The following is a 55405-nucleotide window of genomic DNA, read 5'->3' on the forward strand; positions in this document are numbered from 1 at the left end:
CACTCCCACTGCCGCGCCTCGTCGTCGATGCCCGAACCGAAGACCTCGCTGTTGAGGCCCAGGAGCGTGACGTCGCCGAGGTCCACTCGCCACTGAGCCGGGCCGAAGACCTCCGTGAACGCGCCGACACGCTCGGACGTGACGACCTGGCCCTGCCACGCGTGCTCCGCGGGCTCGCCGATGTCGTGGTTCCCGGGGAGCACGCGGTACGGCGTGCGGAGCTCCGAGAGCAGGCCGTGGGCGTGCTCGCGGTCCTCGGCGTTGTCGGGATCGATCACCACGACGTCGCCCGTGTGCACCACAAAGTCGGGGCGCAGCACGTTGTCGATGTAGTCGATGACCTTCCGCGCGGCCTCAGACGTGGACTCGACGGATGCGCCGAGGTGGGTGTCGGAAATCTGGACGATCTTCATGCCGGTTCTCGCTTTCGCTGGGGGATGGGCGGGGCGGGTTGGGGTTGGGGGACGGGCGGGTCGGGTTGGGGAATGGGCTGGACGGGTTGGGGGATGGGCTGCAGCTACTTGAGCCCTGAGCGCACGAACGCGTCCACGACGTAGCGCTGCAGGAAGATGTAGATGAGGAAGATCGGGAGGCACGCGATCGTGCTGGCCGCCATGATCGCGCCCCAGTTGTTGCCTTCGGCCCCGAGGAAGGCCCGGATGCCCACCTGGATGAGCGCCGTGGACTTCTGCATGATGAGCGAGGGCCACAGGTATTCGTTCCACGCGCTGATGAAGAGCATGATCGCGAGCGCCGCGAGGGCCGGGCGGAGGTTCGGCACGACGACCTGCCACAGCGCCTGCCACGACGAGCGGCCGTCCATCTGCGCCGCATCGAGGAGCTCCTTGGGGAACGACTCGAGGTGCTGGCGCAGCATCATGACCGCGAACGCCGAGCACAGCTGCGGCAGGACCACGCCGGCCACCGTGTTGAGCAGGCCCATCTGGGAGACGAGCAGGTAGTTCGGGATCATCGTGACCTGGAACGGCACGAGCCACGAGCCCACGAACAGCAGGTACAGGACCTTCTTGCCGCGGAAGCTCCACCGCGCGAATCCGTAGGAGGCGAGGATCGCGACCAGAAGCTGCGCCGCCGCGAGGGCGAGGGCCATGCCGAACGTGCTCGCGAGCATGCTCCCGATCGGGATCTGCTGCCACACCGTCACGAAGTTCTCGAGGCTCACGGGGCCCGGAAGCGGGTTCGTGGAGAGCGCGTCGCTGTTGGGGCGGAACGCCGTGACGAACATCCAGTAGACCGGGTAGATCGACACGAGCGCGAGGACAGCCAGCAGCGCGTGGGCAGGCAGGCTCGCGATGGCCTTGCTGCGCGCGCGGGAGGCGAGCCCGCGCTGGGCGGAGGCGGCGCCGTCGTCCGTCGTCGGTGCGGCGGGCGGGAAGGCCTGGGCGGGCGAGGTGGCGAGGACAAAAGCCATGATGTTCCTTCTGACCTAGTTGTCGTGGAAGCTGAGCTTCTCGGACAGTTCCACGAACACGAGTGCCACGATGCCGAAGCCCACGAAGAAGAGCATGCCCGCGGCCGAGGAGAGGCCTGCGTCGAAGTTGCGGAAGCCGAACTGGTAGAGCAGGTAGTAGATGTTCGTGGACGAGTTGCCCGGACCGCCGCCGGTCACGAGGTCGATGATCGGGTACGTCCACTGCGCCGAGAGCAGGATGGTCATGAGCGCGAGGAAGACGAGCGACGGCGAGAGCAGCGGGAGGATGATCCGCCACGTGATCTGGCGCTGGTTCGCGCCATCGATCGACGCCGCCGCCGCATAGTCCGGGCTGATGCCCGCGAGGCCCGCCGAGACGACCAGGACGCCGAAGCCGAGCATCTGCCAGCCCACGATGACGATCACGGACGTCATCGCGGCGTTGGGGTCGCGGAAGACGTTGTCCATGGGCACGCCGAGGGTCGCGGCGATCGCGGGGATCGTGCCGCCGTCGGGGGCGAACAGCCAGCGCCAGACCGCGCTCGTCGCGACCGGCGTGACGAGGAACGGGACGAAGATGAGCGCCTGGTAGAACGTGCGGGCCTTGCCCTTGACCTTGCGGGAGAGCAGGGCGAACAGGACCGGGAGCGCCACGGAGATGCCGAGGAACGCGAGGATGTACGCCACCGTGTTCGTGAGCGCCTGGTGGAGCTCGGGCAGGCTCAGGACCTTCTGGTACTTCTGCACCCCGACGAAGACCTTGGGCCGGGTCGGGATGAGGTTCCAGTCCTGGAACGAGAGCCCGGCCGTCTGAACGAGCGGCCAGTACGTCCACAGGAGCAGGAGGATCACGGCCGGAAGGACGTAGAGATAGGGCACCCAGGTGCCGCTCGGCCGACGACGGCGAAGGGCGGCAGTGCGGGCGGGGCGCCCTCCGGCCGGACCGACGACGGCGGGGCTCGCCTGGAGTGCCGCCGCCGGCCCGGAGACTTCAGTGAACATGATTCGATTCCTGTCGGTGCGGGTCTTTCCCAGTTGGCACTTGACTAGTGCGAGGCCGTCATCTCAGCGGTGGCCTCTTCGAGGCTCATCTGCTGGAACGCCCGCATCTGCTCGGCCGTGACCTCGTAGACGGTCGCGAACTCGCCGATCGGCACGACCGTGTTGAGCACTCGGTCGTTGAAGACGTGCACGAGGTTGAACGCCTGGGCGCCGTTCTGGCCCCGCATCGCGCCCGGCTCGACGTTGACGTCCTGCGTGTAGCACGTGGCGGAGGCCACCGAGACCGGGACGCCGGCGAACGTGCTGAACGTCGAGAAGTGGAAGTGGCCGCCGAGAATCCCCCGCACGTCCGTGCCGCGGATGGCCTCCTCGAAGCGGGCCTGGTCGCGCAGCTCGAACATCTCGATCATGCTGTGCGTCGAGGGCACGGGCGGGTGGTGGAGGGCGATGAGCGAGCCGTGCGGGGCCGGCGTCGCGAGGACGTCCTTGAGCCACGCGAGCTGCTCGTCGCTGATCTCGCCGTAGTGGTGGCCGGGGACCGTCGAGTCGAGCGCGATGATGCGGAGGCCGTTGACGTCGTGGACCATGTCCACCGACTCCTCGCCCGCCTCGGAGTCGAGGAGGATGCGGCGGAACGGGGTGCGCGTGTCGTGGTTGCCCATGACCCAGATGACCTTCGCGCCGATCTCGGCGGCGGCCGGCTCGACGAGGTTCTTCAGGCGGGTGTACGCGTCCTCGCGGCCCGTGTCGGCGAGGTCGCCCGTGAAGACGATCGCCTCGGGGCGGGCCTTGGCCTTCGCGAAGTCCTTGAACAGCTGGCGGAGGTTCTCATCGCTGTCCACCTTGCCGTGGAGGAGCTCGTTGTCGGCCACGAAGTGGGTGTCGCTGATGTGGAGGATGAAGTGCTCGGGGGCCGGGTACTGATGCGTGCTCATGGATGTTCTCCTTCGAGAAGTCAGTTCTGCGATGCGGGGGAGGCCGGGACGGTGAGGACGTCGCGGAGCCGCGCGAGTTCCTCGTCGCCGAAGCCGTGGGCCTTGAGGAGGCCGGCGGCGTTTCCGTAGGTCGCGTCGATGAGGTCCAGGGCCTCGGCGAGCACGGGGGCGGGGCTCGCGACGATGAGGTCGCGCGTCTCGTCCGTCATCGGGCCCTGGACGTGTTGCGCGACGGCGGCCAGCATGGCGTCCGTCCACGGTCCGCTGAGGTTCTTGCCGCTCGTGGCGTAGTCCGCGAGGACCTGCTCGCGGTCCACGCCGACGGCCAGGAGCGCCGTCGCGATGACAAGACCCGTGCGGTCCTTCCCGGCCGTGCAGTGGACCAGGACGGGACCCTCTCCCGAGGCAGCGATGAGGCGCACGGCTCCGGCGATCCGGTCCGCGTGCTCCTGCACGATGAGCCGGTACACGGCCGCGAGGCTCACGAGGGCCTCGGATGTCGGGACCCGACGCGCGGGGAAGATCGGGTAGTGCGCGACCTTGAGGGCGAGCCCGTCGACGGCGCTCGGGGAGGTGGCGAGCTCGGTCTCGTCGCGGAGGTCGATGACCGTCGCGATGCCGAGCTCAGCCATGCTCGTGCGGCCGGCGTCCGTGAGCCGGTGGAGGGCGTCCGAGCGGAACAGCTTGCCGTCCCGGACCGTGCGGCCGCCCTCGGCGGCGTATCCGCCCGTGGTGCGGAAGTTGTACGTGCCGTCCACCGGGAGCGCGGGGTTCGCAGCCGGGGCTGGCGTCTCGGTGGTGGGGACAGTAGTGGGCGCAGTAGTGGGTGCTGCAGTAGTGGGCGCGGTGGCCATGGGTGTCTTCCTTGCCTTACTTGATGAGGTCCTGGGCGCGCTGCTGCGCGTCCTGCATCGTGCTCTTGGGGTCCTTGCCGTAGTACACGACGCCCTCGATGGCCTTGCCGAGGATGTCGTCGACCTGGACGTAGCTGTTGCCCGGGTAGGAGACCCACGGCTGCAGGCGGTCGAGCTGGGCGAGGTTCGGCGCGATGAGCGGGTTCTTCTGTGCCCAGTCGTAGAGCGAGCCGCCGGGCTGGGTCAGGCTGGTCCGCAGCGGGAGGTAGCCGATCTTGGTCGAGATCTGCTCATACGCGTGGTCGCTCGTCATGAACTTGATGAACTCCCAGCCGGCGCGCTGCTTGGCGGGATCGTTGGAGAGGATGAAGAGGGCCGACCCCGAGTTCGTCGGGACCGCGGGCTTGGAGCCGAAGCCCGGCATGCCGGACGCCTTGAGCTGCCAGCCGCCCTTCGCGGCGGCCTGCATGAGCATGCCCTGCACCGCAGAGGACTGCAGGAGGAACGCGGTGTCGCCCTTCGCGAGGCCCTCGAGCTGCGAGTTCGAGTCGGCGTTGCGGAGCACGCCGTCTTTCGTGAGCTGGGCCATCTTCGTGACCGTGTCGATCGCGGCGTCGGAGCCGAACTGGATCGTCTTGCGGTCGGCGGAGAGCACCGACGCGCCGTTCGACTTGAAGATGCCCTGCATGCACCAGTTGCCGCCGATGCTCGTGCACGCGACGTCGACGGACGGCTTGCCGGTCTTCGCCGAGACGGCCTTCGCCGCGGCCTCGACCTTGTCCCACGTCGAGAGGTCAACGTCTGCCGGAAGGCCGGCCTTCTGGAGGGCCGTCGCGTTGTAGAAGAGGACCGGGGTCGAGAAGACGTAGGGGATGCCGTAAGTCTTGCCGTTCCAGTCGGCGAGGTGCTTCGCGTTCGGGTTGAACGGGTGGGCGCCGCCGAGCGCGTCGTCGATGGCCTTCTGGCCCACGAGGTCGCTGATCGGCTGCGCGCCGAGCTGCGTCGCCGCGAAGTCGAAGCCGTCGAAGGTCAGCTGGGCGACGTCGGGAGCGTGGCCGGCGAGGAGCTGCGTCTGGACGCTGCTGATCGTGTTGGCACCCACGGCGCCGCCGCCCTGCGGGGGCTGGGCGTGGACGGTGATGTTGGGATGGGCCTTCTCGAAGTCGGCCACGAGGCCGTTGATGGTGTCGGACCAGACGCCGGCCTGGGCGAGGTTGTAGCTCTCGAAAGTGATGTCGACCTTCTGGTCGGCCGAAAGCTCGGGGATCACGGCCGAGGTGGTCGAGCCAGTGGACGAGGCGCCGCAGGCTGAGAGGCTGAGCGCTGCAACCGCGGCGGCGGCGGTGAGCGCAAGGGCGCGGGCACGGTGTGCGAACATGCTGGGTCCTTAAGGGTGGGTGTGAACGGTGTTGGGGGGCGGGGGATACCGGTGTTGGGGGGTGGGGGTGGTCTGGCGGGGGAACCTGCTCAGGCGGGGAGCGCTTGGGTGGGCTGGCGGGCGGAGGCCGCGGCGCCGTCGTCGTGCGTTGGGACGGCGGAAGGATTCGAAGGCTCGCTCTGCCACTCGAGGCGACGCCCGCTTGCGCGGTCGAAGAGGTGGAGGTGTTCGGCGCGGGCGCTGAGGACGACGGCGACGCCCTCCTCCCAGCGGTGCTCCCGTGGGCAGGTCACGGCGATGCGTCGGCCGCCGACCCGGCAGTGGACGAGCTGCTCGCGGCCGAGGTTCTCCGCGAGCTCGACGGTTCCGCGCAGGGCTGCGCCCGTGCTCGGTGCAGCTGCCGCGGAGCCTGCCGCGTTGAGCGTGAGGTGCTCGGGGCGGATGCCGAGGACGATTTCGCGCTCGGGCGTTTCGCCCTCCCAGAGCACGGCCTCGACGTCCGGGGCCATGACCGTGATCTTGCCGTTGGCGGTCGAGAGCTGGGCGTCGAGGAGGTTGGTCGCGGGCGAGCCCATGAAGCCCGCCGCGAAGACGGAGGCCGGCTTGTCGTAGAGCTCGTCGGGTGTCCCGACCTGCTCGAGGCGACCGCCGTTGAGGAGTGCGATCTTGGTGGCCATGGTCATGGCCTCGACCTGATCGTGCGTGACGTAGACGAACGTCGCGCCGAGCCGGCGATGCAGGGCGGCGAGCTCCTGGCGCGTCGCCGTGCGGAGCTTCGCGTCGAGGTTGGAGAGCGGCTCGTCCATGAGGAAGGCCTTGGGTTCGCGTACGAGGGCGCGGGCGACGGCGACGCGCTGGCGCTGGCCGCCCGAGAGCTCCTTGGGCTTGCGCTCGAGCAGGTGGCCGATGTCCACCATGTCCGCCACCTCGGCCACGCGGCGGCTGATCTCCGCCTTGCTGGCCTTGCCGCCTGAATTCCGGACCGATAGCGGGAAGGCGAGGTTCTTCGCGACGCTCAGGTGCGGGTAGAGCGCGTAGCTCTGGAACACCATCGCGAGGTCGCGCCGCCGCGACGGCTGGTCCGTGATGTCGCGGCCGTCGAGCTCGAGAGTTCCCGACGTGGGGTCGAGGAGTCCCGCGATCATGCGCAGGAGCGTGGTCTTGCCGCAGCCGCTCGGGCCGAGGAGGACCAGGAAGTCGCCGTCGTCGACGACGAGAGAAATGTTGTCCACGGCTTTCACGTCTTTGAACGACCGTGAGAGCTGGTTGAGCACGAGACGGCCCATCGGCACCTCCGGGAAATTATGTTTCCTAACTTCTTGTCGTTAGGAAACTCTCTACCTCGAAGGCTGGGGCCGCTTGGTTAACCAAGAGCGACACTCGCACAAACCGCAGGGGTTCGCGCGAGGAACTATTGGGGCGTGTCCCGAGCGTCGCCGTCCTCGACCATGGTGAGCACCTGACGGAAGACCTCGGCGTGGGCGGCGGCCGCCTCGGGGGAGTTGCTCGTCGCCACGACATGTAGTGCGGAGAGGAGGAGCATCTGCACGATGTTCCCGATCACCGTCTCGTCGTTCCACGCATGGAACTCCGCGCCAGCCACGAGAGTGTGCCTCGAGACCTCGGCCAGCGCCGACTTCGCGTAGCTCGTGATCCCGATGACCGTCGCGCCCCCCTCCGCGGCAAGCCGGGCCGACTGGAGCGTGAACGTGTTCATGCCGCTGTCGCTCACCGCGAGGCACACGTCGGCTGGGGTGAGGAGCTTCGCGGCGACCTGCTGGGAGATGATGTCCGCCGGAGCCTCGCAGACCTGGCCGCTTGTGAGGAACCGCAGCGCGATGGACTGGGCCGGAGGCAGGGAGGCGCCGTTGCCCACGATGAAGAGGCGGCGGCACGAGCGGATGGCGTTCGCCGCGGCCTGGAATTCGGCGTAGTCGAGGGCGCCGAGGGCGCTGCGGATCTCGGTTGCGGCGCGGTTGAAGATGCCGCTCACCACGTATTCGGCGGAACCGGGCTCGCCGCTGTGGTCCTCGCGGCCGTTCGTGGTACCCCATTCGGCAGCGCCGAGGTCGCGGAGGAGGTATTGCCGGAGATGCTGGAAGCCGTCGAAGCCAAGCCGCTTGCACGCGCGGACCACGGTCGCGGGGGAGGTCTCGGTGCGCTGCGCGAGCTCGGAGACGGACATCTGTGCGACGTCCTCGGGGTCAGAGACGCAGAGCTGTATGACGCGCCGCTCGCTCGGCACGAGGGACGGGAGCAGCGACTGGAGGTGGGCCCGGGTTCCGCCGACGGGCGGCTCGGCGCGTTGCTGGGTCATTGTCCCGTCTTAGCAGACGAAGGGAAACGGATGTTCACCTCCTGCTCACAGCGCAGGGGTGGCGCGTCCAGCCTGTAGCTGGTCGCGCCACCCCTGCGGATCTGAGAAGGCGGCTAGGGTCCTAGTGTTCCGCGGGACTGCGACGCCCCACGAGAAACACAATGAACGTGATGACCGCGATGAACAGCAAAAGATGAACTCCTCCGCCGATATTCACGATCACGCCCAAAACCCAGAGAACGAATAGGATCACCGAGGCCCAGAGCAACAGCATGGCAACTCCTTTGAGAGAACCGGCCGAGAACCATTGTGGCCGGCTGCCCCCTCAAGGCGCCATAGTCTGTTGCGGCCGGAGCCTCGGTCTTCCTATACCGCCCGCCGCCCTCTGACCAAATGGACGATGAGGGCGATCACTGCGAGCACGATGAGGATGTGCACGATGCCCCCGAGGCTCGGAAGGGCAATGAACCCCAAGAGCCACAAAACAAAAAGAATTATCGCAATCCACAGCAGCACGGTGGCCTCCTTAACGTCGTTGCGAACCGATGACGTATGGTTACCCCCCTGCCCGAACGTTCAAACCCTCGGATTTTGCGAACCTTTGTTTTGCTCCGCAGTTTGCCCCGCAGGCGGCCCGGGTTCCCGCGCGTTACGCCTCGGGCGATACCGGGAATCCTGCCCCCTCGCCGGCACGTTTTCCTGCTGTGAGTGAGAACGAGGCGGGTGAGAGCGAGGCGCTCGACGCCTATTCGCAGATCGTCACGGGAGTGGCGCGGCATCTGACTCCGCGCGTCGCCTCGGTGAGGACCGAGCGCGGCTCTGGCTCCGCCGTCGTCTTCAGCCAAGAGGGCCACCTCGTCACGAACGCACACGTCGTGGGGCGCGTGTCCCGGGGAGAGGTGACCTTCGCGGACGGCCTGAGCGGCCCGTTCGCGGTGGTCGGCCGGGACCCGCTCTCGGACCTTGCCGTGCTCCGGACCGGGCTGCCGGTGCCGGAGCCGCCCGAGTTCGGCAACGCGGATCGCCTGCTCGTCGGCTCGCTCGTGGTCGCCGTCGGCAGCCCCTTGGGGCTCGAGGGCAGCGTGACCGCGGGCGTCGTGAGCGCGCTCGGGCGGTCCATGCCGGCGCGCGGTCGCACCGCATCGCGGCTCATCGAAGACGTCATCCAGACCGACGCCGCGCTCAATCCAGGCAATTCCGGCGGTGCGCTCGCCGACTCGCGGGGCCGCGTCGTGGGGATCAACACCGCAGTGGCTGGGATCGGCCTCGGGCTTGCCGTGCCCATCAACGCGACGACGCGCAGGATCCTGCACTCGCTGCGGGAGGACGGGCGCGTGCGGCGAGCCTACTTGGGCCTCGTGAGCGTCCCGACCCCGCTCGACGAGCGCTGGGCCGTGCGCACCGGGCGGCGCCGCGCGCTCCGGGTCGCCGAGGTCGTCGCGGGGAGCCCTGCCTCGGAGAGCGGCATCCGGCCCGGAGACCTCCTCCTCGCGATCAACGGCGCCCCGCTGGCCGACGCCCAGTCGCTGCAGAAGCACATGTTCGAGGACGCGATCGGCCGGCGGACCGAGATCACGGTGCTGCGCGGCAATGCCATGGTGGACGTCATCGCGAGGCCGTCCGAGCTCGCCGACTGAGCGCGAGTCCTCTTGGTGGGCCGGTGAGACGGCCGACCTCCGTTGGCACCGCCGCGATCGATCGCTTCCTGCGCCCCGTCGCCTACCAGGGCTTCCCGCAGCACCTCCTCCCCGAGGCGCTCCGCGATGCCAACCCGCTCGGCGTGCCGCGGCTCGTGGACGGCTCCCGGGAGGGGTAGGGGCCGGCGGGAAGTCGCTTTCTCGTCCAAAACTCAGCCGGGGATGACTTCTCCGCGAGAAGGTGGCTGTCGTCCTTCGACTACCCGTCCTCGAGCTCCAGCGTGCCGCGGATCCCCACGACGGTGTCTCCGCCGACCCACACCTCCGCGCCGTCAGCGGTGACTCGGACGAGCCCGCGACGCCCCAGTGCCGTTCCCTGCTGGGCGGCATACGACGACGGCGCGCGCCCGCTCCCGATGAGCCACTGCGCCAAGCCGGCGTTGAGGCTGCCCGTAACCGGGTCCTCGGGGACATCGAGGCTCGGGGCAAACCCGCGGACCTCGAACTGGACCTCCGAGCCCTCGCCGTACGGTCCGATGACGCCCACGAGGTAGTCGCCCATCGCCCCGAAGTCAGGCTCGAGGCGGAGCACCGTCTCTGCGTCCCGCAGGAGGAGCCCCACCCAGCCGGGGCCGTTGTCCACCCATGCTGCGTCGACGACGACGTCGTCCGTCTCGAGCCCGAGCGAGCCCGCCACGGTGGCGAGGTCCGAGGGATCGACGGGCCCCGAGCGGCGCAGCGGGGGCGCCGCGAAGGCGAGCCGTCCGCCGTCGTTCGCGATCGTCACGAGGCCCACGCCGCATTCCTGGACGATCTGGCCTCCATCGGAGGCGGGCTCGCCGCCTGCCTCGAGCCACGCCCGGGCGGAGCCGAGCGTCGGATGGCCGGCGAACGGGATCTCGCCGCCCGGAGTGAAGATTCGGACGCGGTAGTCGGCGTCGGGGTGCGTGGGCTGGAGGAGGAACGTGGTCTCGGAGAGGTTGGTCCACCGCGCGAACGCGGCCATGTCCGCGTCCGCGACGGTCTCGGCATCATGGACCACGGCCACGGGGTTACCGCGCAGGAACTCCGACGTGAAGACGTCGACCTGGCTGAAGGGCAGGCTCATACGAGCTCCACCCCATCCTCGAGCTCAAGCGTGCGGCCCTCCGCAAGGCCGGTGAGCGCGGACCGCACGTTCTGGGCGCCATGCGCGCCGAAGTGCGCTTCGAAGTCCTCGGGCGCGAGGAACTTCCACTCGGTCAGCTCCTCCTCCTGGAGCACGACCTCCGCGCCCTCGGCGAGGCGCCCGCCGTCGTACAGGAAGGAGAGCCCGTCGCCGATCGGGTCGGGGAACGCCGAGTGGGCCACCAGCAGGAGCGCGCCAGGCTCGATGTCGAGCCCGAGCTCCTCGCGGCCCTCGCGGCGCGCGGCAGTGCGAGGCGCTTCGCCGGGGTCAACGGTTCCGCCCGGGAGCAGCCAGCCGTCCTTGTAGTTCGGCTTGACCACGAGCACGCGTCCCTCGCCATCGCGGATCACGAGTCCGGCCGCGACGCGGCGCCTCGGGAGCGTGCGGAAGTACTCCCGGCTCACCGGGCTGAGATCCTCCATAGCTTCGAGCCTACCCGCGGTACGGTGACGGCGTGAGCTACCTGCATGCCGCTCCCATGGCCTTCGCCCACCGCGGGTTCTCGCTCGCGGGACTCGAGAACACGCTCACGGCGTTCCGCTCGGCGTGGGACCTCGGCTTCACGCATCTCGAGACGGACGTGCACGCCACCGCGGACGGCATCCTCGTGGCCTTCCACGACGACACGCTCGACCGCGTCACCGACCGGAGCGGCCGCATCGCAGAGCTGCCGTGGCGTGAGGTCCAGAAGGCCCGGATCGGCGGGGTCGAGCGCGTGCTGCGCTTCGACGAGCTCGCGGAGGCGCTCCCGGACGCCCGCCTCAACGTCGACGTCAAGACCGCCGACGCCGTGGGCCCGTTCGCTGACGCGATCGAGCGCCTGGGCCTGCATGGCCGCGTCCTCGTCGCCTCGTTCTCCGACGCGCGGCGCAGGGCCGTGCTCGCGCGGCTTTCGCGCCCCGTCGCGTCCTCGGCAGGCGGACGGACGACGGCGCTGCTCGCCTTCGGTGGGCCCGTGCTCCCTTCCGCGGTGCTCGCGAAGGCGGCGCGCGACGTCGACTGTCTCCAGGTCCCGGAGCGCCGCGGGGCGCTGCGCATCGTGACGCCCGCGTTCCTCGACCGGGCGCACGCGCTGGGCAAGCAAGTCCACGTGTGGACCGTCAACCGGCCCGCGGACATGCATCGGCTCCTCGACCTCGGCGTCGACGGCCTCGTCACGGACCGCGCCGACCTCCTCCGGGATGTCCTCGTCGAACGCGGGGCTTGGCCAATCGCTGGATGACAAGGGGAAATCCCTCGGAGTTACCCGCCAGTTTCCCGTGAACTTGGCAACGCCCAGCCCAATTCTCATCGAACAGTCCCGCTTGGGCGGCATGCCGCCCGTCGCGCGCTGAAAGGATCACGGGGGCCGCCTCGCGCGGCCGGAGGTCCTTGGGGCGCCAGAGCGCCGGAACGGAGAAGCATGAAGACCAGTACGAAGCGGGCTGTCGCCGCGGTGTTCGGCGCGGCCCTCGCCGCGACCGGTGTCGCGAGCGCCGCCGTCGCCACCCCGGGCGACGGACCGCAGAAGGCCAACGCCGACAAGCACGTCCTCCTCCTCTCGGTGGACGGCCTGCACCAGTCGGACCTCGACTGGTACGTCAAGACGCACCCGAGTTCCGCGCTCGCCGCCCTCGTGGGCCACGGCACGGACTACACGAACGCCCAGACCCCGGTCCCGTCGGACTCGTTCCCCGGGATGGTCGGCCAGGTCACGGGCGGCAACCCGGGAACCACCGGCGTGTACTACGACGACACGTGGAACCGGAAGCTGCTCCCGGCGGGCACCACGAACTGCGCGACGGCAACCCCCGGCGCAGAGGTCGCGTACACCGAGGCCGCAGACCGGAACCAGAACGCGCTCGATGCGGGCCAGGGCCTCGCCGGCCTCCCGAACAGCATCCTCCAGATGACGGGCACCCCGCGCTCGCTCCTCGACCCGGCTCAGCTCCCGGTGGACCCGGCAACGTGCAAGCCCGTGTACCCGAACCAGTACCTCAAGGTGAACACGGTCTTCGAGGCTGCGAAGCAGGCCGGCCTGCGCACGGCGTGGTCGGACAAGCACGTCGCGTACGACATCCTGAGCGGTCCGTCGGGCACCGGCATCGACGACCTCTTCGCTCCGGAGATCAACTCTGACGCGTCGATCGCGGGCTACAAGGGCGACTGGACCAAGGACAACGCGGCGACGCAGCAGTACGACTCCTACAAGGTCCAGGCCGTGCTCAACGAGATCCAGGGCAAGGACCACTCGGGTGCCCACGCGACGGGCGAGCCCGGCGTGTTCGGCATGAACTTCCAGGCCGTTTCGACGGCCCAGAAGCTCCCCACCTCGGACGGCATGGCGGGCGGCTACCTCGCCGACGGCGTGACCCCCGGTCCGCTGCTCTCCAAGGCGCTCGACTACATCAACACCGAGGTCGGCAAGATGACCACGGCGATCGCGCAGTCCCCGGACGCCAAGAAGACCACGGTTGTCCTCTCGGCCAAGCACGGCCAGTCCCCGATGGAGCCCTCGGCGCTCAAGCGCGTCGACGACGGCCCCATCGTCGATGGGCTCAACGCGGCCTGGCGCGCGGCGGGCCACTCGGACGATCTCGTGGCCTTCTCGACGGACGACGACGTCATGCAGCTCTGGCTCAAGGAGCACACGCAGGCGGCGGCGGACTTCGCGAAGCAGTACCTGCAGTCCCACTCGGCCGCGGGCAACAACATCGGCGGCTCGGCGATCACGGTCCCGGCCTCCGGCCTCGACAAGGTCTACTCGGGCTCGGAGGTTGCGGACTTCTTCCACACGTCCGCCGCTGACGAGCGCATCCCCGACATCTTCGGCATCGTCCAGCACGGCGTCGTCTACACGGGCGGCAAGGGCAAGATCGCCGAGCACGGCGGCGCTGGGGTCGAGGACCGCCACGTGCCGATCGTCGTCTCGAGCGGCACGGACACGGGCGCGAACACCGTCTCCTCGCAGGTCGAGACGACGCAGATCGCCCCGACCATCATGCGCGCGCTCGGCCTCGACGCGAACGCCCTCCAGGCGGTCAAGATCGAGGGTACGCAGGCTCTCCCGCAGCACTGACTGGGGCCGGACCGGCCTAGGCTCGTCCGCCCTGTTCCAGTTCACCCACCGCGCTCCCGACCGGTTGATACTCCGGTCGGGAGCGCGGCGTGTTTTCGGGGGCCGCTACTTTGGGGCCGCTACTCGGCGTCGGTCTCGCCGGCCACGGCGCGCTCGATGCGGCGGTCCGGCACGATCCAGACGGCGGCCACGGCCACGTAGGCGGCCACGCTCACCCACACCGAGAGGAACGCCCCGGCACACCCCACAACGTAGATGGCCATCGACCACTTCCCCTTCGCATCATTGCGGATCGCCTGCCCGAGCTGGCTCTCGGTGCCCTGGATCCGGATGAGCCGGGTCTGAAGGATGGTGTAGGAGACCGCTGCGAGCAGCAGGTTGATCCCGTACACGAGCACGGGGAGCGTGCTGAGGCTGCTCTCGTCCATCCACCGCGTGGTGAACGGCACGATCGAGAGCCAGAACAGCAGGTTCAGGTTGGCCCACAGCGCGCCGCCGTCTACGCGGTTGCTGAGGTGCATGAGGTGGTGATGATTGGTCCAGTAGATCCCGATGTACACGAAGCTCAGCACGTACGTGAGCAGCGTGGGCAGGATCTCGAGCATCCCGTGAAGGTCCGGGGTGTTCGGGGTCTTGAGTTCGAGCACCATGATCGTGATGGCGATGGCCAGGACGCCGTCGCTGAAGGCCTCGACGCGATTGGTCTCCACGCTGACATTGAAACACTCCGTGGTCCTGAACCACTCAGCGCGATTGAAACACTCCGCGGCGCGAGCGCGTGGCTGGCAGGATGGTGGAATGCGCATTCTTATTGCCCCGGACAAGTTCAAGGGCTCCCTCACCGCGGCCCAGGCCGCCGACGCGATGGCCGAAGGCGCCCTGAGCGTCTACCCGGACGCGGAGGTCACGCGCGTGCCGATCGCCGACGGCGGCGAAGGCACCCTCGAGGCGGCCGTCGCCGCGGGCTTCGAGGAGCGGAACAACGCGGTGGTCGGGCCGATCCTCCGGCCCGTCGGCGCGTCCTGGGCGATCAAGGGCGCGACGGCGGTCATCGAGACAGCGCAGTCCTCGGGCCTCGCCCTGCTCGACGGCGAGCCGACCCCGGAGACGGCGGGCCGCGCGCATTCCTACGGCGCCGGGCAGCTCATCGCCGCGGCGCTCGACGCCGGCGCCACCGAGATCGTGCTCGGCCTCGGCGGCTCCGCAATGACCGACGGCGGCTCGGGCGCCCTTCGCGCGCTCGGCCTCAAGCCGCTCGACGCGGCCGGCAACGTGGTGCCGCTCGGCGGCGCGGCGCTCGCCGATGTCGTCTCCGTCGACGCCTCGGGGCTCGACCCGCGCCTCGCGCGCGCACGGTTCCGCATCGCCGTCGACGTCCGCAATCCGCTCACCGGCACCGACGGCGCCGCTCACGTCTTCGGTCCGCAGAAGGGCGCCGACCCGGAGATGGTCGCCGCACTCGACGGCGGCCTCAGCACGTGGGCGCGCGTCCTCGCCGAGGCGACGGGGCGCGACGTCGACGTCCCCGGCTCCGGCGCGGCCGGCGGCTTCCCGGCGGCGTTCCTCGCGTACACGGCGGCCGAGCTCGAGAGCGGCTTCGAGCTCGTGGCAGACCTCGTGGGCCTCGGGGAGAAGCTCGGCAGCGCGGATCTCGTCATTACTGGTGAGGGGTCCCTCGACGGCCAGTCGCTTACGGGCAAGGCCCCGATCGCGCTCGCCGACCGGGCGCGGGATCGGGGGATTCCGGTCGTCGCCGCGGCCGGCCGCATCCTCGCAACGCCAGAGGAGCTCGCCGAGCATGGCATCGAGGTGGCGGGAGCGCTCGTCGATCTCGCGCCGAGCCCCGCCGAGGCGATGGCCGAGGGCGCCGCGTACCTCCGCCGCGCGGTCGCGGAGCTCCTGGCCGGCTCCTGACCTGAGCCCTGCGCCGGTTAGCGGCCCCGGCGGGTGGGCCCACGCCGGCAGGGAATACCATCACGGCAGGGGACTGCCCGACGGTGAGGTCCGGGCCTCCCGCCGCGCCATGAAGGAGAACACCGTGACGATGCCGGAGCACACCAGACAGCCGCACCTCACCGTGCCCGACGCCGAAGGGCTGGCCAGGGTGCAGCGGCGCACGCTGCGCGTCGTCGTCGCCGGACAGATCCTCGGCGGCGCGGGGCTCGCGGCGGGGATCTCGGTGGGCGGCCTGCTCGCGCAGTCCATGCTGGGCACCGACGGCCTCGCCGGCCTCCCGACCGCTCTCTTCACGCTCGGCTCGGCGCTGACCGCCTTCCTCGTAGGCCGCTTCACGCAACGCTGGGGCCGGCGGGCGGGGCTCGGCCTGGGATTCGCTGCGGGCGGTCTCGGCGCGATCGGCGTCGTGGTCGCGGCGGTGGCCGACATGGTGCCTCTGCTCTTCGTCTCACTCTTCCTCTACGGCGCGGGCACCGCGACCAACCTCCAGGCCAGATACGCCGGTACGGACCTGGCCGAGCCCTCGCGTCGCGGCACGGCCGTGAGCGTCGCCATGGTCTCCACGACTGCCGGCGCCGTGGCCGGCCCGAACCTCATCACGCCCCTCGGCGACTTTGCCGCAAGCCTCGGCATCCCGCCGCTCGCGGGCCCGTTCCTGCTCGCCGCCGTCGCCTATCTCGCCGCGGGCGCGGTCCTCTTGGCCCTCTTGAGCCCGGATCCCTACCTGCTCGCGCGCGCCGTCACCGAAGCAGCAAGGACGGACGACGGCGGGACCTCGCCGGCCGCCGTCGTCCGCCGTCCCGGGGCGAGCGCCTATGCGGGCGCGACGGTCATGATCCTGACCCAGATCGCCATGGTCGCGATCATGACCATGACGCCGATCCACATGCGCGCGCACCACCAGAGCCTCGCCGCGGTGGGCCTCGTCATCGGCCTGCACGTCGGCGCGATGTACCTGCCGTCGCTGCTCACGGGCGCGCTCGTGGACCGGATCGGCCGCGTGCCGATGGCCATCGCCTCCGGCGTGACGCTGCTCGCGGCCGGGGTCGTCGCGGCCGTGGCTCCCGGCGATTCGCTCGGGCTGCTCATCCTCGCGCTCGTCCTGCTCGGGCTGGGCTGGAACTTCGGCCTCATCTCGGGAACCGCCCTTGTCATCGACGCGACCGTGCCGGAGAACCGCCCGCGCACCCAGGGCACGATCGATGTGCTCATCGCCCTCGCCGGGGCCGGAGGGGGCGCGATGTCCGGGGTGGTCATGGCGTCGTCGAGCTACGGGACGCTCTCGCTGGCCGGCGGGTTCCTCTCGCTCCTGCTGATCCCGGTCCTGTTCTGGACGCACCGCCCCCGGGCCGTGCCCGCCTGAGCCGGGCCGGCCTGACCGTCTGGGTCAGCCGCGCACGAGTCGCCGCGAGCGGCCGCCCAAGCGCGTCACGACGGCGAACGCGAGGGCGGCCGCGGCTGCGGAGACGGCGGCCACGAGTCCGAGGCCAGCAGCATCGTGCTCGCCGCCCAGCCCGACGAGGGGCGCGGACAGCCCACCGAACGCGAACCGCGTGAGCCCGAGGAGCGACGACGCCGTGCCCGCGATGTCGCGGTAGCCCGACAGCGCGAGCGAGGTCGACGGCGGATTGGTCACCGCGACCCCGGCGACCATCGTGAAGAGCGAGACGATGACCGCGACGAGCGGCAGGTGGAGCAGCGCCGTCACCAGGAGCAGCAGGGCGCCGGCCACGCACAGCGCGAGCCCGACGGAGAGCGTCCGCCGCTCGGACCACCGCTCTGAAAGGCGTCCCGACGTGAAGCCGAAGACCATGAAGCCGAGCGAGTTGAGCCCGAACGCGAGCGCGTACTGCTGCGGCGTGAGCCCGTAGATCCCCTGGAGCACGAAAGTCGCGCCGGCCAAGTAGGCGAACAGCGCGGCGCCCGTGAACGCCGTGACAAGGAGCGAGGCCACGAACGTGCTGTCCGAGAGCAGGCGTGCGAAGGCGCGCAGCGTGTGCGGGAGCCCGCCCTCGGTCCTGAGCTCGTTGGGGAGCGTCTCGCGGTAGATGATCGCCGAGGCCACGAGGATCCCGACGCCCACGACCGCCAGGAACACGAAGGCCCCGCGCCAGTCGGTGAACGCGGCGATCTGGCCGCCGATCACGGGCCCGATGATCGCCGCGAGCCCGCCCAGCACCGCGAGCCGGCCGTAGTAGCGCACGAGCTTCCCGCCCGAGTAGAGGTCGCGCCCCGCCGCCTGCGCGATCACGATGCCCACCGAGCCCGCGAGGCCCTGCACGAGCCGCGCTGCGATGAGCGTCTCGATCGTGGGGCTCGCCGCGCAGAGCGCCGACGCGGCGATGTAGGCGCCGATCCCGATCAAGAGCGGACGACGGCGGCCGAACCGGTCCGAGAGCGGGCCCGCCACGATCTGGCCGAAGGCGAGGCCGAGGAGGCAGGCCGACACGGTCAGCTGCGCCGTCGAGGTCTGGGTGTGGAGGTCCCTCGTGAGCGCGGGCAGCACGGGAAGGTAGAGGTCCATCGAGATGGGGCCGAACGCCGTGAGCAGGCCGAGGACCACGGCGAGGGAGCGGCTCACGGTCCGAGGGGCGGTGCTCGTCGAGGCGTCAATCGCGGTCATGTGGTCCCTGTCGGTCGTAGCGGCTGTCTCCTCAGCAAACCAGCTTCGTGTCCGGCGGGGGAGAGTGCTGCCGATACAGGTACCCGCAGTACCCCCCCCGCCACGGTTCGGCCCGGCGCCGCGCCCCTTCAGGCCCAGCCTTCGGGCACAGGCGTTTCGGGTACAGATAACTCCCGCCTGAGGCGTTTCGGGTACAGATACTTTCGGCTACACCTGTTTCGGGTACAGATACTGTCGGCTACAGGCGTTTCGGGTACAGATAACGCCAGCGGACACTCCCTGTCCGCAGCCGTCGCTAGATTGTCCCCATGGCCATCGCAAGCTACCCAAGCCTCGTCATCGACTGCCCCGATCCGGTTGAGCTCGGCGCGTTCTACGCCGCCCTCCTGGATTGGAAGACCGAGAGCTCCGCCGCCGACTGGGTGGAGATCCGGGCCGACTACGGTCAGCTCATCTCGTTCCAGAAGGTCGAGGACTACCGCCCGCCCCTCTGGCCCACCCAGGACGTTCCGCAGCAGATGCATCTCGACGTTACCGTCGACGATCTCGATGCGGCCGAGGTCGAGGTGCTCAAGCTCGGCGCGAGCAAGGCGGAAGCCCAGCCTGGGACCACGTTCCGGGTGTTCCTCGACCCCGCGGGCCACCCGTTCTGCCTGTGCGTCGGCTGACCCACCCTAGACGTCTCGGGTACAGATAACGCCGGCCTGGCGCGTCTCGGGTACAGATAACGCCGGCCTGGCCCGTCTCGGGTACAGATAACGCCAGCCCGGCCCGTCTCGGGTACAGATGATCTGTACCCGAGACGAGAGCGAGCGGCCCGGCGCGTCAGCGCTCGGTCTCGGGCTCCCGGACGGTGCCCCGCCAGCGGGACAGCGCGGTCATGCCGTGGTAGACGAGCAGCGCCGCGGCCGAGCCGAGCGCGATGCCCGCGAAGCTCAGCTGGCCGACTGTCCACGTGTAGTCCGCGATGCCGATCACGAGCGCCACGGCGGCGGTCGTGAGGTTGATCTGGTTCGAGAAGTTCACGCGGCCCTGGACCCAGATCTTCACGCCGAGCACGCCGATCATGCCGTAGAGCATCGTCGCGGCCCCGCCGAGCACGCCCTGCGGGACGGTCGCGATAAGCTCTCCGAACTTCGGCGAGAAGCTCAGGACGAGCGCGCAGGCGCCGGCAACCCAGTACGCGGCGGTCGAATAGACCTTGGTCGCGGCCATGACGCCGATGTTCTCGGCGTACGTGGTGGTGCCGGAGCCGCCGCCGAGGCCAGCGAGCACGGTCGCGACGCCGTCGGCCATGAGCGCGCGCCCGGAGACGCCGTCCAGATTCTGCCCCGTCATCGTCGCGACGCTCTTGACGTGGCCGATGTTCTCCGCGACGAGTACCAGGACCACGGGCACGAAGAGGCCCAGAACCCCCAGATGGAATGTGGGCGTCTGGAAGTGGGGAAGCCCGATCCATGCTGCAGAGTCGACCTTCGAGAAGTCGACCTCGCCCCGCGCCACGGCGACGACATAACCGACCACCACGCCGACAAGAATGCTGAGGCGCCCCAGGATTCCGCGGAAGAGGACGCTCACGAGGATGATCGCGATGAGCGTCACGAGGGCCGTGACCGGTGCGGCCACGAAGTTCTGCTTCGCCGACGGCGCGAGGTTGAGGCCGATGAGCGCCACGATCGCACCCGTGACGACGGGCGGCATGACGATGTTGATCCAGTGCGCCCCGAAGCGCTGCACCACGGCGCCCACGAGCGCGAGCGCGACGCCAGCCAACACGACACCGCCGAGCGCGCCCGAGACGCCGAACTGCTGCTGCGACGCGAGGATCGGCGCGATGAACGCGAATGACGAGCCGAGGTAGCTCGGAACCCGCCCCCGCGTGACGACGAGGAACAGGAGCGTGCCCACCCCGGAGAAGAACAGCGTGGTCGCGGGCGGCATGTGCGTGAGGATCGGCACGAGGAACGTCGCGCCGAACATCGCCACGACGTGCTGGAGGCCGATCCCGATGGTCAGCGGCCACGCGAGCCTCTCCTGCGGCGTGACGACCTCGCCGGGCCGGACCGAGCGGCCGTCGCCGTGGAGCTTCCATCTGGTTCCGAGCATGCTCATGCGTCAGGGGCCTTCCGAGGGGTGGGATGTCGGGGGCCATCCTACTCGCGGGTGGGGCCAGACCCGACGGCGCGGGAGAGCGGCGAGGAGGTCCGTGTGTCCAATCTCACCGCCGTGGGCGGAAGCCTTACGGACGACGGCGGGTTTTCTCACCTGAGAGGGTGACGGACCGCGCCACCGTCGCTTCAGCAGAAACTTCCGCATTCCGTCTAAGGAGACCCGCATGAGCATCGCCCACCAGGAAGCAGCACTGGACGCCGCCGCCGTCGACGCCCTCTTCGTCGAGGCCCGCACCGCCAACTCGTTCACTGGCGAGGTCACGGACGAGCAGGCGCAGGCCATCTACGAGCTGACGAAGTTCGGGCCCACCGCCTTCAACAACCAGCCGCTGCGCATCACGTACGTCCGCTCGGCGGAGGCCCGCGAGCGTCTCGTCGCCCACATGATGCCGGGCAACCAGGAGAAGACGCGGACGGCTCCGCTTGTCGCCGTCCTCGCGTTCGACACCGAGTGGCACGAGAAGTGGGATGAGTTCCTTCCGGTGGCACTCCGCGCGAAGGCCATGTTCGACGGCGACGAGGCCCTCCGCTACGGCACGGGCCGTGACAACGCCCACCTTCAGGCGGGCTACTTCATCCTCGCAGTCCGTGCGCTGGGCTTCGCTGCAGGTCCGATGACGGGTGCCGATTTCGCGGGGATCGACGCCGAGTTCTTCCCCGAGGGTGGCCGCAAGAGCTTCCTCGTCGTCAACATCGGGCTCCCGGGCGCGGACGCGTTCGGCCCCGCGAAGACGAAATTCGCGTTCGAGGACGTCGTCGAGACCCTCTGACGCCGACGGCGAGCTCCAACCGCTCGTCAGTGGATGTCTGATAGCCGAACAGTCAAGAGATGGCCCCTCGTTGCCTTGATGCAACGGGGGGCCATCTCTTTCAGAGGGTCGGGCCAAGGCCCTTCGCGAGGTGTCGTCAGGCCTTCTTGAGGCGTTCGCCCCGGTCCTTCGGTCCCGGGACGTGCGGGATGTTCCCGGTCGGATTCCGCTGCACGGACACCGTCCGCTGGCGTCCAGTGTGCGGAGCCTTGCACTCCGCCGGGGCGCTGGCGGGACGCGTAGCGGCGGGACGTGGCTCCTTGACGGGCGGGATCTGGCCATCGGTCGCGGAGGGGGCCACAGGCGGAGCCTCGGTGACCGCGGCAGCCAGCCCGGCGCCGTCGTCCGTCGAATCGCTTGCCGCCGTGGCACCGCTGGCAGCGACCGCCGAGCCGTCCTCGAGCCGAACGCCCGCCGGAACGGCCTCGAGCTGACGCGACCATCGGGCGGTCCAGACTGCGCGCAGCTGGTCCCGCATCGTGCCCTCGCCCCACCGGCTCAGCACCACGACGCCGAGCACACCCGCGCAGAGGGCCATGAGTCCGCCCACGAGCACGGACCACCGGGGCCCGGCCGTGTTCGCGATCCAGCCGACGAGGGGCGCGCCGATGGGCGTGCCGCCCTGGATGACCGCCATGTACAGCGCGAGGACTCGGCCCCGGTACTGGGCCTCGGTGCTCAGCTGGACGATCGTGTTGCAGAGGTTGAGGAACGTGATCGAGGAGAGCCCCACGGGAACGAGCATGATCGCGAACCACACGTAGCTGGGCATCGTCGCGGCAACGATCGTCGCGACACCGAGCGCGATCGCCGCCCCGACCAGGAGGCTCATGCGCGGCCCCTTGCGCCGGGCGGAGAGGAGCGCGCCGCCGAACGTGCCGACCGCCATGATCGAGCCGAGCAGGCCGTACGCATCCGGTCCGGCCTTGAAGACGTCCGCGGCCATGAGGGCGTTCGTGACCTGGAAGTTGAGCGTGAACATGCCGACGAGCCCGGCCATCGCCATGATCAGCACGATCCGCGGCTGGGTTCTGACGTAGCGGATGCCCTCGGCGATCTGGTGCTTGCCGCGCGGGATCCGGGGGCTGCGGTGCAGCAGGTCGACGCGCAGCCGAGTGAGGGACGTCAGGACCGCGGCGAACGTCGCGGCGTTGAGCAGGAACACCCAGCCCGTCCCGATGACCCCGATGAGCACGCCGGCGATGCCCGGGCCGGCAAGACGCGCGAGGTTGAAGGACGCGCTGTTGAGCGCGACGGCGTTCGGAACGTCCGCCCGGCCCACGAGCTCCGAGACGAACGCCTGCCGCGGAGGGGCGTCGAAGGCGCTCGCGACCCCGAGCAGCAGCGCGATCGCGTAGATCTGCCAGAGCTGGGCCGCTCCCGTAAGCACGAGGACGCCCTGAAGCAGGCCGAGGAGGCCCATCGCGGCCTGCGTGCCCATGAGCAGCTTGCGCTTGTCGAGGCGGTCGCCCAAGACGCCCGCATACGGCCCGAGCACGAGGATCGGGAGGAACTGCAGGCCCGTGGTGATGCCCACGGCGGCGCCGTCGTGCTGGGTGAGCTGGGTGAGCACGAGCCAGTCCTGCGCGACGCGCTGCATCCATGTGCCAACGTTGGAAACGAGCGCGCCGACGGCCCAGAGGCGGTAGTTCGGGTGGCTGAGGGCTCTGAAAGTGTTGTTCACTGGGCGGCCATCTCCAAGAGGATCTCGGCGGCGCGGTGCATCGTGGCTCGGTCTGCCTCGGGGAGTCCCTCGAGGCGGGCGGCGAGCCACGCTGACCGCAGGCGGCGCGACTCTTCGACGATGGCTCGGCCTTGATCGGTGATTTCGACGACGACCTGGCGGCCGTCGGTGGGGCTGTCGTTGCGGCTCACTAGATGCTGCGCGGCGAGCGCGTTGACGGTGCGGGTCATGCTCGGCGCCTGGACGCATTCGGCGTCTGCCAGCTGGCGCATGGTCTGCGGGCCGCGCTTCACGAGGAGACCGAGGACGGTGGTCTGCCCCGGAGTGACGACGTCGCTTCCGGCCTGGATGCGCAGCAGACGGGACGTCCGCATGATGGCGATGCGGAGTTCGACCGCGAGGTCGCCGAGGTCCGGGACACCCGTTCCGACGGGTGGCGGGGTGGGTGTTGCTTCGGGAGCTGCGGCGGGAATCATCGATACTTAGCTTAGCTCATTACTTTTGCTAAGTATATGATCGCGGTCACCCAGGGTCCGTTGCGCGCGTCACCACTCGGGAAACACGAAGCGCCGTCACGTCCGGCGGATGGACACCCCGAACGTGACGGCGCAACGAGTAGAGAGGCGCGGGCTAGGAGATGACGGAGTCGACGAGCGCCTTCGCCTCGGCCTGAACCTGCTTGAGGTGCTCCGGGCCCTTGAACGACTCGGCGTAGATTTTGTACACATCCTCGGTGCCCGAGGGCCGCGCCGCGAACCATGCGTTCTCGGTCGTGACCTTGAGCCCGCCGATCTTCGCGCCGTTGCCCGGCGCTTCGGTGAGCTTGGCGGTGATGGGCTCGCCCGCGAGGTCAGTGGCCGTGACGTCCGCGGCGGAGAGCTTGCCGAGCTTGGCCTTCTGCTCCCGGCTCGCCGCGGCGTCGACCCGCGCGTACGACGGCGACCCATACTTCGCCGCGAGGTCCGCGTAGCGCTGGGACGGGCTCTGTCCGGTCACGGCCTGGATCTCCGACGCGAGGAGGCACAGCAGGATGCCGTCCTTGTCGGTGGTCCACACGCCGCCGTCCAGCTTGACGAAGCTCGCGCCCGCGCTCTCCTCGCCGCCGAACGCGCCCTCCCCGCTCAGGAGCCCCGGAACGAACCACTTGAAGCCCACGGGCACCTCGACGAGCTTGCGCCCCAGCCCGCCCGCGACGCGGTCGATCATCGACGAGCTCACGAGCGTCTTGCCCACCACGGCGTCCTGCCGCCAGCCCGTGCGGTTGCGGTACAGGTAGTCGATGGCTACGGAGAGGTAGTGGTTCGGGTTCATGAGTCCGCCGTCGGGCGTGACGATCCCGTGCCGGTCGGCGTCGGCGTCGTTGCCGGTCGCGATGTCGTATTTCGCCTCGCCCGAGTTGACCTTGGCGATGAGGCCGGCCATGGCCGACGGCGACGAGCAGTCCATGCGGATCTTCTCGTCCCAGTCGAGCGTCATGAACGCCCACTGCGGGTCGACGGTCGGGTTCACGACCGTGAGGTTGAGGTGGTGGCGCTCGCCGATTTCGCCCCAGTAGTCCACCGACGCGCCGCCCATGGGGTCCGCGCCGATCCGCACGCCCGCGTCGCGGATGGCCGCGATGTCGAGGACCTGCGGGAGGTCGTCCACGTACGAGGAGAGGAAGTCGTACTGCCCGGTCGTGTCCGCCGCGAGGGCGTCCTGGAGCGGGATGCGCTTCACGCCGCTGAGGTTCGCTTCGAGGAGGGCGTTCGCGCGGTCGGCGATCCAGCCCGTCGCGTCCGTGTCCGCGGGACCGCCGTGCGGCGGGTTGTACTTGAACCCGCCGTCGGCCGGCGGGTTGTGGCTCGGCGTCACGACGATGCCGTCGCCGCGGGCGGGATCGTCCTCGGAGCGGCCCGCGTTGTACTTGAGGATCGCGTGGCTCAGCGACGGGGTCGGCGTGTAGCCGTGGCGCGCATCGATGAGCACCGTGACCCCGTTCGCGGCGAGGACCTCGAGCGCCGTGTTGGTGGCCGGCTCGCTCAGGCCGTGGGTGTCGCGAGCGAGGAAGAGCGGCCCGCGGATGCCCTGGCCCGCCCTGTATTCGACGATGGCCTGCGTGATGGCCGCGATGTGCTTCTCGTTGAAGGACGCCTTGAGGCTCGAGCCGCGGTGGCCCGAGGTCCCGAACGCGACGCGCTGGCCCGGATCGCTCAGGTCAGGCGAGACGTCGTAATAGGCGTCCAGGAGTGCCGTGATGTCCACGAGGTCGGTGGGGAGGGCAACGGTGCCTGCTCGGTTAGCCATGCCCATAGCTTTGCAGAGAACACCAACGGTGGGTGGCACAGGAGTGAAGATTTCCCGTAGTGACGCCAGCCGGCGCGCGCGGCGGCGGCGGCGGACTTGCCGGCCCGCGCGGCTGCGGCGGCCGACGGCGGCGTGGCTCGCCTTTCGCGGCAGAGTCGCTCGCGCTCCGCGGCGGCGTAGTCTTGAGCCAGCATGCGATGGGGACATGCGCGAGGTGACACGGAGGAACAGATGTCAGACCCGCAGATTGGCGACGCCGCGTCCGAGGACCAGTCGAAGCCAAGCCACAGGCCTGAGGACGGCGGGCCGCACGAGGGCGAGGCGCCGGGCGCGGAGCCTGCCCAGGCGGGCCAGACCGCCGCCGACCGGCCCACGGAGCCCATCGGTCGCGACCGCCGCCACGCGACGCGGCCGATCCCACCCATCCCGCACGCGCCCGCACCGCCCGCCGGCGTCGCGCCCGGGTCGCAGGCGGCGTCCGCGCCCGGAGCAGATCAGCAGCCCGGGCAGCCGCAGGCCGGGCAGGGTTCGTACGGACAGGGTTCGTACGACCAGAACGCCCAATACGGCCAGGACACTCAGTACAGCCAGAGCCCGTACGCCCAGGGCCCCTACGGCCAGGGCGCCTCCAACCAGCCCGGCTCCTCCCAGCCATACAGCCGCGAGCCGTACGGCCAGCAGCCGTTCGCCGAGCCCGCGTATGGCCAGCCCGCGTATGGCCAGCCCGCGTATGGCCAGCCTGCATACGGCCAGTCCGCCTACAGCCAGCCCGTGTACGGCCAACCGCAGCAGTCCCCGTACTCGTTCCCGTCCCAGCCGTACTATCCGCCTGCGGAGCCGCGCGGCCTCAGCATCGCGTCGATGGTCTGCGGGATCGCGTCGCTCGTCGGGTTCGGATTCTTCCTCCTGCCGCAGATCGCAGCCGTCATCCTGGGCCACATGGCGCTGTCCCGCGAGCCCGCGGGCCGCGGCTTCGCGATCGCTGGGCTAGCGATGGGGTACTTCTGCCTCCTGATCACGGTCGTCGTGATCGCGTTCTTCGTCATCGGCATTTCGTCGCTCAGTTCGTACCACTCGGGGTACTGACGAGGGGCACGGCCGAGCTGACGGCGGGGCTGACCGGTCGCTGCGTCTCGAGAAGCCTTGCCAACGCGAGCAGGAGTCCCTCGGACCCCATCGGGCCTACGAGCTGCACGCCCATCGGCAGCCCGCCAGCCGTCCAGTGCGTCGGAACGCTCACCGCGGGCAACCCGCACACGTTCACCATCGACGACCACGGCGCGAACTCGCACTGCCGCGCGTAGTCCTGGTCCGCCGTCGTCTGCCATTCCGTGCCCGAGAACCAGCCGACGGGCCGCGAGGTCTGGGCGAGCGCGGGCATGAGGATCACGTCCCACGCGGCGTATTGCGCCACGGTGTCGCGCTCGAAGCGCCGAAGGAACGCGAGCGCCTCGTCGAGTCTGGCGCGGCTCCGCTGCTGCGCCCGCCGGCGGAACGCGCGCGTGAGCGGGGTGAGGAGCGGTTCGCACTCCGGCTGGATCCGCAGGGTGCCGACGCCCGCCGTCCACGCGGCGGTGAACTCGTCCGGGTAGCGGTTGTCGTACCGGATTTCCGCCTCGGCGACTGTGTGGCCTGCCGCGTGCAGCCGAACGACCGCGGCGTCGAGCGCCGCGAGCGCCTCTGCCTCTGGCTGGATCCGGTAGCGCTGGTCCCACGGGCTCGCGAGCGCGACGCCAATGCGGAGCCGTCCCGGCTCGCGGCTCATCGCGTCCACGTACGACGCCGCGTGGCGACCGTGCCCCGTGCCGGCACCGGGGCCCGGCTCGCCGCACGCGACGAGGGCGTCCAGGAGGAGTGCCGCATCCTCGGCGGTCCGCGCGAGCGGGCCGGCGACGACGAGTCGCGCGGCGTCGCCCGGGCTCTGTCCCGCCGGAACGAGCCCTCGGCCCAGCTTGAGTCCCACGATTCCGCATGCCGCCGAGGGAATCCTGATCGAGCCGCCGCCGTCGCTCCCTGTCGCGAACGGCAGGAGACGTGCCGCCACCGCTGCCGCGGATCCTCCCGACGAGCCGCCCGAACTCAGCGCGGGTGCGTGCGGGTTCCGGGAAGGTGGCCCGATGCGGTTTTCGGAATACGCGGTCAGACCGAATTCCGGGACCTGCGTCTTGCCCAGCGAGATGGTCCCGGCTGCGCGGAGCAGTTCCACGAGGGGGCCGTCGCTTGGGGCAGGGCGGTGGCTGATGGCCGCGCTGCCGTGGGTCGTGGGGACGCCAGCCACGTCGACGAGGTCCTTGAACGCCGTCGGCATCCCGTGGAGCGGCGGGAGTGCATCGAGCCTGCCGGCGCGACGGGCGGCCGCGTAGGCCTCGTCCGCTGCGGCGGCCGCCTCGAGCGCGCGGTCCCCGGTCACGGTGACGAAAGCGCCGAGGTGTCGGTCCGCCGTCTCGATCGCAGAGAGGAAATGGCCCGTGGCTTCCCTCGCCGAGAGTTCACCGGCGCGCAGAGCGTCGTGGAGGCCCCGCGCCGAAAGGCGGGCCACGCCGTCGTCCATGCGCACTCCTCCCGGCTCGCGTCACGCCCGCCCCGTCGCCGCCTACTCACTATAGGCTTGAGGAAGAACCGCGTTTCCTCAGGAGGCACCATGCCCGACTTCGAATCCGTCCGCGTCGACGAGCTGCCCGGCGGCACCCTGCTCGACGTGCGCGAGGACTACGAATGGGAGGCAGGGCATGCCCAAGGAGCCCTCCACATCCCTATGGATCAGCTCCCGACTCGTCTGTCCGAGCTTGATCCGGACGTTGACCTGCTCGTGGTCTGCCGCACCGGCGGGCGTTCGGCCCGCGCCACGAGCTGGCTCGTGGACCAGGGCTATTCGGCGATGAATGTCCTGGGCGGAATGGACGCGTGGCTCGAGGCCGGGCGCCCTCTGGTGTCCGAGAACGGGCACCAGCCCACGGTCCTCTAGTGATCTACACCTTCCTCGGTCCCGAGGGGACCTTCACCGAGGCTGCCCTCCTCAAGGTCCCGGGCGCCGGCGACGCGACGCGCGTGCCGTCCACGAACGTCAACGAGGCGCTCGACCGCGTGCGCCTCGGCACCGCGGACGCGGCCATGGTTCCGATCGAGAACTCGGTCGAGGGTGGCGTGACCGCGACGCTCGACGCGATCTCGACCGGACCCGAGCTGCGGATCGTCCGCGAAGAGCTCGTGCCCATCACGTTCGTGCTCGTCGCGCGGCCGGGCACGCGGCTCGAGGATGTACGGCGGATCCACACCCATGGGCACGCCTGGGCCCAGTGCCGGGCCTGGGCCACGTCGAAGGTGCCTCAGGCAGAATATGTGCCGGCCCCGTCCACGGCCGCGGGAGCGCTGGCGCTCCTCGACGCCTCGGCCCAGCCCGGCGACGCCGCGATCTGCGCCCCGATCGTCGCGGAGGAGCGGCCCGAACTCGAGGTCCTGGCCGAGGACATCGGCGACAACAGCGGAGCCGTGACGAGGTTCATCCTCGTATCGAGGCCGGCCGGGCTCCCGCCGCGGACCGGGGCGGACAAGACGACCGTCGCCGTCCCGCTGCCTGAGGACCATCCGGGCGCGCTCATGGAGATCCTGTGGCAGTTCGCGTCGCGGGGCGTGAACCTCTCGCGCATCGAATCTCGGCCCACCGGGGAATACCTTGGCCACTATTTCTTCAGCATCGACGCCGAGGGCCATGCGGAGGAGGCCCGCGTGGCGGACGCGCTGGCCGGCCTGCACCGGCTGAGCCCGCAGACGCGGTTCCTCGGCTCGTACCGGCGCGCAGACGGGGTTGAGCCGGACGTCCTGCCGTACAACACCGACCGGGCGTTCGACGCAAGTCGGGTGTGGCTCCAGGGCGTCTTAGGCGGTTGACCCGCTCGGGTGCCGCCATCGCGAGCGGCGATGCGGCGCCGTCGTCCGTCTCGGCGCTGCAGCGATAGGCGGGAGGCGATAGTCGGGAGGCGCGGCTCAGCTGCCCACGCGCACGAGGAGCGAGAGCGGGTGCACGTCGACGCTGATGTCGGTCGCGGGACCCGTCGGATCGCCGTCCACCTGGGTCTCGACCGGCTCCCCGCTGCGGATCCGCACCTTCTGAGCGCCATAGAAGGACATGACGGGCAGCGGGCGGTTGTGCTGGAACGTGATCTTGGCCCACATCGAGAGCCACCCGATGAGGCTCCGAGGGCTCATGACCACGATGTCGAGGACACCGTCGTCCAGGTAGGCCTCGGGGATGAAGTCCACGCCGCCGGGGAGCTTGCTGCAGTTCGCGAAGAGGACGCTGCGCACGCGGCGGGTCTGGAAGTCGCCGTCGTCGAGCGAGATGTCGACCTTCTTGCGTCGCCGCCCCGGCATATGGCGTATGCCTGCCTCGGTATAGGCAATCCAGCCCACGGCCTTCTTGAGATCCTCGTTCGTGTCGCCCAGGATCTCGGCGTCCATCCCCATTCCGGCGATCACGAGGAACGTGTGCTCGGACTTGGATCCCGTCGTGCGGTTCTCGAGGGTCATCGTGGCGGTGTCGATGCGGCGCTGCTTGCCGAACAGGGCCGTGTGCACGCACTGGGCCAGGCGCGTGATGTCCAGGTCGAGGTTCCGGGCCAGGAGGTTTCCGGTCCCGAGCGGCACGAGTCCGAGCGCCACATCCGTTCCCGCGAGGGCCTCTGCCACGACGCGCACGGTGCCGTCGCCGCCGCAGGGAATGACGACGTCGGCCTTTGCCTCGAGTGCTTTGCGCGTCATCGAGTGGCCGGGATCGTCCGAGGTCGTCTCGAAGACGAGGGGGCTCGGCCATCCCGCCCCGCGGCATGCCGCCTCGATCAGCATCTCTGCCTCGGCCGCGCGCGCCTTCGTGGGGTTCAGGACCACGGCGACCTGCTGCAGGCCGGGCGGCGGCGCTTCCGCGGGCACGCCAACGGCGCTGCGGCTGTGCTGCTCCCTGAGCCTGCGCACGCCCCACCAGCTGGTGACCGCAAAAGCACCAGCCGCCGCGACGGCACCCCCGATGATCCAGTTGCGCATGGTTCCATCACTCTATCCCGGGGCCGCCGTCTGTGGCGGCGGCTTCGCCGCGCCCGCGCGCCCCGATAGGCTATGGGGCGTGATCGACGTCAGAGAGCTCAGCGAGAATCCCGAGAAGTTCCGCGCCAGCCAGCGTGCGCGCGGCGCGGACGAGTCCCTGGTGGACAGGGTGGTCTCTGCCGATTCGCGCCGCCGCGCGGCCCTGACGCAGTACGAGACGCTTCGCGCCGAGCAGAACGCGTTCGGCAAGAAGGTCGCCGCCGCGAAGGGCGAGGAGAAGCAGGCACTCCTCGCTGAGGTCAAGGAGCTCGCGGCCAAGGTCAAGGCCGCCTCCGTCTCCGCGGACGAAGCGCAGGCGGAGCAGGACGAGCTCATGCGCGTCTTCCCCAACATCGTGATCGAGGGCGTCCCCGAGGGCGGCGAGGACGACTACGTCGTCGTGAAGAAGGTCGGCACGCCGCGCGACTTCGCGGCCGAGGGCTTCGAGCCCCGCGACCACCTCGAGATCGGCGAGCTCCTCGGGGCGATCGACATGGAGCGCGGCGCGAAGGTCTCCGGCGCCCGGTTCTACTTCCTCAAGGGCGTGGGCGCGCGCCTCGAGCTCGCGCTCCTGCAGATGGCGCTCGACCAGGCGATCAAGGCCGGCTTCACGCCCATGATCACCCCGACGCTCGTGCGCCCCGAGACCATGCAGGGCACCGGCTTCGACGTCAAGCACGACGCCGAGATCTACCGCCTCGCCGAGGACGACCTGTACCTCGTGGGCACTTCCGAGGTCTCGCTCGCGGGCTACCACTCGGACGAAATCCTCGATCTCTCGGGCGGCCCGGTCCGCTACGCCGGCTGGTCGTCGTGCTACCGCCGCGAGGCCGGCTCGCACGGCAAGGACACGCGCGGCATCATCCGCGTGCACCAGTTCAACAAGGTCGAGATGTTCTCCTACGTCCCGCTCGAGGAGGCCGAGACCGAGCACGCCCGGCTGCTCGCGTGGGAAGAGGAGATGCTCGCGAAGGTCGAGCTCCCGTACCGCGTCATCGACACGGCCGCCGGAGACCTCGGCATGAGCGCCGCCCGCAAGTTCGACTGCGAGGCTTGGGTTCCGACCCAGGGCCGCTACCGAGAGCTCACGTCGACCTCGAACTGCACGGGCTTCCAGGCGCGTCGGCTCAACATCCGCGAGCGGATGTTCGACGACGACGGCGCCCCCAAGGGCACGCGCAGCGTCGCGACGCTCAACGGCACCCTGGCGACGACCCGCTGGATCGTCGCTATCCTCGAGCACCACCAGAACGCGGACGGATCGGTCACGGTGCCGGCGGCGCTGCGCCCGTACCTCGGCGGGCTCGAGGTCCTCCCGGTCCTCTGACCGTCCGCGTGGGGCCGGATGACTGACACAAGGTGAACACTCACACTGTGGGGAAGCCTGTGAGTATTCACTGCCTGTTCACGGTCCATGTCAGAGCCGTCACCGGGGCTGTCGGCCGCTAGTGGTTCACTAGAACCATGACAACAATGCTGAACGCTGGCATCGATGACCAGCTCGCAATCGCAAACCGCAAGCTCATCGGCCTCGATATCGACGGCACCCTCGTGGACCACTTCGGGCATATGAGCCCCGCCGTGCGCGAGGCCGGCCAGGCTCTCGTGGCCGCCGGCCACGAGGTGGTCGTGGCGACGGGCCGCTCGCTCGGCGCCACCCTCCCCATCGTCGAGCTCCTCGGAATCGACCACGGCTACGTCGTCTCCTGCAACGGCGGCGTCACGGCCCGCATCGACGCAGGGTCGAACGGCGGCTACGAGGTGATCGACCGCCGGATCTTCGACCCCGCGCCCGCACTCAAGGCCCTGCGCCACCGCCTCCCCGGCGCGAAGTACGCACTCGAGGACGCGGAGGGCAACTTCCTCTCGACCGAGCGCTTCCAGGACGCGAGCTTCGGCGTCGAGGCCACCGGCGTGACGTTCGAGGACCTCCTCGAGGCCTCCGCCGTGCGCCTCGTTGTGTTCTCGACCGACTCCACGGCGGAGGAGTTCGGCCGCGCCGTCGAGTCCATCGGCCTCCACGGCGTCACCTACTCCGTGGGCTGGACGGCCTGGCTCGACATTGCCGCGAAGGGCGTCACGAAGGCGAGCGGCCTCGAGCGCATCCGCGAGCTCGTCGGGATCGATCGCCCGCACACCGTCGCGGTCGGGGACGGCCGCAACGACATCGAGATGCTCCAGTGGGCTGGCCGCGGCATCGCGATGGGCCAAGCGCCGGACGAGGTCAAGGCCGCGGCGAACGAGGTCACCTCAACTGTCGAGGATGACGGCGTCGTGCGGGTCATGCGCTCGCTCCTGTAGCGCCATGGGGGGCGCCATGGGGGCGCCCCGGGGACGCGCTGCCGGAGCTTGTCAGCGCGCCTCGAGCATGAGCCGCATGAGATGCGCGGCGGCGGGGCGCGCTTCGAATTCTTCGTTCCAGTGGGCTCGGGCGATCGCCTTCGAGACCGCCTGTGCCGTGATCCCGAGCGCCTCCGCGACGGCCCTCTGCTGGCCCCGCACCCCAGGGGTGAGGAGCTCGAGGACCCGCCATTCCGCCGTCGTCCGCCGGGCGATGATGAGGCCCAGGAGGCGGAGGATCGCCGCGGCCTCCGCGGCGAGGACGCGATCGGGGCCGTCTACCGAGATGGCCGCCTCGTCCTTGATGTGCTGGGCGCGTTCGACGGCGCGGCGCGAGTAGACGAGCCCGAGTCCCGTCACGTCGTGGATCGCCGAGGGCAGCGGCTCGCCGAGGGGGCCGACGCCGATGCCCACGTTCCAGCGCACGCCGCCGCATGATTCTGCGCGCATCGCGACGAGGCCCGCGTCGATGGCACGGTCGGCCGCGACGAAGACGCCCTGGACCTCGTCGCCCACGGTCCGCTCAAACGGCACCTCGGCCCGAGCCCTCGAGAGCGCGCGCAGGAGGATTGGCACCTTGTCCCCAGGTTCGCGGTCGCGCTGATTGATCGTGACCGTGTACATGGCCTGAGCCTATCCGCAACACGAGGGACGGGACCCCGCAACACGAGGGACGGGACCCCGCAACACCATGGTTGTGGGGTCCCGTCCGGTTCGTTGTGGGGTCCCGTCCGGATGGTTGCGGGGTCTTTGGTCAGTGGCCCTCGGCCTTGAAGCGCTTGATCGACGCCTCGAGCTCGGCCTCGGCCGCGGCGCGGTCCGACCAGCCAGCCGGCTTGACCCACTTGCCCGGCTCGAGGTCCTTGTAACGCGTGAAGAAGTGCTCGATTTCCTTGACGAGCCACTCGTCGAGGTCCGAGGCCTCCTGGATGTGGTCGAAGCGCTTGTCCGCGGGGACGCACACGAGCTTGGCGTCCCCGCCCGACTCGTCCTCCATGTTGAAGATCGCGATCGGGCGGGCCTCGAGGAGGATCCCCGGGAACAGGTCGACGTCCGGGTACCACACGAGCGCGTCGAGCGGATCGCCGTCCTCGCCGAGCGTGTTCTCGAAGTAGCCGTAGTGCGTCGGGTACTGCATCGATGTGAAGAGGACGCGGTCCAGGCGGACGCGGCCGGTCTCGTGGTCCACCTCGTACTTGACGCGGGAGCCGCGGGGGATCTCGATCGTGACGTCGTGCTTCATGGTGCTCCTTGGCTGGCAGCGTGCAGGGCGGCCGCTGGGGCGAGAAAAACCCACGGTCGGCGGCAACTAGTATTGAGGATATCCGCACCGGGGGGCGTGCCCTCCCATCGCATGCCGCCGTCCATGCCTCGACCCCAGGATTTTTCACCGCATGAGCAAGTCGCCCGGCCGTGCCCAGAACGCCGTGACCTGGGGGCTCGTCACAGCCCTTCTCGTGATCGTCGCGGCGGTCGGCGGAGCGTATATGGCCCCGATGTTCCCGGGCCCGTTGCTCACCCACACCGCGCCCACGCCGAGCACGCCCGCGTGGCTGCAGGCGCCGTCGTCCGCCGCGCCGCTCAAGGGGGCGACGCCGCTCTCGGACAACGCGCCGACGCCCGAAACCGCGGCTCTCGCCAAGTCAATCGACGCCCAGCTGGGTCCGGACGACGGAACGTTTGGAGCGGCAGTTCTCGACGGCGAGTCAGGGCAGACGCTCTACAGCCGCGAGGGCGCCGTTTCCGTGTCGCCGGCCTCGAACCTCAAGCTCCTCACGGCCGCGGCCGCCCTCACGACGCTCGGCCCTGACACGGCCTTCCGCACCCGGACCATCCGGGGAAGCGCACCGGGAAGCGTCGTGCTCGTGGCTGGCGGAGACGTGTTCCTCGGCAACGGCGATTCCTCGCCGGACGCGGTCGTGGGCCGCGCGGGCATCGCCACGCTCGCCAAGCAGACCGCCGCCGCGCTCGGCCCGGTCAACGGCCCCGTCGCAGTCCAGCTGGACGACTCGCTCTTTACCGGACCCTCCCTCAACCCCGCATGGGCATCCGAGGACGTCGCCGCGGGCGAGATCGCGCCGATTGCCCCGATCGCCCTCAACGTCGCGCGGGCTCAGCCGGGCGCCGGGGGCTCGCGGCCGGTCGACCCCGCGATGGCGGCCGCCTCCGCATTCCGCGACGCCCTCGCGGCGGCGCTTGGGCCGGGCGCGACGGTGTCGGGCGGCATATCCCGCGGCACGGCGGGCGAGGGAGCCGATCTTGCGAGCGTGACCTCGGCCCCGCTCGCCGACCAGCTCGCGTACACCCTGCGGGAATCGGACAACTATGCGGCGGAGACGCTCGCGCGCCTCGCCGCGGCGGCGAGCGGCCGCCCCGCGAGCATCGACGGAGCGCGCGCGCTCCTGCTGGACACCGCGCAGCGCCTCCTGGGAAGCACCACGGGCCTGGTGCTCGACGACGCGTGCGGACTCGCGATCAGGAACCGCATCCAGCCCCAGCAGCTCGCCGGGATCGTGCGCGCCATGACGACGGGCAACGACCCGCGGCTGCGGCGCGCGCTCGCCGGCCTCCCCGTGGCAGGCCTTACGGGGACCCTCGCCTCGCGCTACGGGCAGGGGTCCCCGGGCGCGGGCTTCGTGCGCGCAAAGACAGGGACGCTCCTCACGGTGATCGGGCTTTCGGGTTACGTGGTCGACGCCGACGGCCGCCTCCTCGTGTTCTCGATCGTCGCGAACGGGCTCCCCTCGGCGGCCCGCACAAGCGTCACGGCGCAGATCGACGCCGCCGCGTCGACGCTCGCGGGCTGCGGCTGCCGCTGACCGAGCTGCCGCCGCCGGCTTCTCGGTGTGTTCTCGCGGTCCTTGTGGTCTGATGGGGGTATGGATGTCCACGAGACGGCACCGCAGCTCATCAATTGGGATCTCGCGGCCGCCACGGCGGCACGTTTGGCGCCCCCCGGCCCCCAGCTCTCGGCCGCCGAGGCCGCGAGCGCCGTCGCGAGCCTGCGGAGGCTCGCGGACGAGGCCGTGCCACACGTCCACCGCATCACGCGGCTCGAAGCGGCGGAAGATCTCCGCGACTCGCAGGTCCTCGTCGTCGATCGGGGATCGTGGGCCAAGGCCAACACCCAGGGCTTCGCCGTCATGCTCGGCCCGGTCCTGACCCAACTCGTCGAGAAGAAGGCGAGCGAGCTCACGCCGTCGGCAGCGCGCGTGGGCGGCGCGATCACGGGAGCGCAGCTCGGCACGGTGCTCGCGTTCCTCTCGAGCAAGGTCCTCGGGCAGTACGAGCCGTACGCCGCCCTGGCTCCGGGCTCGAGCCTGCCCGAGGCGGGCCGGCTCCTCCTCGTCGCCCCGAACATCGTGCAGATCGAGCGCGAGCTCAGCGTGGAGCCCGACGACTTCCGCCTGTGGGTGTGCCTCCACGAGCAGACGCACCGCGTCCAGTTCGCGGCCGCACCGTGGCTCCGCGAGCACATCCTCGAGCAGGTCGGAAAGCTCTCTGACAGCCTGCTCGGCAACATGGATTCGCTCATGGAGCGTGCTACTGCCGCGGCGAAGTCGCTGCGCGACCGGCCGTGGGCCGGCATCGGGCAGCCGGTCCCGAGCCGCGGCGCGATCCTCGACCTCCTGCAGGACCCGGCCGAGAAGGCGGCGATCTCCCACCTCACAGCGATCATGAGCCTCCTCGAGGGCCACGCGACGGTCGTCATGGACGCCGTCGACGCGGATGTGGTGCCGAGCGTCAAGACGATCCGGCAGCGGTACACGGCGCGAAGCGAGAACCGCGGCGTGCTCGAGGCGTTCGTGCGCCGGGTCCTCGGGCTCGACGCCAAGATGCGCCAGTACACGGACGGTGCGAAGTTCGTCACGGGAGTTGTCAACGCCGTCGGCATGGAGGGCTTCAACCGCATCTGGGAGAGCCCGGAGAACCTGCCCACCGAGGAGGAGATCCACGCGCCTGCCGCGTGGGTCGCGAGGATGGGTTGAGCGCGCGGGACGTTGCCTCGCCGGACCGCCCGCGCCTGAATCCAGCGGTGGGACGGGCTCGCAACGCCGTGAAGGCGGCGCTCGCCGAGGCTGGCTGGCCGTCGCGCGTGCTCGTGGCCTGCTCGGGTGGGCCTGACTCGCTCGCGCTCGCGGCCGCCGTCGCCCATTTTGCGCGCCGCGGTGCCGTGGGCGGCCACGCGCTCGAGGCGGGCGCCGTCGTCGTCGACCACGGGCTTCAGGCTGGCTCAGACCGCGTCGCGCGGACGACGGCGGGGGTGCTGGAAGCGCTCGGGCTCTCGCCCGTCCGGGTGGTCGCCGTAGAGGTGCGCCAGTCGGGCGAGGGGCCAGAGGCGGCGGCCCGCGCGGCGAGGCTCGGTGCCCTCGAGGCGGCGGCCGCGGAGTGGGGGGCCACCGCGATCGTCCTCGGCCATACCCTTGACGATCAGGCCGAACAGGTGCTGCTGGGGCTCGCCCGGGGTTCGGGGACGCGTTCCCTCGCAGGAATGCGCTCGGTACGGGGGCCATACGTGCGGCCGTTCCTTTCGCTGAGGCGCGACGACACGGTCGAGGTGTGTGCGGCCGAGGGGCTTGAGCCCTGGCACGATCCCACGAATGCCGATCCGCGATATATGCGTTCTCGTGTACGGACCGTGGTGATGCCGTTCCTGGAATCTGAGCTCGGGCCCGGAGTCGCCGAGGGGCTCGCGCGGACCGCGTCGATCCTGGGGCAGGACGCCGCGTACCTCGACGCGGAGGCCGAGCGCCTGTACGCGGGGCTCGTGGAGCGGCGCGCGGCGGGGGAGGCGCCGGGCGCGGTCCTGCTGCCCGGCGAAGAGGTCCGCGCACTCCCCGGGGCGCTCCGCAGCCGCGTTCTTGCGCTCGCGATCGTCGAGCTCGGCGGGTCTCCGACGTTCGAGCGGCTCTCCGCCGTCGACCGCCTCCTCGAGCGGCGCGGCTCCGCCGGTCCGGTCGAGGTGCCGGGCCACGTGAGCGTGCGTCGCCAGCCACGCCGCAAGGATGCGGCGCCCGGATTCGAGTATGGGAAGCTAGTCTTTGTATCGCACCGCTGACGCGTGTGTTTCCGGACGGCCGGAGGCGCGTCGACACCCGAGTTCCAGGAGCGCAGGTGGATTCTCACGACGTCCAGGCAGACCTCAAGCACGTCCTCTACGGCCGGGATCAGATCCAGCGACGGATCGCCGACCTCGCCGCGGAGATCGACAAGGACTATGAGGGCCGCGACCTCCTGATCGTCGGCGTGCTCAAGGGCGCCGTCATGGTCATGGCTGATCTGGCCCGCGCGCTGCACAGCCACGTCACGATGGACTGGATGGCCGTCTCCTCTTACGGGTCGGGGACGCAGTCCTCCGGGGTGGTCCGCATCCTCAAGGACCTCGATTCGGACCTCATGGGCAAGCACGTGCTCATCGTCGAGGACATCATCGATTCCGGCCTCACGCTGTCGTGGCTCAAGACCAACCTCGAGTCGCGCGGCACCGCGTCTGTGGAGATCTGCACGGCGTTCCGCAAGCCCGACGCCGCGAAGGTCAAGATCGACGTGAAGTACGTCGGTTTCGACATTCCGAATGAGTTCGTGGTCGGCTACGGGCTCGACTATGCCGAGAAGTACCGCAACCTCGACTTCGTGGGCACGCTCGCGCCGCACGTCTACGAGTAGTCAGCTCCCTGACGGCGCGAGGTTCGCGCGCGCCGTCGTTCGCCCTCGGCGCACAGCCACCGGGGGAACTTTTGTCCCTGACTGTGCGTGAAGTTGTCCGAACGGTATAGCTTGTTGCGGTACTTGCCCGTCAACAGAAGTAGGCAGGGGCAGGGGACCTCAGCGCTACGCGGCGCCGCGGCACAACAGAAGGGACGGGGCTCGGCCCCGAGTTCATGAACCTCAAAAGCTTCGTCAAGGGTCCGGGGATCTGGATCCTCGTCGTGATCGCCCTCCTCCTCATCGCCTTCGGAACGCTGGCGCCGGGGGGAAGCGCGACGGTTGACACGCAGGTTGGCCTGCAGCTCCTCAAGGACGGCAAGGTCAGTTCCGCGAAGATCTACAACGGCGAAGAGCGCGTCGACATGGTCCTCAAGGACAACTATGTCGACAACGGGCAGAACAAGGGCAAGAACGTCCAGTTCTACTATGTGGACCCGCGCGGCGGCGAAGTGGTCCAGACGGTCGAGAACGCGAACCTTCCCGGCGGCTTCAACGACGTCCCGACCGGCAACAACTGGTTCGGCTCGATCCTCTCTCTCATCATCCCGGTCCTCCTCCTCGGTGCGCTCTTCTGGTTCCTGCTCTCGCGCATGCAGGGCGGCGGTTCCCAAGTCATGAAGTTCGGTAAATCCCGGGCGAAGATGATCACCAAGGACATGCCGCAGGTCACGTTCGTGGATGTCGCCGGCGCGGACGAGGCCGTCGAGGAGCTCCAGGAGATCAAGGAGTTCCTGCAGGAGCCGGCCAAGTTCCAGGCGGTCGGCGCGAAGATCCCGAAGGGCGTCCTCCTCTACGGCCCGCCAGGGACCGGCAAGACGCTCCTCGCTCGCGCCGTCGCGGGCGAGGCAGGCGTCCCGTTCTTCTCGATCTCGGGCTCCGACTTCGTCGAGATGTTCGTCGGCGTCGGCGCGTCCCGCGTCCGAGACCTCTTCGAGCAGGCCAAGTCCAACTCGCCGTCGATCGTGTTCGTGGACGAGATCGACGCCGTCGGCCGTCACCGCGGCGCCGGCATCGGCGGCGGCAACGACGAGCGGGAGCAGACGCTCAACCAGCTCCTCGTCGAGATGGACGGCTTCGACCCGAAGACCAACGTCATCCTGATTGCGGCGACGAACCGCCCCGACGTCCTCGACCCCGCGCTCCTGCGTCCCGGCCGCTTCGACCGTCAGGTCCCCGTCGAGGCTCCGGACCTCGTGGGCCGCGAGCAGATCCTCAACGTGCACGCGAAGGGCAAGCCCATGGCGGGCAACGTTGACCTCAAGGCCGTCGCGAAGAAGACCCCCGGGTACACGGGTGCCGACCTCGCGAACGTCCTCAACGAGGCGGCCCTCCTCACGGCCCGCTCGAACGCACAGCTCATCGACGACCGCGCCCTCGACGAGGCGATCGACCGCGTCATGGCCGGCCCGCAGAAGCGGAGCCGCGTCATGAAGGACCTCGAGCGCAAGATCACGGCGTACCACGAGGGCGGCCACGCGCTCGTCGCGGCGGCGCTCCGCAACTCGGCCCCGGTCACGAAGATCACGATCCTTCCCCGCGGGCGTGCCCTCGGCTACACGATGGTGGTCCCGGAGAACGACAAGTACTCCGTGACGCGCAACGAGCTCCTCGACCAGCTCGCCTACGCGATGGGCGGCCGCGTCGCCGAGGAGATCGTCTTCCACGACCCCTCCACGGGTGCGTCGAACGACATCGAGAAGGCCACGTCCACGGCGCGAATGATGGTCACGCAGTACGGCATGAGCGAGCGCGTGGGCGCAGTCAAGCTCGGCCAGGGTGGCGGGGAGCCGTTCCTGGGCCGCGACGCCGCGCACGAGCGCAACTACTCGGACCAGGTGGCGTACGTCGTCGACGAGGAGGTGCGCCGCCTCATGGATCAGGCCCACGACGAGGCCTACGCGATCCTCACCGACAACCGCGACATCCTCGACCGGCTGGCCAGCGCCCTGCTCGAGCACGAGACGCTCAACCAGCATGAGATCGCGAAGATCTTCACCGACGTGCGCAAGCGCGACTTCCGCGAGGTGTGGCTCTCGAAGGAGTCGCGTCCGGTGCAGCACATCCCGCCGGTCGAGACGGAGAACGAGCGCCGCGAGCGGGAGCAGCGCGAGGCAAAGGCCCTCCACGACCACGAGGCCACGGACGCGGAGCTCAAGGCCCAGGAGGAGGCCGCCGACGCGCGGCGCAACCAGCCGCTCGACACCGCCCACCCGCACGTTCACGGGGGAGGCGAGCAGGACTTCTCCGGCGGTCCGCAGACCCCGCTGGACGGTCACACAGGCGGACCCGGCGCGGACGCGTGAGGCGCCCCCGCTAGGATCATGCCGTGACCCACATTGACGACGACGATGTTGCCGCCGTGTCCGAACTCGATCCGAACATGGACCTCCAGAGGATCGAGTCGGCCGTCCGGGAGATTCTGATCGCGGTCGGGGAGGACCCCGACCGCAGCGGACTCCGGGAGACCCCGAAGCGGGTCGCGCGCGCGTTCGCGGAGACGTTTGCGGGGCTCCACCAGACCCCCGAGGACGTCCTGGGCGTGACGTTCGACCTCGACCACGAGGAACTCGTGCTCGTGAAGGACATCCCGTTCTACTCGACGTGCGAACATCATCTCGTCCCGTTCCACGGAGTCGCGCACGTCGGGTACATCCCGTCGCACGACGGGCGCGTCACCGGGCTCAGCAAGCTGGCCCGGCTCGTGGACATCTATGCGCGCCGGCCCCAGGTCCAGGAGCGCCTGACAACAGACGTGGCCGAGGCGCTCGTGAAGCACCTCAAGCCGCGTGGAGTGATCGTCGTCGTCGAATGCGAGCACATGTGCATGTCGATGCGAGGAGTCCGAAAGCCGGGCGCCAAAACGGTCACGAGCGCCGTACGCGGGCAGCTGCACGATCCGGCGACCCGTGCCGAAGCCATGAGCCTCATCCTCGGAAGGTAACAGCAGCAATGGATACCCTCGCCGCCGCACCCGGGACCGGGCCCAACACTTCGCCCCTCCCCATTCTCCGCAAGCCCCGCGCTAGGGCGACCTTCGAAACCCTCCCGACGGACCGCGCCGTCGTCATGGGCATCCTCAACGTGACGCCGGACTCCTTCAGCGACGGAGGGCAGCATACGACGGCGGATTCGGCTATCGCCGCGGGCCTCCGGATGTTCTACAGCGGCGCAGACATCATCGACGTGGGCGGGGAGTCCACGCGCCCGGGCGCCGACGACGTGCCCGAGGACGAGGAGCAGCACCGCGTCCTCCCGGTCGTGGAGGCGCTGGTCAAGGCCGGGGCGGTTGTGTCCGTGGACACGCGCCACGCGAGCACGGCGGCGAAGGCCCTCGAGGCCGGCGCGCTCATCATCAACGACGTCTCCGGGCTCGAGATCAGCCAGGACATGATCGATCTCGTGGCGGAGCGCGGCGCGTACTACGTGCTCATGCACAACCGCGGGAACTCGCGCACCATGGGCTCGCTCACGCAGTACGGCAACGTCCTCGACGACGTGCTCGCCGAGACCGTCGGCCTCCGCGACCGCCTGCGCGCAGCAGGCGTGGAGGACCACAAGATCATCGTCGACCCAGGCCTCGGCTTCGCGAAGACCGGCGAGCAGAACTGGGCGCTCGTGGCCGGCATCGAGCGGTTTCTCGAGCTCGGCCACCGGGTGCTCGTGGGGGCCTCCCGCAAGCGCTTCCTCGGCGAACTCCTCACGTCCGCGGGCAAGGCCGCGCCGCCGGAGCAGCGCGACGCCGCGACCGCGGCGATCACCGCCCTTGCCGCGTCCAAGGGGGCCTGGGGCGTCCGCGTGCACGACGTCGCCTCCAACCTCGACGCCGTCAAGGTCGTCGCGCGGGCCAGGACCTGAGGCCAGGGCGAATGGGCACCCGCGCCGACCTCATCACCCTCCGGGGCGTCACCGCCGTCGGACATCATGGGGTGCTCGACTTCGAGCGCCGCGAAGGGCAGCCGTTCGTCGTTGACGCGGTGCTGCACAGCGACTTCGCCGCGGCCGCTGCCTCGGACGATATCGGGACGACCGCGAGCTACGCGGAGGTCGCCGAGCGCATCACGCAGCTCATCGCCGGGGAGCCGGTAAACCTCATCGAGACGCTTGCGGTGCGGATCGCGGACGCGATCCTCGCGGAATTCCCGCCGATCAGCGCGGCGGAGGTCACGGTCCACAAGCCGAAGGCGCCCATCGAGGTGCCATTCGGCGACGTTTCCGTCACGGTCTTCCGAGGACGGTGACATGATCGCAGACCCTTCCGCCGCGCCGTCGGAATACACGCGCGCCGTTCTGGCCCTCGGCAGCAATCTGGGGGAGCGCGCCGAGACGCTCGCCGAGGCGGTGTCCGACCTCGTCGACCGCCAAGAGGTGAGGCTTGTCGACGTCTCGCCGGTCATCCAGACGAAGGCGGTGGGCGGCCCCGAGGCGCAGCCCGACTTCCTCAACATGGTCATGATCGTCATGACGACGCTCGGTCCCTACGAGCTGCTCGCCCACTGCCAGGCCGTGGAGGCGAAGCACCACCGCACGCGCGAGGTGCGCTGGGGGCCGCGGACCCTCGACATTGACGTCATCACGTACGGCAATCTCGTCCAGGACGATCCCGTGCTCACGCTCCCGCACCCGCGCGCGGCCGAGCGCGCGTTCGTGCTGTTCCCGTGGCTGCTCATCGATCCGACGGCCGTGCTCGAGGGCCATCCGATCGTCGAGCTCCTCGAGGACTGCTCGGACGCGTCCGGCATCGAGGACTACGACATGCTGCTTGACGAGGGGCTCGGATGAAGCCGATTCGCCTGACGGTTCTTGCCCTCATCGGGATCCTGCTGGGCCTGCTCGGCTTCGGGGCCACCGTGCTGTCCGACCGTGCGGCCGCAATGACCCCAGTGCTGCCCTACAGCGCGCTCGGCAGCATGGCCGTCATCGCGGGGTTTACGCTCGCGCTGGGGATCCGCGTGCTGCGGTGGCGCAACAGCGAGAAGCGCAAGCGCATGCTCGACCCGATCTTTGCCGCGAGGACGCTCGTCCTCGCGCACGCGTGCGCGTACGCGGGCGCTGTGCTGCTCGGCTGGCACGCGGGCGTCACCGCGGATCAGATTCCCGTGTGGGCCGTCCGGGCCACGAGCCCGGTCGTGCTGCAGGGCATCGCGATGATGGGCGGCGGCGTGATCATGGTGGCGATCGGGCTGCTCGTGGAGAGATTCTGCAGGATTCCGCCCGAGGACGGGGACGAAGGCGAGAAGGGGCCCCGCAAGAGCGGGCCGAGCCGAGCGGGCGACGCCGAGGGCGGCTATGCCTAGAGCCGGCCTCGAGTTGGGGATGCTCGCATGACCCGCCCCGGCCGACTCGGCGTCGGCGTCATCGGGGCGGGGAAGGTGGGTGCCGTCCTCGGTGCGGCCCTGCGCGCGGCTGAGCACGCAGTCGTCGGCGTCTCCGCGGTGTCCGAGGCGAGCCGGGAGCGCGCGGAGACCCTCCTGCCGGGCGTGCCGATCCTCGAGATCCCGGACATCCTCGAGCGCTCCGAGCTTGTGCTCCTCGCCGTGCCGGACGACGCGCTCGCCCCCCTCGTCGAGGGTCTCGCGAAGCTCGGCGCGTGGCAGGCCGGCCAGCTCGTCGCGCACACGTCCGGGCGCCACGGCGTCGGGATCCTCGCCCCCGTGCGCGCGGCCGGCGCGATCCCGCTCGCGATTCACCCGGCCATGACGTTCACTGGCATGAGCCTCGATCTCGGGCGGCTCCTGGACTGCCGCTTCGGCGTCACCGCTGATCCCGCGATGCTGCCCATCGCGCAGGCGCTCGTCGTCGAGATGGGCGCCGAGCCCGTGGTCATCGCCGAGGGCGACCGGGTGGCGTACCACGCCGCGCTCGCGCACGGCTCGAACCACCTCGTCACGATCGCGGCGCAGGCCGCGGAGGTCCTCGCGCGCATCGGCGTCGAGGAGCCGGACCGCCTGCTCGGCCCGTTGCTCCGCGCGTCGCTCGACAACGCGCTCGCCGCGGGGGAATCTGCGCTCACCGGGCCCGTGGCCCGCGGGGACGTGGGCACCGTGGCCGCTCACGCGGAGGCCCTCGCTGAACTCGCGAACGACGGCGGGGCCCCAGACATCCTCGAGGCCTACCGTGCGCTCGCCCTCGCCACAGCCAAGCGCGCGGAGCGCCGCGGGCTGTTCGGGGCCGATGTGCGGGCCAGGCTCGAGGAGGCGCTTGCGCGCGGTGACGACGGCGGCGGAGACGGCGCCCGCGAGGAGGAAAGCTAGATGCCGATCACGGTTGTCCAGACCAAGGCCGAGTTGCGGTCGGAGATCGGGCGTCTGCTCGGCGAGTACGGTGGGCGCCGGGGGAGCGGAGGCTCTTCGGGGGCCTCGCTCGGGCTCGTCGATTCCCCAGCCCCCAGGGCCTCGCTCGGGCTCGTCGATTCCCCAGCCCCCAGGGCCTCGCTCGGGCTTGTCCCTACCATGGGTGCCCTCCACGACGGACACCGCATGCTCGCGGAGGCGGCTGTCGCAGAGAACGACGTGGTCGCAGCGAGCATTTTCGTCAACCCGCTGCAGTTCGGGGACCCGAAGGATCTCGACCGCTACCCGCGTACGCTCGAGGCCGACGCGGAGCTCCTCGAGTCGGCGGGGGTCGACCTCGCGTTCGCGCCGAGCGTGGAGGAGATGTATCCGGGCGGCGATCCGCTGGTCCGCGTGACGGCCGGCCCCCTCGCTTCCAAATGGGAGGGTGCTTCGCGCCCGGGCCACTTCGACGGTGTGCTCACGGTGGTCGCGAAGCTGTTCCACCTTGCTCTGCCAGGGCCCGTCGCGGGCCGGCCGGCCACTGTCCGCGCGTACTTCGGGCAGAAGGACGCGCAGCAGCTCGCGATCGTGCGACGCATGGTCAAGGATCTCGACTTCCCGGTGGACGTGGTCGGAGTCCCGATCGTGAGGGCCGAGGATGGTCTGGCCCTCTCGAGCCGCAACCAATTCCTGACTCCCGAGCAGCGCGAGGCGGCGCTCGTGCTCTCGCGGGCGCTGCGGCTCGTGGACGATCGCGCCGCGGCGCACGAACCCCTCGAGCCGGACGACGCAGTCGCCCTGATCGCCTCGCAGCCAGGCGTCGAACTCGACTATTTCGAAGTCGTGGATCCCGAGACGCTCGAGCCGCTCGCGGTCAACTGCCGCGAGACGCCGTTCACGGGGGAGGCGCTCGCGATCGTCGCTGCGAAGGTCGGCGACGTCCGCCTCATCGACAACATGCCGCTCAAGGCCCGCTAACCCCCCCTCGTCTCGGGTACAGATACGCCCGCCCTGGACCGTCTCGGGTACAGATACTCTCGCCCTAGACCGTCTCGGGTACAGATACTTTCGGGTTCGCTCGTTTCGGGTACAGAAACTTCTGTACCCGAGATGCTCTGGCGGGAGAGTTTCTGTACCCGAGATGCTCTGGCGGGAGAGTTTCTGTACCCGAGATGCTCAGGCGAGTGAGTTTCTGTACCCGAGACGACCCGTCAGCTGGAGAAGAACTCGGTCAGGCGCTCGATGAGCACCCGCGCCGGGCGCTCGGGAGCATCGTGCGCCAGCTTGGGCAGGACGCCGAAATCCGAGGCGGGCAGGACGCCGTCGAGCTTCGCCTTGGCCTCCGAGAAGTACTCCGGGCTCGCGCCGCCCACCAGGACAAGCGTCTCGAGCGGAAGCTGCTCGAACGGCTTGGCCTTCGAATCGGCCGCGACGACGGCCCGGATCTCCCGCGGACCCGTAGGCAGGAGCCGGGTCAGCGTCTTGCCCGGCTGCATTCGGCTCCCGATTCGGTTGAGCACCGTCAGAACCGGCAGGGGAAGCTTCGAGATCGGGCCGGCGGCCTGCAGCCCGCGCAGCAGCACGGCGAGGGCCTTCTCCTCGTCGCCGTGCTGAAGCGCGGCCTCGTAGTCGTCGAGCCAGTCGGCGTTGTAGCTGCCGTTGAACGAGATGATGGGGTCGTAGACCGCGAGCTGCGTGATGTCGAGCGTGCGCCCCGCGTTGAGCGCGATGCAGCCCCCGTAGTTGTGCCCGAAGACCGATTGGGATCCGGTGTGCGCGAGCACCGCGCCGAGATCGGCGATCTCGACCGCAAGCGAGTAGTTCTCGGGCTGCGGCGAGGACGCCCCACGGCCGCGCCTGTTGTACACGTGCACTGGCGCTCGGAGCGACTCCGCGAGGCGGAGCGCGAGCTCGCGGTACAGCTCCGCGGTCACCATCGATCCATGGACGACGACGACGCCTCCATCGGCCTGCCCGTCCCCACTCGCGGCGGTGAGCAGCTCGAGGATCGCTCCGTCTCGCGTTGCGACAGTCGAGGCGTGGATCTGAGTACCTGCCATGGGATGAGCCTAGCCCACGTAGCCTGCCCTAGAATTGAAGACTGTGACTGCAGAGAATACCGCCACCGGAGGCACGGAACCGGCCGATGCGAGCGAACAGATGCATGTTCGCCTCGAGAAGCGCGGCAAGCTGATTGCGCGCGGCGAAGAGCCTTACCCGGTCAAGCTCGAGCGTAGTCACTCTCTCGCGGAGATCCGCGAGAAGCACCCGGACCTTGAGCCGGACACCGCGACAGGCGACTTCGTCGGCGTCGTCGGCCGCGTCGTCTTTGTGCGCAACACCGGCAAGCTGTGCTTCGCGACCCTCCAGGAGGGCGATGGAACGCGCCTTCAGGCCATGCTGAGCCTCGCCAATGTCGGCGAGGAGCGCCTCTCCGACTGGAAGTCCCTCGTGGACCTCGGGGACCACGTCTTCATCCACGGCGAGGTCATCTCCTCGAAGCGAGGCGAGCTCTCGGTCATGGCGGACGAATGGAAGATGGCGTCCAAGGCCCTCCGTCCGCTGCCGACGCTGCACGCGGAACTCAATGAAGAAACTCGGGTTCGCCAGCGCTACGTCGACCTCCTCGTGCGCGAAGAAGCCCGCGAGATGGTCTATACGCGGGCGAAGATCACCAAGTCGGTCCGCAATACGCTCGATTCGCACGGTTACGTCGAGGTCGAGACTCCCATGCTCAACCTCATTCACGGTGGTGCGACCGCCCGCCCGTTTGAGACGCACCTCAATGCCTTCGATCAGCGCATGACGCTGCGCATTGCCACGGAGCTCTACCTCAAGCGCGCGGTCGTCGGCGGTATCGAGCGGGTTTACGAGATCGGCCGCGTCTTCCGTAACGAAGGCGTGGATTCGACCCACAGCCCGGAATTTACAACTCTTGAATGCTATGAAGCGTATGGTGATCAATTCACCATGGCCGAACGCATGCGGGAGATCATCCTGAACGTCGCGGACGTCGTGGGCACTCGGAAGATCGAAACGCCAGAGGGCACGATCGATCTCGACGGCGAATGGCGGTGGCTTGGCGTCTACCCCGGAATTTCCGAGGCTGTTGGCGAAGAGATCACCCCGGATACTCCGCTCGAGCGGCTCTTGGAGATCGGCGACCGGCACGGAGTCAAGACGGATCCTCTGTGGAGTGCCGAAAAGGCCGTCATCGAGCTCTTTGGCGATATTGTCGAGCCCACCCTGCTGAATCCGACTTTCGTCTACGACTATCCGCCCTCGGCCCAGCCGCTCGCGCGGCCGCACCGAGACGATCCGCGCCTCATCGAGGCCTGGGATCTCATCATCGGCGGAATGGAGCGCGGAACTGCATTCTCCGAACTCATCGACCCCGTCGTCCAGCGCGAGCGCCTCACCGAGCAGTCCCGGCTTGCGGCCGAGGGCGACGACGAGGCGATGCAGCTTGACGAGGACTTCCTCCGTGCGCTCGAATACGGAGCTCCGCCCATGGGCGGCATCGGCCTCGGGATCGACCGGCTCGTGATGCTCTTCACGACGGCCGGCATTCGCGAGACCATCCTCTTCCCCCTGCTCAAGCCTGAGGCAAACTAACATGGATTACGTAGCCGTCCTGCTTCCCCCGATCGTTGTCGGGCTCATTTTCTGGTTCGCGATCAGGGCAATTTTCAACGCGGACAAGTCGGAGCGCGAGGCCTTGGCCCGCGCCGAAAGGGAAGCGCAGCAGAGGGACGAGGGTAAAAGCTCCCCAACAGCCGGGTGATACGTTTTGACGCGGTGCCAGCGCAGAAGCATAATGGCAGTGCATTAACCGTTCGCTGATAACCGGATAGCCGAATTGCCGGCCAGCTCGAAGTATGCAGTGCTTGAGTGAATGCCCGATCCCCCAGCACCGACAGAGAGAGTAGCCCATGGCACAGAAAGTCAAGATCATCCTCGTCGACGACCTCGACGGCGGCTCGGCCGACGAGACCGTTCGTTTTGGCCTCGACGGGTCAAGCTACGAGGTTGACCTCTCCCACGCGAACGCTTCCAAGCTTCGCGAGGCGCTGCAGGAATACGTTTCCGTGGCCCGCAAGTCCTCCGCCCGCGGTGCACAGGCGCCCCGCCGGGCCGCAGGTACGGGCGGTTCCCGCAATTCAGAATCCGCGAAGATCCGCCAGTGGGCTCGCGACAACGGCTACAGCGTTAATAGCCGGGGTCGTATCCAGGCTGAGATCCAAGAGGCCTACCACAAGGCGAACGGCTGAACCAAGCCTTCACCATTACGCAGAGAAACCCGGCGCGCGAAGCGCCGGGTTTCTCTGCATTTGTGATGTCACATTAAAGAATTCTCCAATGAATGTGCAAAAGCCCCAGGGGCGGCCGGCAAGCTACTCGCGCGTTCACCCTGTGGCGAACAGCGCTGTGCAGCGGGGCCCCTGCACGTAGCATCGATGTACGCGCCAGTGCTGTCTATGGCAGCGCTGCACCCAACAGTAAGACCGGGGAGTTCGAGCGATGTTCGAGAGATTCACAGACCGCGCCCGTCGCGTGGTCGTGCTGGCCCAAGAAGAGGCCCGCATGCTCAACCACAACTACATCGGCACCGAGCACATCCTTCTGGGCCTCATCCACGAGGGGGAGGGAGTTGCCGCCAAGGCGCTCGAGTCCCTTGGTATCTCCCTGGACGGTGTGCGCGAGCAGGTGCAGGAGATCATCGGGCAGGGACAGCAGGCCCCGTCCGGACACATTCCGTTCACGCCGCGTGCCAAGAAGGTCCTCGAGCTGTCTCTGCGCGAGGCGCTGCAGCTCGGCCACAACTACATCGGCACCGAGCACATCCTTCTGGGCCTCATCCGTGAGGGCGAGGGTGTCGCGGCTCAGGTGCTCGTGAAGCTCGGGGCCGACCTCAACCGCGTGCGGCAGCAGGTCATCCAGCTTCTGTCCGGCTACCAGGGCAAGGAGACCGCGTCCGCCGGAACCGGCCCCGGCCAGCCCGAGGGCAGCCCCGCCGGATCCGTGGTCCTCGACCAGTTCGGCCGCAATCTCACGCAGGCCGCCCGCGAGAACAAGCTGGATCCCGTCATCGGGCGCGAGCACGAGATGGAACGCGTCATGCAGGTCCTCTCGCGCCGCACCAAGAACAACCCGGTGCTGATCGGCGAGCCTGGCGTCGGCAAGACCGCCGTCGTCGAGGGCCTCGCCCAGGCGATTGTGCGCGGCGACGTCCCGGAGACCATCAAGGACAAGCAGCTCTACACGCTCGACCTCGGCTCCCTCGTGGCCGGCTCGCGCTACCGTGGTGACTTCGAGGAACGCCTCAAGAAGGTCCTCAAGGAGATCCGCACGCGCGGCGACATCATCCTGTTCATCGACGAGATCCACACCCTCGTAGGCGCGGGTGCCGCCGAGGGCGCGATCGACGCGGCCAGCATCCTCAAGCCGATGCTCGCCCGCGGCGAGCTCCAGACCATCGGTGCCACCACGCTTGACGAGTACCGCAAGCACATCGAGAAGGACGCCGCGCTCGAGCGCCGCTTCCAGCCGATCCAGGTCGCCGAGCCGACGGTCGCGCTCACCATCGAGATCCTCAAGGGCCTCCGTGACCGCTACGAGGCACACCACCGCGTGACCATCACGGACGGTGCCCTCGCCGCTGCGGCGAACCTCTCCGAGCGCTACATCAGCGACCGGTTCCTGCCCGACAAGGCGATCGACCTCATCGACGAGGCGGGCGCGCGCCTGCGCATCCGCCGGATGACGGCGCCGCCGGAGCTCAAGGCGCTGGACGAGCGCATCGCCGGGCTCAAGCTCGAGAAGGAGTCCGCGATCGACGCGCAGGACTTCGAGGGCGCCGCATCGCTCCGCGACAAGGAGCAGCGGCTCATTTCGGAGCGCGCCGAGCGTGAGCGGGCCTGGAAGTCGGGCGACATGGACGGCGTGGCCGAGGTGGACGAGGAGCTCGTGGCCGAGGTGCTGGCGAACTCGACCGGCATCCCCGTGTTCAAGCTCACGGAGGAGGAGTCCTCGCGGCTCCTGCACATGGAAGACGAGCTGCACAAGCGCGTGGTCGGCCAGGACGATGCCATCAAGGCGCTGTCCCGCTCGATCCGCCGCACGCGGGCTGGCCTCAAGGACCCGAAGCGTCCGGGCGGGTCGTTCATCTTCGCTGGCCCGACCGGCGTCGGCAAGACCGAGCTCGCCAAGGCCCTCGCCGAGTTCCTGTTCGGCGAAGAGGACGCGCTCATCACGCTCGACATGTCCGAGTTCTCCGAGAAGCACACGGTCTCGCGGCTCTTCGGTGCCCCTCCGGGCTACGTCGGCTACGAAGAGGGCGGCCAGCTCACCGAGAAGGTGCGCCGCCGGCCGTTCTCCGTGGTCCTCTTCGACGAGGTCGAGAAGGCCCACGCGGATCTCTTCAACTCGCTCCTGCAGATCCTCGAGGACGGGCGTCTCACGGACAGCCAGGGTCGGGTCGTGGACTTCAAGAACACGATCATCATCATGACGACCAACCTGGGCACCCGGGACATCTCGAAGGGCGTCATGACCGGCTTCCAGTCCGGCACGGACACGAAGACGAGCTACGAGCGCATGAAGGCCCGCGTGACTGAGGAGCTCAAGCAGCACTTCCGCCCCGAGTTCCTCAACCGCGTCGACGACGTGGTCGTGTTCCCGCAGCTCACGCAGGAAGAGATCATCGAGATCGTCGACCTCTTCATCGAGCGGCTCGAGAAGCGGCTCAAGGACAAGGACATGGGCATCGAGCTCACGCCGAAGGCGAAGGTCCTGCTCGCGACGCGCGGCTACGACCCCGCGATGGGCGCCCGCCCGCTGCGCCGCGTGATCCAGAGCGAGATCGAGGACCAGCTCTCCGAGCGGATCCTGTTCGGCGATCTCTCCTCGGGAGACATCGTGCTCGTCGACGTCGATGGCGAGGGGGACACGGCGAAGTTCACCTTCACCGGCACCCAGCGCCCGCGCGTCCCTGAGGTCGTCGCTGCCGCGAAGGGCGGCGGCCAGAAGGAACTCGGCGCCTAAAGAACGGACGACGGCGGCCCCTCACCGAACCTGGTGAGGGGCCGCCGCTTTTGTGTGCGGGAGTTGGTGTACCCGAGACGCGAAAAGGCGGGAGTTGGTGTACCCGAGACGGGGAAATGCGGGAGTTGGTGTACCCGAGACGGTTCTAGGGGAGCGGGCTGCTCAGCGCTTCGGGGGCCGCGGCCTGACGTCGATCGCGAGTGCCACCGTGAAGGCGGCCGCGAGCCCGACCGCGAGAAGCGGCGCGAAGACGGGCGTGCTTCCGAACCCGGCGAGGACGAAACCTGCCCCGATGGCGAGGACAGCCACCACCGAGGCGGCGACCTTCCAGTCGTCCCCGATGATGAAGTCGTACCAGAACCGCAGGAACCCTCTCACGAGCTTCATGGCCTAGGCCTTCCCCTGCGGAACAGCCGCAGAGCCGACGGGGGCGGGCCGGGTGGGCCGCACCTTCAGAACCCTGATGAGGACGGCGCTCAGCACGAGCCAGCCGGCCAGGATCGGCAGCAGGGCTAGGTCGGAGCCGAGCCACTCGAGCGCCTGATGGGAGGGCGTCAGGCTGCCGAGCCCCTCGATCGACCAGAACGTCCCGAACGTCGCGAGGAGCAGCCCCACGCAGAACTTGAGCGTGTTCTCCGGAACCTTCGTGAGCGGCGCGTGGACGACGACGGCCAACAGCAGCACCACGACGAATGCGGCGGCGGCACCCAGAATCGCGACCGGCATGTTGCGGGCGTTGAGCCCGAACGTGATGACGATGAAGACCACCTCGACGCCCTCGAGGAAGACGCCCTTGAAGCTCACCACGAAGGAGAACCAGTCGAGCCCGAACCGGACATCGTGCGCGGCGGCCTGGGCGGCTTGGGTCTCCTTCTCGTAGACCTGCGCCTCGTCGTGGAGCGCCTTCCGTCCAGACGAGCGGAGGATGGCCTTGCGGAGCCACTGCAGGCCGAAGATGAGGAGCAGGATCCCGACGACGAGCTGGAGGCTCGCTCGCGGCAGCCAGGTGGCGAGGGCGTAGCCGGTGGCCGCCGTGAAGGCGGACAACGCCACTAGCGCTGCCCCGACGCCGGCCAGCGCGGACTTCCAGCCCCGGGTCATGCCCATCGCGAGGACGATCGTGAGGGCCTCGACCATTTCCACGAGCGCGGCAACGAACACCGAGACGGCAAGGCCCCACTCGGCTGTGGAACCCATGGCTACCACCCTTCCGGCCTCAACGGCCCTCTGGTCTGCACTGCATTCTGGCCTGCGAGATTCTGGCCTGCGAGGGAAGTGTGCTCCATCACAGCCTAACCACTGTCCCCGCAGGCGCGGTCGCCCCAGGCGGCGCGAGGCCAGACTCGGGCCGCCTACACAGCGGCGCGGCACCCCGGTAGGCTCCAGAGCGTCAGGCGTGCTGGGCGCCTCCGTGCGCGGCGCGGGCGGCGGCCCTTGGCTGGACCGATCGAAGGAGCGGCGTGAAGAAGCTCATCAACGATCCGCGGGCGGTCGTCGGGGAGACCCTCGAGGGCTTCGGCCTCGCCCACCGAGACCTCGTCGAGGTGCATCTCGACCCGGCCTACATCACCCGGGCGGGCGGGGCGATGCCCGGCAAGGTGGGCGTCGTCTCCGGAGGGGGCAGCGGTCATGAGCCGCTGCATGCGGGATACGTGGGCCAGGGCATGCTCGACGCCGCTGTCCCGGGCGCCGTCTTCACCTCGCCCACACCCGACCAGATCATTCCGGCGACCCAGGCCGCAAACGGAGGCGCCGGCGTCGTCCATATCGTGAAGAACTACACCGGCGACGTGCTCAACTTCGAGACCGCCGCCGAACTGTGCGCGGCCGAGGGCATCGATGTCCGGACCGTGCTGGTCAACGACGACGTCGCGGTCGAGGACTCGCTCTACACAGCCGGCCGGCGCGGCGTCGCGGGCACGGTCCTCGTCGAGAAGATGGCGGGCGCGGCCGCCGAGCGCGGCGATTCGCTCGACGCCGTCGAGGCGATCGGACGCAGGGTCGTGCAGAACGTCCGGTCCATGGGCCTCGCGCTCGCGCCGTGCACGGTCCCGCACGTCGGGAAGCCGAGCTTCGAACTCGGCGAGGACGAGATCGAGATCGGCGTCGGCATCCACGGCGAGCCCGGGAGGCGGCGAGCGGGCCTCGAGCCGGCGGACGCGCTCACGGATCACCTCCTCGAGCCGGTCCTCGACGACCTCGGGCTCGCCCCGGGCCAGCGGGCTCTCCTCGTGGTCAACGGCATGGGTGGAACGCCTCTGTCCGAGCTCTACATCGTGTTCCGGCGCGCGGCTCAGCTGCTCGCCGAGCGTGGGGTGGCCGTAGAGCGGAGCCTCGTGGGCAACTACGTCACGGCGCTCGAGATGCAAGGCTGTTCTGTGACGGTCCTGCGGCTGGACGACGAGCTCACGGAACTGTGGGACGCGCCGGTCAACACGCCGGCACTGCGATGGGGAGTGTGAGATGACGGAATTGGATGCAGCCTGGGCCGACCGCTGGCTTCGCGAATGCGCGCGCGTTCTCGCCGCGCGCCGCGAGGAGCTCATCGACCTCGACCGGGCGATCGGCGACGGCGACCATGGCGAGAACATGGACCGCGGGTTCCAGGCGGTCGTCGAGAAGCTCGACGAGGGCCCGAGCGGCTCGGTCGCGGCGGCGCTCAAGCTCGCGGCCACGATGCTCATGAGCAAGGTGGGCGGCGCCGCGGGCCCGCTCTACGGCACGGCCTTCCTCCGCGCGTCCGTCGCAGTGGGGGAGCGGGACGCGCTCGACGGTCCGACGGTCGAGGCGATGCTGGCCGCAGCGCGCGACGGCGTGGTGGCGCGCGGCAAGGCCGAGCCGGGAGACAAGACGATGGTCGACGCGTGGGCGCCGGCCGTCGATGCCGCGGGCCGAGCGGGCGACGGCGAAGCGGCCTTGGCTGCCGCGGCGTCGGCTGCCGAGGCGGGCGCGCTCGCGACGAAGCCGCTCGTGGCTCGGAAGGGCCGCGCGAGCTACCTCGGGGAACGCAGCGCCGGGCATCTCGACCCAGGTGCGGTTTCGACGTCGTACATCCTGCGCGCCGCGGTGACCGCGGCTGTGTCCGAGATCAGCGCGGGTGCCGAGTGACGCGCGTCGGGCTCCTCATCGTCTCCCACAGCGCACGCCTCGCCGAGGGCGTCGTCGAGCTCGCCGAGCAGATGGCACGCTCCGTGCCGCTCGTCGCGGCCGGCGGAGCCGACGGCGGGGGCCTCGGCACGAGCTTCGAGAAGATCATGAACGGGATCGCGGAGGCGGACCGCGGCGAGGGCGTTGTGGTCCTGACCGACCTCGGGTCCGCCGTCATGACGGCGGAGTCGGTGCTCGAGTTCCTCGGCGACGAGCAGCGCTCGCGGGTCCGGCTCGCGGACGCGGCGCTCGTCGAGGGGGCCGTTGCGGCGGCCGTCGCGGCCGAGTCGGGGGCGGGCGTCGACGCCGTGGCCCGCGCCGCCGAGGAGGCCGTGCCGTGCGCGCCCGTGGAGGAGGCCCCGGAGGTGGGCGAGCCCGCTGCCTCGGCCGTCGTGACGCTGTCGAACCGGGCGGGGCTGCACGCCCGCCCCGCGGCGGTCCTCGCGGGCCGGCTCTCCCAGCTCGACGCCGGCATCACGATCAACGGCGCGGACGCGCAGTCGGTCA

At 69.6% G+C, this 55405-nt stretch carries 56 protein-coding genes and 1 pseudogene (2 of these 57 cut by a window edge); 32 read left to right on the plus strand and 25 right to left on the minus strand.

The window, feature by feature from the left end; genetic code table 11:
- From E6A26_RS13575 to E6A26_RS13615, 10 genes are all read right to left on the minus strand, one after another.
- Positions 1 to 413: the 5' end (the start) of a metallophosphoesterase family protein gene (locus tag E6A26_RS13575; protein ID WP_136611737.1), read on the minus strand. 427 nt of this gene lie to the left of the window's left edge; 413 of the gene's 840 nt are visible here — the first part of the coding sequence; the start codon lies at positions 411 to 413; the stop codon falls past the left edge of the window.
- 104 nt (positions 414 to 517) lie between these two features.
- Entirely contained in the window at positions 518 to 1432 is a 915-nt protein-coding gene (locus tag E6A26_RS13580; RefSeq protein WP_136611738.1) for a carbohydrate ABC transporter permease, read from the minus strand.
- Between the two features lie 15 nt (positions 1433 to 1447).
- A complete protein-coding gene (locus E6A26_RS13585) occupies positions 1448 to 2434 on the minus strand; it encodes a carbohydrate ABC transporter permease (protein ID WP_136611739.1) in 987 nt (328 codons plus the stop codon).
- 44 nt (positions 2435 to 2478) lie between these two features.
- Complete coding sequence (locus E6A26_RS13590; RefSeq protein ID WP_136611740.1) at positions 2479 to 3369, minus strand: phosphodiesterase; 891 nt, start codon at positions 3367 to 3369, stop codon at positions 2479 to 2481.
- A gap of 20 nt (positions 3370 to 3389) precedes the next feature.
- Positions 3390 to 4223 carry a tyrosine-protein phosphatase gene (locus E6A26_RS13595; RefSeq protein ID WP_136611741.1) on the minus strand — a complete coding sequence of 278 codons (834 nt, stop codon included), beginning with the start codon at positions 4221 to 4223 and terminating at the stop codon, positions 3390 to 3392.
- A gap of 16 nt (positions 4224 to 4239) precedes the next feature.
- Positions 4240 to 5601, minus strand: a complete 1362-nt coding sequence (locus tag E6A26_RS13600) for an ABC transporter substrate-binding protein (RefSeq protein ID WP_136611742.1) — start codon at positions 5599 to 5601, stop codon at positions 4240 to 4242.
- 89 nt (positions 5602 to 5690) lie between these two features.
- Complete coding sequence (locus tag E6A26_RS13605) at positions 5691 to 6833, minus strand: ABC transporter ATP-binding protein (protein WP_327407668.1); 1143 nt, start codon at positions 6831 to 6833, stop codon at positions 5691 to 5693.
- Between the two features lie 179 nt (positions 6834 to 7012).
- Positions 7013 to 7918 (minus strand): MurR/RpiR family transcriptional regulator, encoded by a 906-nt coding sequence (locus E6A26_RS13610; protein ID WP_136611744.1) that lies wholly within the window; start codon positions 7916 to 7918, stop codon positions 7013 to 7015.
- Positions 7919 to 8039: 121 nt separating this feature from the next.
- Complete coding sequence (locus tag E6A26_RS17660; protein WP_168928748.1) at positions 8040 to 8192, minus strand: DUF5670 family protein; 153 nt, start codon at positions 8190 to 8192, stop codon at positions 8040 to 8042.
- Positions 8193 to 8284: 92 nt separating this feature from the next.
- On the minus strand, positions 8285 to 8434 hold the full coding sequence (locus tag E6A26_RS13615; protein WP_136611745.1) for a lmo0937 family membrane protein: 150 nt from the start codon (positions 8432 to 8434) through the stop codon (positions 8285 to 8287).
- A 188-nt stretch (positions 8435 to 8622) separates the two neighbouring features.
- Here E6A26_RS13615 and E6A26_RS13620 point away from each other — a divergent pair, with 188 nt between their 5' ends.
- A complete protein-coding gene (locus E6A26_RS13620) occupies positions 8623 to 9555 on the plus strand; it encodes a S1C family serine protease (protein WP_234865495.1) in 933 nt (310 codons plus the stop codon).
- 14 nt (positions 9556 to 9569) lie between these two features.
- Positions 9570 to 9734, plus strand: a pseudogene (locus tag E6A26_RS13625) (aldehyde dehydrogenase (NADP(+))); the annotation flags it as partial.
- 80 nt (positions 9735 to 9814) lie between these two features.
- Here E6A26_RS13625 and E6A26_RS13630 read toward each other — a convergent pair.
- Both E6A26_RS13630 and E6A26_RS13635 read right to left on the minus strand, forming a co-directional pair.
- Positions 9815 to 10663, minus strand: coding sequence for a PhzF family phenazine biosynthesis protein (locus tag E6A26_RS13630; protein WP_136611747.1), 849 nt, complete (start codon positions 10661 to 10663; stop codon positions 9815 to 9817).
- Complete coding sequence (locus E6A26_RS13635; protein ID WP_136611748.1) at positions 10660 to 11145, minus strand: NUDIX domain-containing protein; 486 nt, start codon at positions 11143 to 11145, stop codon at positions 10660 to 10662. The genes E6A26_RS13630 and E6A26_RS13635 overlap by 4 nt, the downstream gene beginning before the upstream one ends.
- 56 nt (positions 11146 to 11201) lie before the next feature.
- On the opposite strand from E6A26_RS13635, the gene E6A26_RS13640 reads away from it, so the two are divergent.
- A complete protein-coding gene (locus tag E6A26_RS13640; protein ID WP_136611818.1) occupies positions 11202 to 11945 on the plus strand; it encodes a glycerophosphodiester phosphodiesterase in 744 nt (247 codons plus the stop codon).
- A gap of 180 nt (positions 11946 to 12125) precedes the next feature.
- The gene (locus tag E6A26_RS13645; RefSeq protein ID WP_136611749.1) at positions 12126 to 13781 is read left to right on the plus strand and encodes an alkaline phosphatase family protein; all 1656 of its coding nucleotides are present in this window, start codon (positions 12126 to 12128) and stop codon (positions 13779 to 13781) included.
- A 119-nt stretch (positions 13782 to 13900) separates the two neighbouring features.
- On the opposite strand, the gene E6A26_RS13650 is transcribed toward E6A26_RS13645, so the two are convergent.
- Positions 13901 to 14491, minus strand: coding sequence for a TMEM175 family protein (locus E6A26_RS13650; protein WP_136611750.1), 591 nt, complete (start codon positions 14489 to 14491; stop codon positions 13901 to 13903).
- A gap of 88 nt (positions 14492 to 14579) precedes the next feature.
- On the opposite strand from E6A26_RS13650, the gene E6A26_RS13655 reads away from it, so the two are divergent.
- Positions 14580 to 15695 (plus strand): glycerate kinase, encoded by a 1116-nt coding sequence (locus tag E6A26_RS13655; RefSeq protein WP_136611751.1) that lies wholly within the window; start codon positions 14580 to 14582, stop codon positions 15693 to 15695.
- A gap of 130 nt (positions 15696 to 15825) precedes the next feature.
- Entirely contained in the window at positions 15826 to 17100 is a 1275-nt protein-coding gene (locus E6A26_RS13660) for an MFS transporter (protein ID WP_211129140.1), read from the plus strand.
- 24 nt (positions 17101 to 17124) lie between these two features.
- Here the strand turns inward: E6A26_RS13660 and E6A26_RS13665 are convergent, their stop codons facing one another.
- Entirely contained in the window at positions 17125 to 18360 is a 1236-nt protein-coding gene (locus E6A26_RS13665; RefSeq protein ID WP_136611753.1) for a multidrug effflux MFS transporter, read from the minus strand.
- Between the two features lie 308 nt (positions 18361 to 18668).
- On the opposite strand from E6A26_RS13665, the gene E6A26_RS13670 reads away from it, so the two are divergent.
- The gene (locus E6A26_RS13670) at positions 18669 to 19028 is read left to right on the plus strand and encodes a VOC family protein (RefSeq protein ID WP_136611754.1); all 360 of its coding nucleotides are present in this window, start codon (positions 18669 to 18671) and stop codon (positions 19026 to 19028) included.
- Positions 19029 to 19185: 157 nt separating this feature from the next.
- Here E6A26_RS13670 and E6A26_RS13675 read toward each other — a convergent pair whose 3' ends face one another.
- Positions 19186 to 20472: a uracil-xanthine permease family protein gene (locus tag E6A26_RS13675; RefSeq protein WP_136611755.1), complete on the minus strand. Its 1287-nt coding sequence runs from the start codon at positions 20470 to 20472 to the stop codon at positions 19186 to 19188.
- 223 nt (positions 20473 to 20695) lie between these two features.
- Between E6A26_RS13675 and E6A26_RS13680 the strand changes: the two genes are divergently transcribed.
- Positions 20696 to 21301 carry a malonic semialdehyde reductase gene (locus tag E6A26_RS13680; RefSeq protein WP_136611756.1) on the plus strand — a complete coding sequence of 202 codons (606 nt, stop codon included), beginning with the start codon at positions 20696 to 20698 and terminating at the stop codon, positions 21299 to 21301.
- Positions 21302 to 21437: 136 nt separating this feature from the next.
- Here the strand turns inward: E6A26_RS13680 and E6A26_RS13685 are convergent, their stop codons facing one another.
- From E6A26_RS13685 to pgm, 3 genes are all read right to left on the minus strand, one after another.
- Entirely contained in the window at positions 21438 to 23024 is a 1587-nt protein-coding gene (locus E6A26_RS13685; protein WP_211129136.1) for an MFS transporter, read from the minus strand.
- Positions 23021 to 23500 carry a MarR family winged helix-turn-helix transcriptional regulator gene (locus E6A26_RS13690; RefSeq protein WP_136611757.1) on the minus strand — a complete coding sequence of 160 codons (480 nt, stop codon included), beginning with the start codon at positions 23498 to 23500 and terminating at the stop codon, positions 23021 to 23023. Before E6A26_RS13690 ends, E6A26_RS13685 begins: the two co-directional genes overlap by 4 nt.
- 154 nt (positions 23501 to 23654) lie before the next feature.
- Positions 23655 to 25310: a phosphoglucomutase (alpha-D-glucose-1,6-bisphosphate-dependent) gene (gene pgm / locus E6A26_RS13695; protein ID WP_136611758.1), complete on the minus strand. Its 1656-nt coding sequence runs from the start codon at positions 25308 to 25310 to the stop codon at positions 23655 to 23657.
- A 231-nt stretch (positions 25311 to 25541) separates the two neighbouring features.
- Between pgm and E6A26_RS13700 the strand changes: the two genes are divergently transcribed.
- A complete protein-coding gene (locus E6A26_RS13700; protein WP_211129138.1) occupies positions 25542 to 26396 on the plus strand; it encodes a DUF4190 domain-containing protein in 855 nt (284 codons plus the stop codon).
- On the opposite strand, the gene E6A26_RS13705 is transcribed toward E6A26_RS13700, so the two are convergent.
- Positions 26371 to 27861, minus strand: coding sequence for an amidase (locus E6A26_RS13705; protein ID WP_136611759.1), 1491 nt, complete (start codon positions 27859 to 27861; stop codon positions 26371 to 26373). The two genes, E6A26_RS13700 and E6A26_RS13705, sit on opposite strands and share 26 nt — an antisense overlap.
- Before the next feature lie 90 nt (positions 27862 to 27951).
- Between E6A26_RS13705 and E6A26_RS13710 the strand changes: the two genes are divergently transcribed.
- Both E6A26_RS13710 and pheA read left to right on the plus strand, forming a co-directional pair.
- Positions 27952 to 28275 (plus strand): rhodanese-like domain-containing protein, encoded by a 324-nt coding sequence (locus E6A26_RS13710; protein WP_136611760.1) that lies wholly within the window; start codon positions 27952 to 27954, stop codon positions 28273 to 28275.
- The gene (gene pheA / locus E6A26_RS13715; protein ID WP_136611761.1) at positions 28275 to 29198 is read left to right on the plus strand and encodes a prephenate dehydratase; all 924 of its coding nucleotides are present in this window, start codon (positions 28275 to 28277) and stop codon (positions 29196 to 29198) included. The genes E6A26_RS13710 and pheA overlap by 1 nt, the downstream gene beginning before the upstream one ends.
- Before the next feature lie 96 nt (positions 29199 to 29294).
- Here pheA and E6A26_RS13720 read toward each other — a convergent pair whose 3' ends face one another.
- On the minus strand, positions 29295 to 30347 hold the full coding sequence (locus E6A26_RS13720; RefSeq protein WP_136611762.1) for a diacylglycerol/lipid kinase family protein: 1053 nt from the start codon (positions 30345 to 30347) through the stop codon (positions 29295 to 29297).
- A gap of 79 nt (positions 30348 to 30426) precedes the next feature.
- Between E6A26_RS13720 and serS the strand changes: the two genes are divergently transcribed.
- Positions 30427 to 31713, plus strand: coding sequence for a serine--tRNA ligase (serS, locus tag E6A26_RS13725; RefSeq protein WP_136611763.1), 1287 nt, complete (start codon positions 30427 to 30429; stop codon positions 31711 to 31713).
- Between the two features lie 146 nt (positions 31714 to 31859).
- Positions 31860 to 32687, plus strand: a complete 828-nt coding sequence (locus tag E6A26_RS13730) for an HAD family hydrolase (protein ID WP_407695389.1) — start codon at positions 31860 to 31862, stop codon at positions 32685 to 32687.
- A gap of 51 nt (positions 32688 to 32738) precedes the next feature.
- Here E6A26_RS13730 and E6A26_RS13735 read toward each other — a convergent pair whose 3' ends face one another.
- Both E6A26_RS13735 and E6A26_RS13740 read right to left on the minus strand, forming a co-directional pair.
- Entirely contained in the window at positions 32739 to 33350 is a 612-nt protein-coding gene (locus E6A26_RS13735) for a hypothetical protein (protein ID WP_136611765.1), read from the minus strand.
- A gap of 130 nt (positions 33351 to 33480) precedes the next feature.
- Positions 33481 to 33969 (minus strand): inorganic diphosphatase, encoded by a 489-nt coding sequence (locus E6A26_RS13740; RefSeq protein WP_136611766.1) that lies wholly within the window; start codon positions 33967 to 33969, stop codon positions 33481 to 33483.
- 151 nt (positions 33970 to 34120) lie between these two features.
- Here E6A26_RS13740 and dacB point away from each other — a divergent pair, with 151 nt between their 5' ends.
- From dacB to panC, 12 genes are all read left to right on the plus strand, one after another.
- Complete coding sequence (gene dacB / locus E6A26_RS13745; protein ID WP_136611767.1) at positions 34121 to 35545, plus strand: D-alanyl-D-alanine carboxypeptidase/D-alanyl-D-alanine endopeptidase; 1425 nt, start codon at positions 34121 to 34123, stop codon at positions 35543 to 35545.
- Positions 35546 to 35605: 60 nt separating this feature from the next.
- Complete coding sequence (locus tag E6A26_RS13750) at positions 35606 to 36715, plus strand: zinc-dependent metalloprotease (protein ID WP_136611768.1); 1110 nt, start codon at positions 35606 to 35608, stop codon at positions 36713 to 36715.
- 47 nt (positions 36716 to 36762) lie between these two features.
- Complete coding sequence (gene tilS, locus E6A26_RS13755) at positions 36763 to 37785, plus strand: tRNA lysidine(34) synthetase TilS (protein WP_327407679.1); 1023 nt, start codon at positions 36763 to 36765, stop codon at positions 37783 to 37785.
- Positions 37786 to 37841: 56 nt separating this feature from the next.
- Entirely contained in the window at positions 37842 to 38393 is a 552-nt protein-coding gene (hpt, locus tag E6A26_RS13760; protein WP_136611769.1) for a hypoxanthine phosphoribosyltransferase, read from the plus strand.
- A gap of 215 nt (positions 38394 to 38608) precedes the next feature.
- Positions 38609 to 40738: an ATP-dependent zinc metalloprotease FtsH gene (ftsH, locus tag E6A26_RS13765; RefSeq protein ID WP_136611770.1), complete on the plus strand. Its 2130-nt coding sequence runs from the start codon at positions 38609 to 38611 to the stop codon at positions 40736 to 40738.
- A gap of 23 nt (positions 40739 to 40761) precedes the next feature.
- Positions 40762 to 41376, plus strand: a complete 615-nt coding sequence (folE, locus tag E6A26_RS13770; protein ID WP_407695388.1) for a GTP cyclohydrolase I FolE — start codon at positions 40762 to 40764, stop codon at positions 41374 to 41376.
- Between the two features lie 8 nt (positions 41377 to 41384).
- Positions 41385 to 42290, plus strand: coding sequence for a dihydropteroate synthase (folP, locus tag E6A26_RS13775; RefSeq protein WP_136611771.1), 906 nt, complete (start codon positions 41385 to 41387; stop codon positions 42288 to 42290).
- 11 nt (positions 42291 to 42301) lie between these two features.
- Complete coding sequence (gene folB / locus E6A26_RS13780; RefSeq protein WP_136611772.1) at positions 42302 to 42673, plus strand: dihydroneopterin aldolase; 372 nt, start codon at positions 42302 to 42304, stop codon at positions 42671 to 42673.
- Position 42674: 1 nt separating this feature from the next.
- Positions 42675 to 43214, plus strand: a complete 540-nt coding sequence (gene folK, locus E6A26_RS13785) for a 2-amino-4-hydroxy-6-hydroxymethyldihydropteridine diphosphokinase (protein WP_136611773.1) — start codon at positions 42675 to 42677, stop codon at positions 43212 to 43214.
- Positions 43211 to 43729: a DUF3180 domain-containing protein gene (locus tag E6A26_RS13790; protein ID WP_136611774.1), complete on the plus strand. Its 519-nt coding sequence runs from the start codon at positions 43211 to 43213 to the stop codon at positions 43727 to 43729. Before folK ends, E6A26_RS13790 begins: the two co-directional genes overlap by 4 nt.
- 27 nt (positions 43730 to 43756) lie before the next feature.
- Entirely contained in the window at positions 43757 to 44686 is a 930-nt protein-coding gene (locus E6A26_RS13795; RefSeq protein ID WP_136611775.1) for a Rossmann-like and DUF2520 domain-containing protein, read from the plus strand.
- Positions 44687 to 45685: a pantoate--beta-alanine ligase gene (gene panC, locus E6A26_RS13800; RefSeq protein ID WP_136611776.1), complete on the plus strand. Its 999-nt coding sequence runs from the start codon at positions 44687 to 44689 to the stop codon at positions 45683 to 45685.
- Between the two features lie 233 nt (positions 45686 to 45918).
- Here the strand turns inward: panC and E6A26_RS13805 are convergent, their stop codons facing one another.
- Positions 45919 to 46767 (minus strand): alpha/beta fold hydrolase, encoded by an 849-nt coding sequence (locus tag E6A26_RS13805; RefSeq protein ID WP_136611777.1) that lies wholly within the window; start codon positions 46765 to 46767, stop codon positions 45919 to 45921.
- A gap of 100 nt (positions 46768 to 46867) precedes the next feature.
- On the opposite strand from E6A26_RS13805, the gene lysS reads away from it, so the two are divergent.
- From lysS to E6A26_RS13820, 4 genes are all read left to right on the plus strand, one after another.
- Positions 46868 to 48322: a lysine--tRNA ligase gene (gene lysS, locus E6A26_RS13810; RefSeq protein WP_136611822.1), complete on the plus strand. Its 1455-nt coding sequence runs from the start codon at positions 46868 to 46870 to the stop codon at positions 48320 to 48322.
- 1 nt (position 48323) lies between these two features.
- The gene (locus E6A26_RS17665) at positions 48324 to 48491 is read left to right on the plus strand and encodes a hypothetical protein (protein WP_168928749.1); all 168 of its coding nucleotides are present in this window, start codon (positions 48324 to 48326) and stop codon (positions 48489 to 48491) included.
- Positions 48492 to 48639: 148 nt separating this feature from the next.
- The gene (locus E6A26_RS13815; RefSeq protein ID WP_136611778.1) at positions 48640 to 48978 is read left to right on the plus strand and encodes a histone-like nucleoid-structuring protein Lsr2; all 339 of its coding nucleotides are present in this window, start codon (positions 48640 to 48642) and stop codon (positions 48976 to 48978) included.
- A gap of 250 nt (positions 48979 to 49228) precedes the next feature.
- On the plus strand, positions 49229 to 51751 hold the full coding sequence (locus E6A26_RS13820) for an ATP-dependent Clp protease ATP-binding subunit (protein ID WP_136611779.1): 2523 nt from the start codon (positions 49229 to 49231) through the stop codon (positions 51749 to 51751).
- Between the two features lie 162 nt (positions 51752 to 51913).
- Here the strand turns inward: E6A26_RS13820 and E6A26_RS13825 are convergent, their stop codons facing one another.
- Together E6A26_RS13825 and E6A26_RS13830 are read right to left on the minus strand one after the other, a co-directional pair.
- Entirely contained in the window at positions 51914 to 52138 is a 225-nt protein-coding gene (locus E6A26_RS13825; protein WP_136611780.1) for a hypothetical protein, read from the minus strand.
- 3 nt (positions 52139 to 52141) lie between these two features.
- Positions 52142 to 52948, minus strand: a complete 807-nt coding sequence (locus tag E6A26_RS13830; RefSeq protein WP_136611781.1) for a COG4280 domain-containing protein — start codon at positions 52946 to 52948, stop codon at positions 52142 to 52144.
- Between the two features lie 263 nt (positions 52949 to 53211).
- Between E6A26_RS13830 and dhaK the strand changes: the two genes are divergently transcribed.
- The 3 genes in view from dhaK to dhaM are tightly spaced (at most 1 nt apart) and all read left to right on the plus strand, a layout consistent with a single transcriptional unit that may run on beyond the window.
- The gene (gene dhaK, locus E6A26_RS13835) at positions 53212 to 54213 is read left to right on the plus strand and encodes a dihydroxyacetone kinase subunit DhaK (RefSeq protein ID WP_136611782.1); all 1002 of its coding nucleotides are present in this window, start codon (positions 53212 to 53214) and stop codon (positions 54211 to 54213) included.
- A gap of 1 nt (position 54214) precedes the next feature.
- Positions 54215 to 54859, plus strand: coding sequence for a dihydroxyacetone kinase subunit DhaL (gene dhaL, locus E6A26_RS13840; RefSeq protein ID WP_136611783.1), 645 nt, complete (start codon positions 54215 to 54217; stop codon positions 54857 to 54859).
- On the plus strand, positions 54856 to 55405 hold the 5' portion of the coding sequence (gene dhaM / locus E6A26_RS13845; RefSeq protein ID WP_234865498.1) for a dihydroxyacetone kinase phosphoryl donor subunit DhaM. It continues 128 nt past the right edge of the window; only the first 550 of its 678 coding nucleotides appear in the window; it begins with the start codon at positions 54856 to 54858; the stop codon falls past the right edge of the window. Before dhaL ends, dhaM begins: the two co-directional genes overlap by 4 nt.

The organism is Sinomonas albida, assembly GCF_004919045.1.
GTDB classification, from domain to species: Bacteria; Actinomycetota; Actinomycetes; order Actinomycetales; family Micrococcaceae; genus Sinomonas; species Sinomonas albida.

What these genes read in the sequence shown, in the direction of transcription:
- E6A26_RS13580 (WP_136611738.1), bottom strand. Translation starts at nt 1,432, where the DNA reads ATGGCTTTTGTCCTCGCCACCTCGCCCGCCCAGGCCTTCCCGCCCGCC.
- E6A26_RS13585 (WP_136611739.1), bottom strand. Translation starts at nt 2,434, where the DNA reads ATGTTCACTGAAGTCTCCGGGCCGGCGGCGGCACTCCAGGCGAGCCCC.
- E6A26_RS13590 (WP_136611740.1), bottom strand. Translation starts at nt 3,369, where the DNA reads ATGAGCACGCATCAGTACCCGGCCCCCGAGCACTTCATCCTCCACATC.
- E6A26_RS13595 (WP_136611741.1), bottom strand. Translation starts at nt 4,223, where the DNA reads ATGGCCACCGCGCCCACTACTGCAGCACCCACTACTGCGCCCACTACT.
- E6A26_RS13600 (WP_136611742.1), bottom strand. Translation starts at nt 5,601, where the DNA reads ATGTTCGCACACCGTGCCCGCGCCCTTGCGCTCACCGCCGCCGCCGCG.
- E6A26_RS13610 (WP_136611744.1), bottom strand. Translation starts at nt 7,918, where the DNA reads ATGACCCAGCAACGCGCCGAGCCGCCCGTCGGCGGAACCCGGGCCCAC.
- E6A26_RS17660 (WP_168928748.1), bottom strand. Translation starts at nt 8,192, where the DNA reads ATGCTGTTGCTCTGGGCCTCGGTGATCCTATTCGTTCTCTGGGTTTTG.
- E6A26_RS13630 (WP_136611747.1), bottom strand. Translation starts at nt 10,663, where the DNA reads ATGAGCCTGCCCTTCAGCCAGGTCGACGTCTTCACGTCGGAGTTCCTG.
- E6A26_RS13635 (WP_136611748.1), bottom strand. Translation starts at nt 11,145, where the DNA reads ATGGAGGATCTCAGCCCGGTGAGCCGGGAGTACTTCCGCACGCTCCCG.
- E6A26_RS13640 (WP_136611818.1), top strand. Translation starts at nt 11,202, where the DNA reads ATGGCCTTCGCCCACCGCGGGTTCTCGCTCGCGGGACTCGAGAACACG.
- E6A26_RS13645 (WP_136611749.1), top strand. Translation starts at nt 12,126, where the DNA reads ATGAAGACCAGTACGAAGCGGGCTGTCGCCGCGGTGTTCGGCGCGGCC.
- E6A26_RS13655 (WP_136611751.1), top strand. Translation starts at nt 14,580, where the DNA reads ATGCGCATTCTTATTGCCCCGGACAAGTTCAAGGGCTCCCTCACCGCG.
- E6A26_RS13660 (WP_211129140.1), top strand. Translation starts at nt 15,826, where the DNA reads ATGCCGGAGCACACCAGACAGCCGCACCTCACCGTGCCCGACGCCGAA.
- E6A26_RS13665 (WP_136611753.1), bottom strand. Translation starts at nt 18,360, where the DNA reads ATGACCGCGATTGACGCCTCGACGAGCACCGCCCCTCGGACCGTGAGC.
- E6A26_RS13670 (WP_136611754.1), top strand. Translation starts at nt 18,669, where the DNA reads ATGGCCATCGCAAGCTACCCAAGCCTCGTCATCGACTGCCCCGATCCG.
- E6A26_RS13675 (WP_136611755.1), bottom strand. Translation starts at nt 20,472, where the DNA reads ATGAGCATGCTCGGAACCAGATGGAAGCTCCACGGCGACGGCCGCTCG.
- E6A26_RS13680 (WP_136611756.1), top strand. Translation starts at nt 20,696, where the DNA reads ATGAGCATCGCCCACCAGGAAGCAGCACTGGACGCCGCCGCCGTCGAC.
- E6A26_RS13690 (WP_136611757.1), bottom strand. Translation starts at nt 23,500, where the DNA reads ATGATTCCCGCCGCAGCTCCCGAAGCAACACCCACCCCGCCACCCGTC.
- pgm (WP_136611758.1), bottom strand. Translation starts at nt 25,310, where the DNA reads ATGGCTAACCGAGCAGGCACCGTTGCCCTCCCCACCGACCTCGTGGAC.
- E6A26_RS13700 (WP_211129138.1), top strand. Translation starts at nt 25,542, where the DNA reads ATGTCAGACCCGCAGATTGGCGACGCCGCGTCCGAGGACCAGTCGAAG.
- E6A26_RS13705 (WP_136611759.1), bottom strand. Translation starts at nt 27,861, where the DNA reads ATGGACGACGGCGTGGCCCGCCTTTCGGCGCGGGGCCTCCACGACGCT.
- E6A26_RS13710 (WP_136611760.1), top strand. Translation starts at nt 27,952, where the DNA reads ATGCCCGACTTCGAATCCGTCCGCGTCGACGAGCTGCCCGGCGGCACC.
- E6A26_RS13720 (WP_136611762.1), bottom strand. Translation starts at nt 30,347, where the DNA reads ATGCGCAACTGGATCATCGGGGGTGCCGTCGCGGCGGCTGGTGCTTTT.
- E6A26_RS13730 (WP_407695389.1), top strand. Translation starts at nt 31,860, where the DNA reads ATGCTGAACGCTGGCATCGATGACCAGCTCGCAATCGCAAACCGCAAG.
- E6A26_RS13735 (WP_136611765.1), bottom strand. Translation starts at nt 33,350, where the DNA reads ATGTACACGGTCACGATCAATCAGCGCGACCGCGAACCTGGGGACAAG.
- E6A26_RS13740 (WP_136611766.1), bottom strand. Translation starts at nt 33,969, where the DNA reads ATGAAGCACGACGTCACGATCGAGATCCCCCGCGGCTCCCGCGTCAAG.
- dacB (WP_136611767.1), top strand. Translation starts at nt 34,121, where the DNA reads ATGAGCAAGTCGCCCGGCCGTGCCCAGAACGCCGTGACCTGGGGGCTC.
- E6A26_RS13750 (WP_136611768.1), top strand. Translation starts at nt 35,606, where the DNA reads ATGGATGTCCACGAGACGGCACCGCAGCTCATCAATTGGGATCTCGCG.
- ftsH (WP_136611770.1), top strand. Translation starts at nt 38,609, where the DNA reads ATGAACCTCAAAAGCTTCGTCAAGGGTCCGGGGATCTGGATCCTCGTC.
- folP (WP_136611771.1), top strand. Translation starts at nt 41,385, where the DNA reads ATGGATACCCTCGCCGCCGCACCCGGGACCGGGCCCAACACTTCGCCC.
- folB (WP_136611772.1), top strand. Translation starts at nt 42,302, where the DNA reads ATGGGCACCCGCGCCGACCTCATCACCCTCCGGGGCGTCACCGCCGTC.
- folK (WP_136611773.1), top strand. Translation starts at nt 42,675, where the DNA reads ATGATCGCAGACCCTTCCGCCGCGCCGTCGGAATACACGCGCGCCGTT.
- E6A26_RS13790 (WP_136611774.1), top strand. Translation starts at nt 43,211, where the DNA reads ATGAAGCCGATTCGCCTGACGGTTCTTGCCCTCATCGGGATCCTGCTG.
- E6A26_RS13795 (WP_136611775.1), top strand. Translation starts at nt 43,757, where the DNA reads ATGACCCGCCCCGGCCGACTCGGCGTCGGCGTCATCGGGGCGGGGAAG.
- panC (WP_136611776.1), top strand. Translation starts at nt 44,687, where the DNA reads ATGCCGATCACGGTTGTCCAGACCAAGGCCGAGTTGCGGTCGGAGATC.
- E6A26_RS13805 (WP_136611777.1), bottom strand. Translation starts at nt 46,767, where the DNA reads ATGGCAGGTACTCAGATCCACGCCTCGACTGTCGCAACGCGAGACGGA.
- lysS (WP_136611822.1), top strand. Translation starts at nt 46,868, where the DNA reads ATGCATGTTCGCCTCGAGAAGCGCGGCAAGCTGATTGCGCGCGGCGAA.
- E6A26_RS17665 (WP_168928749.1), top strand. Translation starts at nt 48,324, where the DNA reads ATGGATTACGTAGCCGTCCTGCTTCCCCCGATCGTTGTCGGGCTCATT.
- E6A26_RS13815 (WP_136611778.1), top strand. Translation starts at nt 48,640, where the DNA reads ATGGCACAGAAAGTCAAGATCATCCTCGTCGACGACCTCGACGGCGGC.
- E6A26_RS13820 (WP_136611779.1), top strand. Translation starts at nt 49,229, where the DNA reads ATGTTCGAGAGATTCACAGACCGCGCCCGTCGCGTGGTCGTGCTGGCC.
- E6A26_RS13825 (WP_136611780.1), bottom strand. Translation starts at nt 52,138, where the DNA reads ATGAAGCTCGTGAGAGGGTTCCTGCGGTTCTGGTACGACTTCATCATC.
- E6A26_RS13830 (WP_136611781.1), bottom strand. Translation starts at nt 52,948, where the DNA reads ATGGGTTCCACAGCCGAGTGGGGCCTTGCCGTCTCGGTGTTCGTTGCC.
- dhaL (WP_136611783.1), top strand. Translation starts at nt 54,215, where the DNA reads ATGACGGAATTGGATGCAGCCTGGGCCGACCGCTGGCTTCGCGAATGC.